This is a genomic window from Streptomyces sp. NPDC096205 (genome assembly GCF_044763135.1).
Taxonomy (GTDB): domain Bacteria; phylum Actinomycetota; class Actinomycetes; order Streptomycetales; family Streptomycetaceae; genus Streptomyces.
On sequence record NZ_JBIWFS010000002.1, the window covers coordinates 168,700 to 225,392 of the forward strand.

49 protein-coding genes (2 of these 49 only partly in view) are annotated in these 56,693 nt (G+C 71.7%); 23 read left to right on the forward strand and 26 right to left on the reverse strand.

Annotation, left to right across the window (positions count from 1 at the left end):
• The 3 genes in view from zwf to pgl are tightly spaced (each overlapping or abutting the next) and all read left to right on the forward strand, a layout consistent with a single transcriptional unit that may run on beyond the window.
• A protein-coding gene (zwf, locus tag ACIQ6Y_RS07190) for a glucose-6-phosphate dehydrogenase (RefSeq protein WP_404034043.1) crosses the window boundary here: on the forward strand, window positions 1-1,280 show its 3' portion. Its footprint begins 244 nt before the window's first position; only the last 1,280 of its 1,524 coding nucleotides appear in the window; its start codon lies beyond the left edge, outside the window; its stop codon occupies window positions 1,278-1,280.
• Window positions 1,277-2,413, forward strand: a complete 1,137-nt coding sequence (gene opcA, locus ACIQ6Y_RS07195) for a glucose-6-phosphate dehydrogenase assembly protein OpcA (protein WP_404034045.1) — start codon at window positions 1,277-1,279, stop codon at window positions 2,411-2,413. Before zwf ends, opcA begins: the two co-directional genes overlap by 4 nt.
• Window positions 2,410-3,192, forward strand: a complete 783-nt coding sequence (gene pgl / locus ACIQ6Y_RS07200) for a 6-phosphogluconolactonase (protein WP_404034047.1) — start codon at window positions 2,410-2,412, stop codon at window positions 3,190-3,192. The genes opcA and pgl overlap by 4 nt, the downstream gene beginning before the upstream one ends.
• A gap of 60 nt (window positions 3,193-3,252) precedes the next feature.
• On the opposite strand, the gene ACIQ6Y_RS07205 is transcribed toward pgl, so the two are convergent.
• From ACIQ6Y_RS07205 to uvrC, 12 genes are all read right to left on the reverse strand, one after another.
• Entirely contained in the window at window positions 3,253-4,629 is a 1,377-nt protein-coding gene (locus tag ACIQ6Y_RS07205) for an FAD-binding oxidoreductase (RefSeq protein WP_404034049.1), read from the reverse strand.
• A 126-nt stretch (window positions 4,630-4,755) separates the two neighbouring features.
• Window positions 4,756-6,423 (reverse strand): LuxR C-terminal-related transcriptional regulator, encoded by a 1,668-nt coding sequence (locus tag ACIQ6Y_RS07210; RefSeq protein ID WP_404036316.1) that lies wholly within the window; start codon window positions 6,421-6,423, stop codon window positions 4,756-4,758.
• An 84-nt stretch (window positions 6,424-6,507) separates the two neighbouring features.
• On the reverse strand, window positions 6,508-7,506 hold the full coding sequence (locus ACIQ6Y_RS07215; protein WP_404034051.1) for a hypothetical protein: 999 nt from the start codon (window positions 7,504-7,506) through the stop codon (window positions 6,508-6,510).
• A 94-nt stretch (window positions 7,507-7,600) separates the two neighbouring features.
• Window positions 7,601-7,888: an RNA polymerase-binding protein RbpA gene (locus ACIQ6Y_RS07220; RefSeq protein WP_019885342.1), complete on the reverse strand. Its 288-nt coding sequence runs from the start codon at window positions 7,886-7,888 to the stop codon at window positions 7,601-7,603.
• Window positions 7,889-8,146: 258 nt separating this feature from the next.
• Window positions 8,147-8,383, reverse strand: a complete 237-nt coding sequence (secG, locus tag ACIQ6Y_RS07225; RefSeq protein ID WP_094052663.1) for a preprotein translocase subunit SecG — start codon at window positions 8,381-8,383, stop codon at window positions 8,147-8,149.
• A 107-nt stretch (window positions 8,384-8,490) separates the two neighbouring features.
• Window positions 8,491-9,267, reverse strand: coding sequence for a triose-phosphate isomerase (gene tpiA, locus ACIQ6Y_RS07230; protein WP_404034053.1), 777 nt, complete (start codon window positions 9,265-9,267; stop codon window positions 8,491-8,493).
• Between the two features lie 6 nt (window positions 9,268-9,273).
• Entirely contained in the window at window positions 9,274-10,485 is a 1,212-nt protein-coding gene (locus ACIQ6Y_RS07235) for a phosphoglycerate kinase (protein WP_404034055.1), read from the reverse strand.
• A 179-nt stretch (window positions 10,486-10,664) separates the two neighbouring features.
• Window positions 10,665-11,675, reverse strand: a complete 1,011-nt coding sequence (gene gap, locus ACIQ6Y_RS07240) for a type I glyceraldehyde-3-phosphate dehydrogenase (protein ID WP_404034057.1) — start codon at window positions 11,673-11,675, stop codon at window positions 10,665-10,667.
• A gap of 378 nt (window positions 11,676-12,053) precedes the next feature.
• Window positions 12,054-13,043 (reverse strand): DNA-binding protein WhiA, encoded by a 990-nt coding sequence (whiA, locus tag ACIQ6Y_RS07245; protein ID WP_071381536.1) that lies wholly within the window; start codon window positions 13,041-13,043, stop codon window positions 12,054-12,056.
• Window positions 13,034-14,101, reverse strand: coding sequence for a uridine diphosphate-N-acetylglucosamine-binding protein YvcK (gene yvcK / locus ACIQ6Y_RS07250; RefSeq protein ID WP_404034059.1), 1,068 nt, complete (start codon window positions 14,099-14,101; stop codon window positions 13,034-13,036). Before yvcK ends, whiA begins: the two co-directional genes overlap by 10 nt.
• On the reverse strand, window positions 14,098-15,117 hold the full coding sequence (gene rapZ, locus ACIQ6Y_RS07255; RefSeq protein ID WP_404034061.1) for an RNase adapter RapZ: 1,020 nt from the start codon (window positions 15,115-15,117) through the stop codon (window positions 14,098-14,100). The genes yvcK and rapZ overlap by 4 nt, the downstream gene beginning before the upstream one ends.
• Window positions 15,114-17,276: an excinuclease ABC subunit UvrC gene (uvrC, locus tag ACIQ6Y_RS07260; RefSeq protein WP_404034063.1), complete on the reverse strand. Its 2,163-nt coding sequence runs from the start codon at window positions 17,274-17,276 to the stop codon at window positions 15,114-15,116. Before uvrC ends, rapZ begins: the two co-directional genes overlap by 4 nt.
• Window positions 17,277-17,737: 461 nt before the next feature.
• Here uvrC and ACIQ6Y_RS07265 point away from each other — a divergent pair, with 461 nt between their 5' ends.
• On the forward strand, window positions 17,738-18,688 hold the full coding sequence (locus ACIQ6Y_RS07265; RefSeq protein WP_404034065.1) for a hypothetical protein: 951 nt from the start codon (window positions 17,738-17,740) through the stop codon (window positions 18,686-18,688).
• A 12-nt stretch (window positions 18,689-18,700) separates the two neighbouring features.
• Here ACIQ6Y_RS07265 and ACIQ6Y_RS07270 read toward each other — a convergent pair whose 3' ends face one another.
• Window positions 18,701-19,123: a Rieske (2Fe-2S) protein gene (locus ACIQ6Y_RS07270; protein WP_404034067.1), complete on the reverse strand. Its 423-nt coding sequence runs from the start codon at window positions 19,121-19,123 to the stop codon at window positions 18,701-18,703.
• 227 nt (window positions 19,124-19,350) lie between these two features.
• On the opposite strand from ACIQ6Y_RS07270, the gene ACIQ6Y_RS07275 reads away from it, so the two are divergent.
• Complete coding sequence (locus tag ACIQ6Y_RS07275) at window positions 19,351-20,475, forward strand: LacI family DNA-binding transcriptional regulator (RefSeq protein ID WP_404034069.1); 1,125 nt, start codon at window positions 19,351-19,353, stop codon at window positions 20,473-20,475.
• Window positions 20,472-21,389, forward strand: a complete 918-nt coding sequence (locus tag ACIQ6Y_RS07280) for a carbohydrate kinase (protein ID WP_404034071.1) — start codon at window positions 20,472-20,474, stop codon at window positions 21,387-21,389. The genes ACIQ6Y_RS07275 and ACIQ6Y_RS07280 overlap by 4 nt, the downstream gene beginning before the upstream one ends.
• 141 nt (window positions 21,390-21,530) lie before the next feature.
• On the opposite strand, the gene ACIQ6Y_RS07285 is transcribed toward ACIQ6Y_RS07280, so the two are convergent.
• On the reverse strand, window positions 21,531-22,394 hold the full coding sequence (locus ACIQ6Y_RS07285; protein ID WP_404034073.1) for a helix-turn-helix domain-containing protein: 864 nt from the start codon (window positions 22,392-22,394) through the stop codon (window positions 21,531-21,533).
• 100 nt (window positions 22,395-22,494) lie between these two features.
• Between ACIQ6Y_RS07285 and ACIQ6Y_RS07290 the strand changes: the two genes are divergently transcribed.
• On the forward strand, window positions 22,495-23,046 hold the full coding sequence (locus tag ACIQ6Y_RS07290) for a YceI family protein (protein ID WP_404034075.1): 552 nt from the start codon (window positions 22,495-22,497) through the stop codon (window positions 23,044-23,046).
• Window positions 23,047-23,134: 88 nt separating this feature from the next.
• On the opposite strand, the gene uvrA is transcribed toward ACIQ6Y_RS07290, so the two are convergent.
• On the reverse strand, window positions 23,135-26,191 hold the full coding sequence (uvrA, locus tag ACIQ6Y_RS07295) for an excinuclease ABC subunit UvrA (RefSeq protein WP_404034077.1): 3,057 nt from the start codon (window positions 26,189-26,191) through the stop codon (window positions 23,135-23,137).
• 222 nt (window positions 26,192-26,413) lie between these two features.
• Here uvrA and ACIQ6Y_RS07300 point away from each other — a divergent pair, with 222 nt between their 5' ends.
• From ACIQ6Y_RS07300 to ACIQ6Y_RS07320, 5 genes are all read left to right on the forward strand, one after another.
• Entirely contained in the window at window positions 26,414-27,100 is a 687-nt protein-coding gene (locus ACIQ6Y_RS07300; protein ID WP_404034079.1) for a maleylpyruvate isomerase family mycothiol-dependent enzyme, read from the forward strand.
• Between the two features lie 123 nt (window positions 27,101-27,223).
• A complete protein-coding gene (locus tag ACIQ6Y_RS07305; protein ID WP_404034081.1) occupies window positions 27,224-27,880 on the forward strand; it encodes an MBL fold metallo-hydrolase in 657 nt (218 codons plus the stop codon).
• 292 nt (window positions 27,881-28,172) lie between these two features.
• Window positions 28,173-29,057 carry an ABC transporter substrate-binding protein gene (locus ACIQ6Y_RS07310; protein ID WP_404034083.1) on the forward strand — a complete coding sequence of 295 codons (885 nt, stop codon included), beginning with the start codon at window positions 28,173-28,175 and terminating at the stop codon, window positions 29,055-29,057.
• The gene (locus tag ACIQ6Y_RS07315; RefSeq protein ID WP_404034085.1) at window positions 29,054-29,992 is read left to right on the forward strand and encodes an amino acid ABC transporter permease; all 939 of its coding nucleotides are present in this window, start codon (window positions 29,054-29,056) and stop codon (window positions 29,990-29,992) included. Before ACIQ6Y_RS07310 ends, ACIQ6Y_RS07315 begins: the two co-directional genes overlap by 4 nt.
• A gap of 23 nt (window positions 29,993-30,015) precedes the next feature.
• Window positions 30,016-30,744: an amino acid ABC transporter ATP-binding protein gene (locus ACIQ6Y_RS07320; protein ID WP_404036319.1), complete on the forward strand. Its 729-nt coding sequence runs from the start codon at window positions 30,016-30,018 to the stop codon at window positions 30,742-30,744.
• 111 nt (window positions 30,745-30,855) lie between these two features.
• Here ACIQ6Y_RS07320 and aroQ read toward each other — a convergent pair whose 3' ends face one another.
• Complete coding sequence (gene aroQ / locus ACIQ6Y_RS07325) at window positions 30,856-31,329, reverse strand: type II 3-dehydroquinate dehydratase (RefSeq protein ID WP_404034087.1); 474 nt, start codon at window positions 31,327-31,329, stop codon at window positions 30,856-30,858.
• Between the two features lie 105 nt (window positions 31,330-31,434).
• On the opposite strand from aroQ, the gene ACIQ6Y_RS07330 reads away from it, so the two are divergent.
• Both ACIQ6Y_RS07330 and ACIQ6Y_RS07335 read left to right on the forward strand, forming a co-directional pair.
• Window positions 31,435-32,481 (forward strand): S66 peptidase family protein, encoded by a 1,047-nt coding sequence (locus ACIQ6Y_RS07330; RefSeq protein WP_404034089.1) that lies wholly within the window; start codon window positions 31,435-31,437, stop codon window positions 32,479-32,481.
• Between the two features lie 62 nt (window positions 32,482-32,543).
• Entirely contained in the window at window positions 32,544-33,848 is a 1,305-nt protein-coding gene (locus ACIQ6Y_RS07335; protein WP_404034091.1) for an MFS transporter, read from the forward strand.
• Between the two features lie 31 nt (window positions 33,849-33,879).
• Here ACIQ6Y_RS07335 and ACIQ6Y_RS07340 read toward each other — a convergent pair whose 3' ends face one another.
• The 7 genes from ACIQ6Y_RS07340 to ACIQ6Y_RS07370 form a co-directional block, all read right to left on the reverse strand.
• On the reverse strand, window positions 33,880-34,980 hold the full coding sequence (locus ACIQ6Y_RS07340) for a calcium:proton antiporter (RefSeq protein WP_404034093.1): 1,101 nt from the start codon (window positions 34,978-34,980) through the stop codon (window positions 33,880-33,882).
• Between the two features lie 100 nt (window positions 34,981-35,080).
• Window positions 35,081-35,386 carry a hypothetical protein gene (locus tag ACIQ6Y_RS07345; RefSeq protein WP_404034095.1) on the reverse strand — a complete coding sequence of 102 codons (306 nt, stop codon included), beginning with the start codon at window positions 35,384-35,386 and terminating at the stop codon, window positions 35,081-35,083.
• Window positions 35,387-35,518: 132 nt separating this feature from the next.
• Window positions 35,519-36,520 (reverse strand): TerC/Alx family metal homeostasis membrane protein, encoded by a 1,002-nt coding sequence (locus tag ACIQ6Y_RS07350; protein WP_404034097.1) that lies wholly within the window; start codon window positions 36,518-36,520, stop codon window positions 35,519-35,521.
• A gap of 263 nt (window positions 36,521-36,783) precedes the next feature.
• Entirely contained in the window at window positions 36,784-38,973 is a 2,190-nt protein-coding gene (locus tag ACIQ6Y_RS07355; RefSeq protein WP_404034099.1) for a TerD family protein, read from the reverse strand.
• A 68-nt stretch (window positions 38,974-39,041) separates the two neighbouring features.
• Window positions 39,042-39,620 (reverse strand): TerD family protein, encoded by a 579-nt coding sequence (locus tag ACIQ6Y_RS07360; protein ID WP_404034101.1) that lies wholly within the window; start codon window positions 39,618-39,620, stop codon window positions 39,042-39,044.
• A 184-nt stretch (window positions 39,621-39,804) separates the two neighbouring features.
• Window positions 39,805-41,961 (reverse strand): excinuclease ABC subunit UvrB, encoded by a 2,157-nt coding sequence (uvrB, locus tag ACIQ6Y_RS07365; protein ID WP_404034103.1) that lies wholly within the window; start codon window positions 41,959-41,961, stop codon window positions 39,805-39,807.
• A gap of 125 nt (window positions 41,962-42,086) precedes the next feature.
• A complete protein-coding gene (locus tag ACIQ6Y_RS07370; protein ID WP_404034105.1) occupies window positions 42,087-42,929 on the reverse strand; it encodes an MHYT domain-containing protein in 843 nt (280 codons plus the stop codon).
• Window positions 42,930-43,187: 258 nt separating this feature from the next.
• On the opposite strand from ACIQ6Y_RS07370, the gene ACIQ6Y_RS07375 reads away from it, so the two are divergent.
• The 3 genes from ACIQ6Y_RS07375 to ACIQ6Y_RS07385 all read left to right on the forward strand — a co-directional run bounded on the left by ACIQ6Y_RS07375 (window position 43,188) and on the right by ACIQ6Y_RS07385 (window position 45,729).
• Window positions 43,188-43,742 carry a methylated-DNA--[protein]-cysteine S-methyltransferase gene (locus tag ACIQ6Y_RS07375; RefSeq protein WP_404034107.1) on the forward strand — a complete coding sequence of 185 codons (555 nt, stop codon included), beginning with the start codon at window positions 43,188-43,190 and terminating at the stop codon, window positions 43,740-43,742.
• A 152-nt stretch (window positions 43,743-43,894) separates the two neighbouring features.
• Window positions 43,895-44,800, forward strand: coding sequence for a pseudouridine-5'-phosphate glycosidase (locus ACIQ6Y_RS07380; protein WP_404036322.1), 906 nt, complete (start codon window positions 43,895-43,897; stop codon window positions 44,798-44,800).
• Complete coding sequence (locus ACIQ6Y_RS07385; RefSeq protein WP_404034109.1) at window positions 44,797-45,729, forward strand: carbohydrate kinase family protein; 933 nt, start codon at window positions 44,797-44,799, stop codon at window positions 45,727-45,729. Before ACIQ6Y_RS07380 ends, ACIQ6Y_RS07385 begins: the two co-directional genes overlap by 4 nt.
• 447 nt (window positions 45,730-46,176) lie before the next feature.
• Here ACIQ6Y_RS07385 and ACIQ6Y_RS07390 read toward each other — a convergent pair whose 3' ends face one another.
• Entirely contained in the window at window positions 46,177-47,115 is a 939-nt protein-coding gene (locus ACIQ6Y_RS07390; protein ID WP_404034111.1) for a methyltransferase domain-containing protein, read from the reverse strand.
• Window positions 47,116-47,353: 238 nt separating this feature from the next.
• On the opposite strand from ACIQ6Y_RS07390, the gene ACIQ6Y_RS07395 reads away from it, so the two are divergent.
• Window positions 47,354-48,481 (forward strand): magnesium and cobalt transport protein CorA, encoded by a 1,128-nt coding sequence (locus ACIQ6Y_RS07395; protein ID WP_404034112.1) that lies wholly within the window; start codon window positions 47,354-47,356, stop codon window positions 48,479-48,481.
• Between the two features lie 117 nt (window positions 48,482-48,598).
• On the opposite strand, the gene ACIQ6Y_RS07400 is transcribed toward ACIQ6Y_RS07395, so the two are convergent.
• Window positions 48,599-49,018, reverse strand: coding sequence for a CBS domain-containing protein (locus ACIQ6Y_RS07400; protein ID WP_404034114.1), 420 nt, complete (start codon window positions 49,016-49,018; stop codon window positions 48,599-48,601).
• A 234-nt stretch (window positions 49,019-49,252) separates the two neighbouring features.
• Window positions 49,253-49,885, reverse strand: a complete 633-nt coding sequence (locus ACIQ6Y_RS07405; protein ID WP_404034116.1) for a uridine kinase — start codon at window positions 49,883-49,885, stop codon at window positions 49,253-49,255.
• 152 nt (window positions 49,886-50,037) lie between these two features.
• On the opposite strand from ACIQ6Y_RS07405, the gene ACIQ6Y_RS07410 reads away from it, so the two are divergent.
• The 5 genes from ACIQ6Y_RS07410 to ACIQ6Y_RS07430 form a co-directional block, all read left to right on the forward strand.
• Window positions 50,038-50,736, forward strand: coding sequence for a DUF2293 domain-containing protein (locus ACIQ6Y_RS07410; protein ID WP_404034118.1), 699 nt, complete (start codon window positions 50,038-50,040; stop codon window positions 50,734-50,736).
• Between the two features lie 110 nt (window positions 50,737-50,846).
• Window positions 50,847-51,326: a DUF1772 domain-containing protein gene (locus ACIQ6Y_RS07415; protein ID WP_404034120.1), complete on the forward strand. Its 480-nt coding sequence runs from the start codon at window positions 50,847-50,849 to the stop codon at window positions 51,324-51,326.
• Between the two features lie 219 nt (window positions 51,327-51,545).
• Window positions 51,546-53,036 (forward strand): glutamate synthase subunit beta, encoded by a 1,491-nt coding sequence (locus tag ACIQ6Y_RS07420; RefSeq protein WP_404034122.1) that lies wholly within the window; start codon window positions 51,546-51,548, stop codon window positions 53,034-53,036.
• 201 nt (window positions 53,037-53,237) lie between these two features.
• The gene (locus ACIQ6Y_RS07425; protein ID WP_404034124.1) at window positions 53,238-54,686 is read left to right on the forward strand and encodes a PLP-dependent aminotransferase family protein; all 1,449 of its coding nucleotides are present in this window, start codon (window positions 53,238-53,240) and stop codon (window positions 54,684-54,686) included.
• A gap of 235 nt (window positions 54,687-54,921) precedes the next feature.
• Window positions 54,922-56,693, forward strand: the 5' portion of a protein-coding gene (locus ACIQ6Y_RS07430) for a PEP/pyruvate-binding domain-containing protein (protein ID WP_404034126.1). The gene runs 646 nt beyond the window's last position; the window shows 1,772 of its 2,418 coding nt (coding positions 1-1,772); the start codon lies at window positions 54,922-54,924; its stop codon lies beyond the right edge, outside the window.

The following is a 56,693-nucleotide window of genomic DNA, read 5'->3' on the forward strand; positions in this document are numbered from 1 at the left end:
CCCGCACGCCCTTCCGCGAGGAGGTCTGGCAGCAGCTCATCCAGGGCATGCGCTTCGTGCAGGGCACCTTCGACGACGACGACGCCTTCGAGCGGCTGCGCGGCACCATCGAGGAGCTGGACAAGGCCCAGGGCACGGGCGGCAACTTCGCCTTCTACCTGTCGGTGCCGCCGCGCTCCTTCCCGGTGGTCATCCAGCAGCTGAAGAAGCACGGCCTGGCCGACCAGACCGGCGGCTCCTGGCGCCGCGCGGTCATCGAGAAGCCCTTCGGACACGACCTGAAGTCGGCCGAGGAGCTCAACAAGGTCGTGCACGAGGTCTTCGGCTCGGACCAGGTCTTCCGTATCGACCACTACCTGGGCAAGGAGACCGTCCAGAACATCCTGGCGCTCCGCTTCGCCAACACGATGTTCGAGCCGATCTGGAACCGGTCGTACGTCGACCATGTGCAGATCACCATGGCCGAGGACATCGGCATCGGCGGCCGCGCCGGCTACTACGACGGCATCGGCGCCGCCCGTGACGTCATCCAGAACCACCTGCTCCAGCTGCTCGCGCTGACCGCGATGGAGGAGCCCGCCTCCTTCGACGCGGACGCGCTCGCCGCCGAGAAGACCAAGGTGCTCGGCGCGGTCCGGCTGCCCAAGGACCTGGGCCGGGACACCGTGCGCGGCCAGTACGCGGCCGGCTGGCAGGGTGGCGCGAAGGCCGTCGGCTATCTGCAGGAGGAGGGCATCGACCCCGACTCCAAGACCGACACCTACGCGGCCATCAAGGTGGGCATCGACAACCGCCGCTGGGCGGGCGTGCCGTTCTATCTGCGCACCGGCAAGCGGCTCGGCCGCCGGGTGACGGAGATCGCGGTCGTCTTCCAGCGCGCGCCCCACTCCCCCTTCGACACGACGGCGACGGAGGAGCTGGGCCAGAACGCGATCGTCATCCGCGTCCAGCCCGACGAGGGCGTCACCGTCCGCTTCGGCTCCAAGGTGCCCGGCACCTCGATGGAGATCCGGGACGTGTCGATGGACTTCGCGTACGGCGAGTCCTTCACCGAGTCGAGCCCGGAGGCCTACGAGCGGCTCATCCTCGATGTGCTGCTCGGCGACTCCAACCTCTTCCCGCGCACCGAGGAGGTCGAGCTGTCCTGGAAGATCCTCGACCCGATCGAGGAGTACTGGGACACGCACGGCAAGCCGGCGCAGTACCCGGCCGGCACCTGGGGGCCCGTCGAGGCGGACGAGATGCTTCAGCGAGACGGACGGAGCTGGCGCCGGCCATGAAGATAGACCTCACGGACACCACGGCCAGCAAGATCAACAAGGCATTGGTGCAGGGCCGGCGCGCGATCGGCACCCCTGCGGTCGGCATGGTCCTCACCCTCGTCATCGTCACCGACGAGGAGAACGCCTACGACGCCCTGCGCGCCGCCAACGACGCCTCGCGCGAGCACCCCTCGCGCACCCTGGTCGTCATCAAGCGCGTCTCGCGCGGCCCGCGCGACCGCACCCAGTCCCGGCTCGACGCCGAGGTCCGGGTCGGCGCCGACGCGGGCACGGGCGAGACCGTCGTATTGCGGCTGTACGGCGAGGCGGTCGACCACGCCCAGTCGGTGGTGCTGCCGCTGCTGCTGCCCGACGCCCCGGTGGTCGTCTGGTGGCCGGTCAACGCGCCGCTGAACCCGGCCGAGGACCCGCTGGGCGCCCTCGCCCAGCGCCGGGTCACCGACAGCTACGCCGCCGAGCACCCGGTGCAGGAACTCGCCGCCCGCGCCTCGGCCTACACCCCCGGCGACACGGACCTGTCGTGGACCCGCATCACGCCTTGGCGCTCGATGCTGGCCGCGGCCCTGGACCAGGTCGTCTGCCAGGTGCAGGCCGTGGAGGTCGAGGGCGAGGAGTTCAACCCGAGCTGCGAGCTGCTCGCCATGTGGCTCGCGGACCGGCTCGGCGTGCCCGTCAAGCGCTCGGTGTCCGTCGGCCCCGGTCTGACCGGGGTCCGCATGGACACCGACCGCGGCCCGATCGTCCTGGACCGCGCCGACGGCACCCTCGCGACCCTGTCCATCCAGGGGCAGCCCGACCGTGCGGTGGCGCTCAAGCGCCGCGAGACGGCCGAGCTGATCGCGGAGGAGCTGCGGCGGCTGGACCCGGACGACACGTACGCGTCCGCGCTGCGGTTCGGGGTGGAGCGGCTTTCGACGGGGGTTGCGGCCCAGGCCGGGGCCGCCGCCGAGGTCACCGCCGAGACGGCCGACCCGGTCGCCCCTGAGGAACCGGCCGCCTCGGAGGAACCGGCTGCCTCGGACGAGCCCGTCGCGGTCCCCGCTCCGGAGGAGTCCGCGGCGAAGGCCCCCGCGAAGAAGGCCGCCAAGAAGGCCCCGGCGAAGACCACGAGGAAGGCGGCCGCGAAGTGACCACTCCTCAGCTCGTCGTCCACCACGACAAGGACCTGATGGCGCAGGCCGCCGCGGCCCGGCTGATCACGAAGATCGTGGACGCGCAGGCCTCGCGCGGCTCCGCGTCCGTCGTGCTCACCGGCGGCCGCAACGGCAACGGCCTCCTCGCGGCCCTCGCCGCGGCCCCGGCCCGCGACGCCGTCGACTGGACCCGCCTGGACCTGTGGTGGGGGGACGAGCGCTTCCTGCCCGAGGGCGACCCCGAGCGCAATGTCACCCAGGCCCGTGAGGCACTGCTGGACTCGGTGCCGCTGGACCCGAAGCGCGTGCACGCCATGCCCGCGTCGGACGGTCCGTACGGCGCCGACGTGGACGCCGCGGCCGCGGGCTACGCCGAGGAGCTGGCCCGCGCGGCCGGCCCCGAGAACCATGGCGCGGTGCCGACCTTCGACGTGCTGATGCTGGGCGTCGGCCCGGACACGCACGTGGCCTCGCTGTTCCCGGAGCTGCCCGCGGTGCGTGAGACCGAGCGCACGGTGGTCGGTGTCCACGGCGCGCCCAAGCCGCCGCCCACCCGCGTCTCCCTCACCCTCCCGGCGATCCGGGCGGCCCGTGAGGTGTGGCTGCTGGCGGCCGGCGAGGACAAGGCGCAGGCCGCGGCCATCGCCCTGTCCGGCGCCGGGGAGATCCAGGCCCCGGCGGCGGGCGCCCGCGGCCGGCAGCGCACCCTGTGGCTGCTGGACTCGGCGGCGGCCTCCCAGCTGCCGCGCTCGCTGTACCCGCCGGCGTCGCCCTGAGCCTGTCGAGCAGCGTCGTCCGGAAGGCCCCAGGTACTGCGCCTGGGGCCTTCTCGGCGTTCAGGGTGCGATGTTGTGGTTCAGCCGGAACAGGTTCCCCGGGTCGTGGCGCCGCTTGATCTCCGTCAGACGCTCGTAGTTCGCCCGGTAGTTGTCCCGTACGAGGTTCTGGTCGTCGCCGTCGAAGAAGTTGACGTACCCGCCCTCGGCGGAATGCGGCAGCAGCGCCCCGTAGAAGCCGCGCACCCAGTCCCTCTGCGCCTCGCACTCCTCGCGGGTGGTGAGGGTGCCGGACAGTGCGGTCGCGAAGTCGACGTCCCGGTAGGCGAAGGCGGTGTCCTGCGGTCCGACCCGCTGCACCGCGCCGTCGAGCGGGAAGACGACCGTGGCGCTCTCCAGGGAGGGCGTCGAGGCGCCGTACTCGATGTACGCGTCGATGGCCCCGTCGGGCAGGCCGCGGCTGAAGGTGCCCTTCCAGTAGTGGAACAGGCCCGCGGGCAGCAGCTCGTCGAAGAGGGTGTTGATCACGGGGTAGGGCATCCGCTCGACCATCTGTCCGAGCACGGGGCCGAGTCCGGTCAGACGTGCGCGGATCTCGTCGTCCCTCTCCTCGGGCCCGGTCCAGCAGACGATCACGCCGCAGATCGGCCGCCCGTGCCAGCGCTCGGGCAGGAACGGCAGCGGTGGACCGAGCGCGACGGCGAACAACGCCCCGAGCCGCCCGTCGGAGTCGGCGATCATCTCCCGGTAGCGGCGGATCACCTCCCCGTCGAGCGGGTAGAACGTCGGCCCGCCGAGGATGTCGGCGATGGGGTGCAGCCGGTACACGAACGACGTGACGACCCCGAAGTTCCCTCCCCCGCCGCGCACCGCCCACATCAGGTCGGCGTTCTGCTCCTCCGTGCAGGTCAGGAAGGACCCGTCGGCCGTCACCAGGTCGACCGAGAGCAGGTTGTCGCAGGCCAGACCGCAGCGCCGGGCGAGATAGCCCATGCCGCCGCCCGTGGTCAGGCCGCCGACGCCGGTCGACGAGACGACCCCGCCCGTGGTGGCGAGCCCGAACGAGTGCGTGGCGTGGTTGACGTCGGCCCAGGTGCACCCGCCCTCCACCCGTGCCGTACGGGTCTCGGGGTCGACCCGTATCCCGCGCATCCGCCCGAGGTCGAGGACGACCCCGTCGTCGCAGGTCCCGTACCCGGCGACGCCGTGGCTGCCGCCGCGCACCGCCAGCGGCAGCCCCCGTTCCCGGGCGAAGTCCACGGTCGCCATGACATCGCCCGCGTCGACGGCCCTGACGACGATCGCCGGCCGCTTGTCGATCATGGCGTTGTAGACCTTGCGGGCCTCGTCGTAGTCCGGGTCGCCGGGCTCGACGACGTCCCCGCGCAGGGAATCGCGCAGCCACTGCCGGTCCGGGGCTCCTGTGAGGGTGGTCATGACCGCCACCTGCTTTCCGCCAGGTCGGAGAATGTCCGTGCTCCTCCTGTGTACGCCCGGTCCGCGGCACCCCTCATCGCCGGAACCACCCATCCCGTCCCGTCGGGCATGGGCAGAACAGCCCATTCAGGCCAGGCCGTGCTGGTACACGTACGCCGTCGCCGCCGACCGCGAGGACACGTCGAGCTTGGCGAAGATGTTGTTCAGGTGCCGGGCGACGGTGTGCTCGCTGATCACCAGCTCGGCGGCGATCGCCCGGTTGGTGCGGCCCGCGGCGACCAGGCGCAGCACCTCCAGCTCCCGCTCGGTGAGCACCTGGGGACCGTGGCCGCCCAGGCCGCCGAGCAGCGCCGCCGCCCGCCGCGCGTCCGGTGCGGCGCCGAGCCGTTCGAAGAGGCCGCGCGCGGCCCGCAGCTCCATGCGGGCGCCCTCGTCGTCCCCGGCGCTCCGGCAGGCCGCGGCGAGCGTCATCCGCGTCTGCGCCTCCTCGTAGGGGACCCGCAGGGCCAGCCACAGCGCGAGTGCCCGCCGCAGAAGGGGCAGGGCGCGCTCCACGTCGTGGGCCGCGTAGGCCACCGCGCCGCCCGCCGACGCGGCGACGGCGTGCAGCATGGTCGCCTGCGAACCGCACCGCTGCTGCCACTCCCGGGCCAGGCCGCCCAGCTCGTCCGCCGCCGCGCGGGCCTCGTCGAGCCGGTCCAGGGCGAGGGCGACCTCGACCTGGGCGCCGAGCAGCCGGCAGCGGCCGAGCCGGTCCTGACCGGAGGACTGCTCCGCGAGGGCGAGCCGCAGCCCGGCGGCCGACGCCTCGGCCCGGCCCTGGGCCAGCCGCAGCAGGGCGAGTCCGGGCTGCGGGTCCCGGCCGAGCTCGTGCGCCCGTTCGTACGCCTCCTCGGCCGCGGCCGACTCGCCGTACCGCCGCCGGATGTCCCCGACCAGGCGGTAGGCGCCGCCGGCCATCCAGCGCTCGTACGGCAGCAGTTCCTCGCAGGTCCTGCGGGCCTCCTCGAGCGCCTGCGGCCACAGGCCGCGCAGCTCCAGCACCTCCACGCGGTGCACCCGGCACAGTCCCCGGAAGTTGTTCTCCGCGGGCATCGCCGCACACCACCGCATGGCCGCCTCGGTCCACTCGGCCGCGCGCTCCAGATCGACGCAGGCCATGCAGCGCTGGAGGCCCAGGCAGTAGATCCAGCCGGTGAAGAAGGGGCTGAGCTCGCCCGCCATGGCCGCGCACATCGCGTCGTCGAGCAGATCGAGCCCCTCGGCGACGCGTCCCTCGGCCAGCAGCACGCACGCCTGCGCCTGGACGCCCATCGCGTACAGGTCGGGGCTGCCGCAGCGCCGGGCGAGGCCCGCCATGCCCCGGGCGATGGTCATGGCCTCGTCGAACGCGCCGCGCGCCGCGGCCGCCTCGGACTCCATCCACGCGAGGTAGCACTGCTCGACGCACTCCGGCTCCCCGCTCAGATGCCGCCGCGCCCGTCGCAGCCAGCCGGCCGCCACCGCCGTACGCCCCGCGAGCTGATGCTCGTAGAAGAGCATCCAGGCGCAGTACCCGGCCCGCCGGTCGTCCCCGGCCGCGGTGTATCCGGCGTACGCCTTCATCCGCGCGACGATCGACTCGTCGATGCGGCTGGTCCACCAGGCCGCGTCCGCGTAGGCCGCGAAGTCGTCCGGGGTGAGCGGGGCGGGGGCGTCGCTCAGCAGACGGTAGGCCTCGCCCCACGCCTGTCGTGCTACGGCGTCCCGTGCGCGGCCCAGTGCCTGCGCGGCAGCCGCGTCGGAGCCCGCCATCCGGTCAGTCACCCGCGGCTCCCTTCTCGCACCCGCGAGCCGCCCCTTCTTCAGGATAGGCAGCGCGGGACCGGGCGGGCCGCCTCAGGAACCGTGGGGCCCGGGCGCGTAGGGATTCCCGTACGGGTTCCCGTGCGGGTGTCCGTACGGGGCGCCCTGTGGGTGTCCGTAGGGGCCGCCCTGCGGGGGGACGTACGGATTCCCGTGCGGGTGTCCGTAGGGGTTGCCCTGCGGCGGTACGTACGGGTTGCCGTGCGGGTGTCCGTACGGGTTGCCCTGCGGCGGTACGTACGGCGGGGCCGTCGGCGGCATCGGCGGGGGCGGGACCGGGAGGGGCGGGTGGGTCGCCGGGTGGGCGCCCAGGCGGATGCCGTAGCGGTCCTTCAGCCGGCGCATCTCCAGCCAGGCGATGCCCGTGACGGTCACCGGCGCGCCGAGGATGAACACCACGCCCATCGCGAGGCCCAGGCCGTGCAGATCGCCGCTGATGAGGTCGAACAGGGCCATCAGCCAAGACGTGACCGAGGCGAGCAGCGGCGGCAGACAGCGGTGCACGACGGCCGTGCCGAAGAAGTTGCCGGTGATGCGGATGGCCCCCGCGATCGCGAACACGGTTCCCCACAGCGCCGCGAGCATGAACGGCAGCCGGACGAACGGCGAGAGCGAGTTCGTCGAGTAGAACAGCGCGACCGTGCCGATCACCGAACCGACGAACAGGAGAAGCAGTTTGAGGGCGTTCGTCAACGGCACCTTGAGCTGCCCCACCGTGCCGCCGCCCGAGCGCCGCCACACCCAGAGCATGACGCCGACCGTCATCGGGGCGAGGAACAGCAGCACCAGGGACGCGGTCACGGCGTTGCCGAGCACTTCGGTGAAGGCGAAGCCGCCCTGGACGTAGGTGTAGACACCGAGGGCGGCGACGGCTCCCGCGATGACCCTCAGGCGCTTGAGCAGTTCCACCGAGGGATCCACCGAGTCGGGGATCCAGGCCGGATGGAACATCACCCAGGCCACTTTGTAAGGCTTGAGGAAGGACTTGGCGGTGAGCGCGCCGCCGGTCCAGGTCCGCTGAGGCGTTGTCAACTTGCACTCCCCCGAGTGATCGTGTTCATGATCGCCGGAGGAGTCTAACCGGGTGCCCGAACCGGTCGGTGACTGAGGGGAGTTGCCGCGGGCGCTAGATCTCGCCCCGGAGCTTGGCGAGCGCCTCGGCCAGGATCGCCTCACCGTCGGCGTCGCTGCGCCGCTCCCGTACGTACGCCAGATGCGTCTTGTACGGCTCGGTGCGCGGCGGAGCCGGGGGGTTGTCCCGGTCCTGCCCCGCCGGGAACCCGCAGCGCGGGCAGTCCCAGGTGTCGGGCACCTGTGCGTCGCTGGCGAAGCTGGGCTGCGTCTCGTGCCCGTTGGAGCACCAGAAGGAGATGCGCAGACGCGGCGCGGACTCGCCGCGCTCGGCCTCGCCCATCGGCCCCGCCCCGACCCGGCTTCCTCGGATCGCGTTGCCACTTGCCACGGTGTAACTCCCTGCGTGATGGTGCCGCGAAGCGAGTCGGCGTGTCGCTTCGTTGCGAGCGCCTCAGTCTACGTAAGGCCCAACGCGCGTCCAGTGATTGGAGTTACAGCTCCCACATCTAGACGCAAGCCCCATGATAGGCCGCGCTCTCGAGCGCGTACCGAACATGGGGCCTTACGTACCGGATTGTGCTGGCGTGCGAGCCGTAGGTCAGTTGTTCACCTTCATCAGGATGCCGAGTACGACAATGCACGCGAACCACAGCAGACCGATCACCACGGTGATGCGGTCGAGGTTGCGCTCGGCGACCGAGGAGCCGCCGACGGAGGACTGCATGCCGCCGCCGAACATGTCGGACAGGCCGCCGCCCTTCCCCTTGTGCATCAGCACCAGCAGCATCAGCAGCAGGCTGAAGACGATCAGGGCGATGGAGAACCCCAGAACCACAGCTGGACCAACTTCCTCGGATACGGATGGACGACGCGGGGCCCAGCGCAGTGCTGGACCCCGCAAGGGTACGACGGATCGTCGCTACGGCATACTCGCCGGTCGCGTCACTGGTCGCGGAAGCGGACGATCTTGACGAACTCGTCGGCGTCCAGGGACGCGCCGCCGACCAGGGCGCCGTCGATGTCGGCCTGCGCCATGATCTCGGCGACGTTGCCGGCCTTGACCGAGCCGCCGTACTGGATGCGGACCTTGTCGGCCAGCTCCTGGCTGTACAGCTCGGCGATCTTGCCGCGGATGGCGGCGCAGACCTCCTGCGCGTCCTCGGCGCCGCAGACCTTGCCGGTGCCGATGGCCCACACGGGCTCGTAGGCGATCACGACGGACTCGGCCTGCTCGGCCGGCAGGTCCTTCAGACCGCCCTCGACCTGGGCGAGGGTGTGGCTGACGTGGTTGCCCGCCTCGCGGACGTCCAGTTCCTCACCGACGCACAGGATCGGGGTCAGGCCGTGCTTGTAGGCGGCCTTCACCTTGGCGTTGACGATCTCGTCGGTCTCGGCGTGGTACTGCCGGCGCTCGGAGTGGCCGACCGCCACGTACGTGCACTTCAGCTTGGCCAGCATCGGGCCGGAGATCTCGCCGGTGTAGGCGCCGGAGTCCTGCGCCGAGATGTCCTGGGCGCCGTACTTGATCCTGAGCTTGTCGCCGTCGACCAGCGTCTGCACGGAGCGCAGGTCGGTGAAGGGCGGCAGGACCGCGACCTCGACGGCCTCGTAGTCCTTGTCCGCGAGGGCGAAGGCGAGCTTCTGGACGTGGGCGATGGCCTCGAGGTGGTTGAGGTTCATCTTCCAGTTGCCCGCCATCAGCGGCGTGCGCGTGCTCATAAAGGGTCAGTCCTCCAGTGCGGCGAGGCCGGGGAGCGTCTTGCCCTCGAGGTATTCGAGGGAGGCGCCGCCGCCGGTCGAGATGTGGCCGAACGCCTTCTCGTCGAAGCCCAGGGTACGGACGGCGGCGGCGGAGTCGCCGCCTCCGACCACGGTGAATCCCGGGGAGTCGATGAGGGCCTGGGCGACCGCCTTGGTGCCCTCGGCGTAGTCGGGGTGCTCGAAGACGCCCATGGGGCCGTTCCAGAAGACGGTGGCCGCGTCGGCGAGCTTCGAGGCGTACAGCTTGCGGGTCTCGGGACCGATGTCCAGACCCTCCTGGTCGGCCGGGATGGCGTCCGCGGCGACGGTGGTGGGGTTGGTCGGGGCCTTGGCCTTGAGGTCCGGGAACTCCGGGGAGACCAGGACGTCCACCGGCAGCACGAGCTCGACGCCGCTCTTCTCGGCGCGCTCCATGTACTCCTGGACGACCGGGACCTGGTCCTCCTGCAGGAGGGAGATGCCGACCTCGTGGCCCTGGGCCTTGAGGAAGGTGTAGGCCATGCCGCCGCCGATGAGGAGGCGGTCGGCCTTGCCGAGGAGCTGGTCGATGACGGCCAGCTTGTCGGAGACCTTGGCGCCGCCGAGGACGACGACGTAGGGCCGCTGGACGTCCTCGGTGAGCTTCTTCAGGACGCCGACCTCGGTGGCGATCAGGTAACCCGCGTAGTGCGGGAGCTTCTTCGGCAGGTCGTACACCGAGGCGTGCCCCCGGTGCACGGCGCCGAAGCCGTCACCGACGTAGGCGTCGGCGAGGGCGGCGAGCTGGTCGGCGAAGGCGGCGCGCTCGGCGTCGTCCTTGCTGGTCTCACCGGCGTTGAAGCGCAGGTTCTCGATGACGGCGACCTGGCCGTCGGCGAGGCCCGCGACCGTGGACCGCGCCGACTCGCCGACCGTGTCGGTGGCGAAGGCGACGTCCGCGCCGAGGAGTTCACCCAGGCGGGCGGCGGCGGGGCCGAGCGAGAAGGCCGGGTCCGGGGCACCCTTGGGGCGGCCCAGGTGCGAGGCGACGACGACCCGCGCACCCGCGTCGGCGAGGGCCTTGACGGTGGGCAGCACCGCGCGGATGCGGCCGTCGTCGGTGATGGTGGTGCCGTCCAGCGGCACGTTGAGGTCGGCGCGGACGAAGACCCGCTTGCCCGTGACTCCTTCGGCGAGGAGTTCGTCGATCGTCTTCATTTTCGGGGGACTCCTAGTGGAGGCTCGTGGCTCGTTCTGCTCGTGACCGGATGACCAGTGGATGACCTGGCCCGATCCTAGAGAGGAGGGCCGGTCGTGACGTGAGTCAGGGCCCGGGCCGCGCGTCCCTGCGCCTGGCCCGGGCCCTGCTCTCGCTTCAAGTCGCCTGCTTCAGCCGATCAGAGCTGACGGCCCACGAACTCCGTGAGGTCGACGAGACGGTTGGAGTAGCCCCACTCGTTGTCGTACCAGCCGAGGATCTTCACCGAGTTGCCCTCCTGGACCATGGTCAGGGAGGCGTCGAAGGTGCAGGAGGCGGGGTCGCTGACGATGTCCGAGGAGACGATCGGGTCCTCGGTGTACGACAGGTAGCCGGCCAGGTCGCCGTCCTCGGACGCCTTCTTGAACGCGGCGTTGACCTCGTCCTTGGTGACCTCGCGCTGCAGCTGCACGACCAGGTCGGTGGCCGAGCCGGTCGGGACCGGGACGCGCATGGCGATGCCGTCCAGCTTGCCCTTGAGCTGCGGCAGGACCAGGGCGGTCGCCTTGGCGGCACCCGTGGTGGTCGGGATGATGTTCTCGGCGGCGGCACGCGCGCGACGCAGGTCCGAGTGCGGGAAGTCCAGGATGCGCTGGTCGTTCGTGTACGCGTGCACCGTCGTCATCAGACCCTTGACGATGCCGAAGTTCTCGTCGAGGACCTTCGCCATCGGCGCCACACAGTTGGTGGTGCAGGAGGCGTTGGAGATGACGTGGTGGTTCGCCGGGTCGTACTTGTCCTGGTTGACGCCCATCACGATGGTGATGTCCTCGTCCTTGGCCGGAGCCGAGATGAGGACCTTCTTGGCGCCGCCGGCGAGGTGCTTCGCGGCGTCGGCCTTCTTCGTGAAGATGCCGGTCGACTCGATGACGATGTCGACGCCCAGCTCACCCCAGGGGATGTCGGCCGGGTTGCGCTCGGACAGCACCTTGATGGTGTGGCCGTCCACCGTGATGGTGTTCTCGGTGTGCGTGACCTCCTGCTTCAGGCGGCCCAGGATGGTGTCGTACTTCAGCAGGTGAGCCGTGGTCGCGGTGTCACCCAGGTCGTTGACAGCCACGACCTCGATGTCAGCACCCTGCTCCAGGAGCGCGCGGAAGTAGTTACGCCCGATGCGGCCGAAGCCGTTGATGCCTACGCGGATCGTCACGAACCGATCTCCTCGTTGGTACGCCGGCGATGCGGTGCCGGCGAGCTCTATTTGGGATGTCCCCGACCGCCTACGACCCTACCTCCCTGAAGCGCCGGAGGTGACATCGAGACGGCCCATACACGGCACTGCCATCCTTACCCACCAGTAGGGGTACGGACCGCCCTGAGCGGAAACTGCTCGTAGCTCGAAATGACTATGGAAAGTCAAGGCCCGTATCACTCCTTGGAGGGCGTGAGAGGAAGGGCGTGCGCGAGTGAAGGACGGCGAATGTCAGGCTCATGTCACTGTGGGAGTGCGTCAAGAGCGCCTCGTGGACACACGAACGCCGGTGCCGAGGCCCAAAGGGGCTTCGGCACCGGCGTGTTCGGGTCGGGCTCAGCCGGCGAGGTTGTCCGCCAGCTCCTCGGAGAGGTTGGCCTCCGTGCTCGGGATGCCCAGATCGGCGGCGCGCTTGTCGGCCATGGCGAGCAGCCGGCGGATCCGGCCGGCCACCGCGTCCTTGGTCAGCGGCGGGTCGGCGAGCGCGCCCAGCTCCTCCAGGGAGGCCTGCTTGTGCTCCATGCGCAGCCGGCCGGCCGCGGCGAGGTGCTCGGGGACCTCGTCGCCGAGGATCTCCAGCGCGCGCTGCACCCGGGCACCGGCGGCGACCGCCGCGCGGGCCGAGCGGCGCAGGTTGGCGTCGTCGAAGTTGGCGAGACGGTTCGCCGTCGCGCGCACCTCGCGGCGCATCCGGCGCTCCTCCCAGGCCAGCACCGACTCGTGCGCGCCGAGCCGGGTGAGCAGCGCGCCGATCGCGTCGCCGTCGCGGACCACGACCCGGTCCACGCCGCGCACCTCGCGGGCCTTCGCGGCGATCGACAGTCGGCGGGCGGCGCCGACCAGCGCGAGCGCGGCCTCGGGGCCGGGGCAGGTCACCTCCAGGGAGGAGGAGCGGCCCGGCTCGGTGAGCGAGCCGTGCGCCAGGAAGGCACCGCGCCAGGCGGCCTCGGCGTCGCAGGTGGCGCCGGAGACGACCTGCGGGGGCAGACCGCGGATCGGGCGGCCCCGTCCGTCGACCAGGCCGGTCTGGCGGGCCAGCTGGTCTCCGCCGGCGACGACTCTGACCACGTAGCGCGAGCCGCGGCGCAGGCCGCCGGGCGCCATCACGATCAGCTCGGAGCTGTGGCCGAAGATCTCCAGGATGTCCCGCTTGAGCCGGCGGGCCGCCATCGCGGTGTCCAGCTCCGCCTCGATCACGATGCGCCCGCTGACCAGGTGGAGGCCGCCGGCGAACCGCAGAATGGCGGAGACCTCCGCCTTCCTGCAGCAGGTCCGGGTGACGGGGAGCCGGGAGATCTCGTCCTTCACCGCTGCCGTCATCGCCATGGGCCGATCCTTCCATGCATCCGAAAAATACGGTCGTACGCGGCGGCCAGGAGCTCCGCGTCGTGCCGCGGAGTCCCGTCGGGCCGGGCCACCGGCGCCAGCTCGACCGCGGCCCCGAACCGCTTGGCGGCATCGGTCAGCGAGTCGCGGTCGGGCACGGCGGCCACGTCGGCCAGCACCACGTCCAGGGCGAGTTTAGGGGCGTGTCGTCCCAAAACCTCCAAATGACGCTGCGGGGAGAAGCCGTCGGTTTCCCCGGGCTGCGGGGCGAGGTTCAGGGAGAGTACCCGGCGGGCCTTCGTCTCGGTCAGAGCGTCGAGGAGCTCGGGCACGAGCAGGTGCGGTATGACCGAGGAGAACCAGGAACCGGGGCCGAGGACCACCCAGTCGGCGTCCAGGACGGCCGCGACGGCCTCCGGGACGGCCGGCGGGTCGTGCGGCACCAGGTGCACCGACTGGACCTCGCCCGGGGTGAGGGCGACGGTGGCCTGGCCGCGGACGGTGTCCACGTCGTCCGGGCGGTCCGGGTCGTGTCCCTTGACCAGCGCCTGGAGCTCCAGCGGTACGGCAGACATGGGCAGCACGCGCCCGTGCGCGCCGAGCAGCTTGCCGACCAGGTCGAGGGCCTGGACATGGTCGCCGAGCTGCTCCCACAGGGCGACGATCAGCAGGTTGCCGACCGCGTGGTCGTGCAGGTCGCCCTTGGAGTGGAAGCGGTGCTGGATGACGCGGGCCCAGGTCTGGCCCCAGTCGTCGTCGCCGCACAGCGCGGCCAGCGCCTTGCGCAGGTCGCCGGGCGGGAGCACGCCCAGCTCGTCCCGCAGGCGCCCGCTGGAGCCGCCGTCGTCGGCCACGGTGACGACGGCGGTGAGGTCGCCGGTGATCCGGCGCAGCGCGGCGAGCGAGGCGGACAGGCCCCGGCCGCCGCCGAGCGCCACGACCTTGGGCTGGGCGCCCCGGCGGCGCGCTCGGCCGCCGCGGGCCTCGACGGGCCGGCCGGCCCGCCCTTCGGGCATGGCCCGGCGCAGCCGGCTCAGCCGCGGAGTACGTCCGGTCATTCCCGTCCCATGTCCCGGTGCACGACCACCGTCTCCACGCCCTCCGCCGCGAGGCGCGCGGCGAGCTTCTCCGACATGGCCACCGAGCGGTGCTTGCCGCCCGTACAGCCGATGGCGATGGTCACGTACCGCTTGCCCTCGCGGCGGTAGCCGGCCGCGATCAGCCGCAGCAGCTCGGCGTAGCGGTCGAGGAAGTCCTTGGCGCCGGGCTGGTTGAAGACGTACGCCGCGACCTCCTCGTTCAGGCCGGTGAACGGGCGCAGCTCCGGGACCCAGTGCGGGTTGGGCAGGAAGCGCATGTCGGCGACGAGGTCGGCGTCGACCGGCAGGCCGTACTTGAAGCCGAACGACATCACGGTGGCCCGCAGCTCGGGCTCCTCCTCGCCGGCGAACTGGGCGTCCATCTTGGCCCGCAGCTCGTGGACGTTGAGGCTGGAGGTGTCGATCACCAGGTCGGCGTCACCGCGCAGCTCGCGCAGCAGCTCGCGCTCGGCGGCGATGCCGTCGACGATGCGGCCGTCGCCCTGGAGCGGGTGCGGGCGGCGCACCGACTCGAAGCGGCGCACCAGGGCCTCGTCGGAGGACTCCAGGAAGACGATGCGCCGGGTGACGTGCTTGGCCTCCAGGTCGGCGAGGGACTGGCGCAGATTGTCGAAGAAGCGCCGGCCGCGCACGTCGACGACGACCGCGATCCGCGCCACGTTGCCCTGGGAGCGGGCGCCCAGCTCCACCATGGTGGGGATCAGGGCGGGCGGCAGGTTGTCGACGACGAACCAGCCGAGGTCCTCCAGGCATTTCGCGGCCGTGGAGCGGCCCGCTCCGGACATGCCGGAGATGATCACCAGCTCGGGGATGGCGGCGTCGGGGATCCCGGGGCCCGCGATGTCCTGGCTCACCTGTGCTCCGTTGTCGGGGAGTGCCTGCCGGTCCTCGGCGGCCTCCTGGTGCTCGCGGCCCTGCGTGGACCGCGGTTCCTGCTCTTGATCGGCTGTCGGCTGCGTCTCGTGGTCGGTCATGTCTCCTGCCCCCGTCGCTCGTCCGGGGCGCCCAGGGCTACGGGCTCCCCCGGGGTGTCCGCCGTCGTCTCGGGCACCCCGTCCTCCATGTCTTCCATGATCTCTCCAGTGGCCGTGTTCACGGCGGGCGCGGCCGGGGCCGCCTGGGCGAGGGCCACCGCGATCGTCTCGGCTGTTTTACGGCCGATGCCGGGTACCTCACAGATCTGGTCGATTGTCGCGGATCGCAGCTTCTTCACCGAACCGAAGTGCTTGATCAACGCCTGCTTACGGGTCTCGCCGAGCCCCGGTACGTCGTCCAGGGGGCCCGCGCGAAACCGCTTGGCGCGCTTGGTGCGCTGGTAGGTGATCGCGAAGCGGTGGGCCTCGTCACGGACCCGCTGCAGCAGGTACAGGCCCTCACTCGTGCGGGGCAGCACCACCGGGTCGTCGTCCCCGGGCAGCCAGACCTCCTCCAGCCGCTTGGCCAGGCCGCACACCGCGATGTCGTCGATGCCGAGCTCGTCCAGCGCGCGCTGGGCTGCGGCGACCTGGGGCTGTCCGCCGTCGACGACGACGAGCTGGGGCGGGTAGGCGAACTTCTTGGGTCGGCCGTCGTCCTCGGTGAGGGTGCTGAGAGCGGCGCCTGCCTCGCCCGGGGCGGCGGCGGCCTGTCCGGGGCCGGTCGCCTCGCCGGAGCCGTCGTCCTGGCCGGCGGCAAGGGCGTCCTCCTGGCCGGCAACGAGGGCGTCGTCGCTCTCGGACCACTCGCCCGTGCGCTCCTTCTCGGCGAGGTAGCGGCGGAAGCGGCGGGTGATCACCTCGTGCATGGAGCGGACGTCGTCCTGCCCGGCGAAGCCCTTGATCTGGAAGCGCCGGTACTCGCTCTTGCGCTGGAGTCCGTCCTCGAAGACGACCATGGAGGCCACGACGTCGTCGCCCTGGAGGTGGGAGATGTCGTAGCACTCGATGCGCAGCGGGGCGCTGTCCAGCTCCAGGGCGTCGGCGATCTCCTCCAGGGCGCGCGAGCGGGTGGTGAGGTCGGAGGCACGCTTGGTCTTGTGCAGGGCGAGCGCTTGGAGGGCGTTGCGCTGCACGGTCTCCATCAGGGCCTTCTTGTCGCCGCGCTGCGGGATGCGCAGCGAGACGCCCGACCCGCGCCGCTCGGTGAGCCACTGCTGGACCGGCTCCACCGGGTCGGGCAGGGCCGGGACGAGGACCTCCTTGGGGACGCTGTCGCCGGTCTCCTCGCCGTAGAGCTGCTGGAGGGCGTGCTCGACGAGGGCGCCGGTGGTGATCTCCTCGACCTTGTCGGTGACCCAGCCGCGCTGGCCGCGCACGCGTCCGCCGCGGACGTGGAAGATCTGCACGGCCGCTTCCAGCTCGTCCTCGGCGACCGCGATCAGATCGGCGTCGGTCGCGTCGGCGAGCACGACCGCGTTCTTCTCCATGGCCTTGCGCAGCGCCTCTATGTCGTCGCGCAGCCGGGCGGCCCGCTCGTACTCCATGTCCTCGGCCGCCTCCATCATCTGCTTCTCCAGACGGCGGAGGTAGGTGCCGGTGCGGCCGGTCATGAAGTCGCAGAACTCGTCGGCCAGTTCCCAGTGGTCGTCGGGTGTGATCCGGCCGACGCAGGGGGCGGAGCACTTGCCGATGTAGCCGAGCAGACAGGGGCGGCCGGTGCGGGCGGCGTTCTTGAAGACACCGGCCGAGCAGGTGCGCACCGGGAAGACGCGCAGCAGCAGGTCGACGGTGTCCCGGATCGCCCACGCGTGCGCGTACGGCCCGAAGTAGCGGACGCCCTTCTTCTTGTGGCCGCGCATGACCTGGACGCGCGGGAATTCCTCGTTCATCGTCACCGCGAGGTACGGGTAGCTCTTGTCGTCGCGGTACTTGACGTTGAACCGGGGGTCGTACTCCTTGATCCAGGAGTACTCCAGCTGCAGGGCCTCGACCTCCGTGGACACCACGGTCCATTCCACGGACGCGGCCGTGGTGACCATGGTCCGGGTGCGCGGGTGCAGGTTCGCCAGGTCCTGGAAGTAGTTCGCCAGGCGCTGGCGCAGGCTCTTCGCCTTTCCGACGTAGATCACCCGGCGGTGCTCGTCACGGAACCTGTACACCCCCGGGGAGTCCGGGATCTCACCCGGCCTGGGGCGGTAGCTGGAGGGGTCGGCCATGTCTCACACCCTACTGGCGAGCAGTGACAGTCCGGCGGGCCTGTGGACGGCGGGCGGTGGACGTACGCCGAAGATCCACACTCGGACGGTGCGGCTCGGACGCCGGCCGCCCGGACGTGTCCCCGCCCGGCCCCGCGACGGCCACCCCCGGACACCGCGGGCCCCCTCCCGTGACACCTGCGAAAGTCGGCCCGCCCCGGCCAACCCGCCACCAAAGCCACGCAACCGGCTGATCTCCACGCCTACTTGACCCCGTACGCCACCGCGTGGCGAGGAGTACCCCGTGGTTGAGCCCACGGTGTTGTCGGGACTTGGTCAACACGCTTCAATGCGGGGGAACTCGGGGCCGTGACGCACGGCGCACGGACGTGACCCACCTCCCGCCGCCGACGGGGTGGCCCCGGCAGCACCCGCGTGAACGGTCTGACCAGCCGTTGTGAACCACACAGAAAGGCCCCTGCATGCCGCACGCCACACAGCACGCGGACGGCACCACCGCGGAACTGGACACGGCTCTGCGCGGCGGCCCCTTCCACGTCGCCCTGCGCGCCGCCATCGCCGCCCGCGGCCTGCCGCTGCAACGCGTGCAGCACCATCTGTCGCGCCACGGGGTGAAGGTGGGCGTCACCAGCCTCAGCTACTGGCAGCAGGGCGCTCGCCGGCCGCAGCGCCCCGAGTCCCTGCGTGCCGTGCGCGCCCTGGAGGAGATACTCCAGCTGCCGGACGAGTCCCTGATCCGCCTGCTCGCCAAGGCCGACGACGGCCCCGCGAGACAGCACACCGCGGCCCGCTCCTACCGCTCGCTGGTGGAGGCCTCGGGCGTCCTGGAGCGCCTGCTGCTCGACCTGGACTCCCCGCGCGACGGCGGGCTGCACATGCTCGGCCATCACGAGCAGGTCCGCATCGGGGCGCACCGCGAACTGCTCGGCCGCGAGTCCCACCACATCGTGCGCGCCCACCGGGACGGGGTCGACCGTTTCGTCGCCGTCCACCACGGCGACCCCGGGTGCGTGCCCGAGCGCATGTCCGTGCGGGCGCGGGAGAACTGCCGCATCGGCCGCGTCCGCCGGCACCACGACACCGGCATCCTGGTCGCCGAGCTGCTCTTCGACGCCCGCCTGCGCGCGGGAGATACGTTCCTCTTCCGCTACGCCGTCGAGGACGGCACGGCCGGTGCCTCCTACGAGTGCGTGCGCGGCTTCGGCCCGCCGGGCGGCCAGTACGTGCTCCAGGTGCGGTTCGACGAGCGCACCCTGCCGCTGCACTGCCACCGGTTCACGCAGCACTCGGCGGCGGCCCCCCGCAGCGGGCGCCAGGCCCTGCCGCTCACGGCCCACCACCACACCGTCCACCTCGTCGAGCCCCGCGTACGCTCCGGGATCGTCGGGATCGGCTGGGACTGGGAGCCGTAGGCCGGGAACCGGTCAGGCCCGGGGGCCCGCCACCACCCTGCCGTTCTCCACCCGCACCGGCAGCTCGGTCAGCGGTGTGGTCGCCGGGCGGTGCAGCACCTCGCCGGTCGTCGCGTCGAACTTGCTGCCGTGGCAGGGGCAGATCAGGGTCGTGCCCTCCAGCGCGTTGATGGGGCAGCCCCCATGCGTGCAGATCGTGCTGTACGCCTTCAGCGAGCCGTCCTCGGTCCGGCTGACCACCACGTTGTTCTCCTGGTCCAGGTGCGCGCCGCCCTTGGCGACCGCGCCCTCGGCACCGAGGTCCACGGGAGCCGTCGGCGTGGCGGGCGACGCCCCCGCTCCCCCGCCGCACGCGGCGAGCCCGAGCCCGACGGCCGGGGTGAGCGCCGCTCCGCGCAGGACGGTACGACGGCTGGCGGAGGGTCGGCCGGACATGCGGGTCTCCATGGGTCTTGAGGCGGGGGCAGGTGGGGGCGGTGGGCTGGGGCGGTGGCTGGGGGCGTCCGCCGACGATACCGGGGTGGTCGGGCGGCGGTCGTGGCTGGGTCGCGGCTGGGTTCGTCGCAGGACGTAAACGCTTGCGCAAGCGTTTACGCGGGGTCGCCGTATGGGGTACGTTCCCGCCCTGAGGGGCCAGTTCCGTGTCCAGGAAGGGGTGCGCCATGGCGACCATGGCCGATGTCGCCCGGCATGCCGGCGTCTCCGTGGCGACCGTCTCGCACGTGCTCAACGACACCCGGCCCGTGCTGCCGCACACCCGGCAGGCCGTCCTCGACGCCGTCGAACAGCTCGGGTACACGCCCAACACGCTCGCCCGCTCCCTGGTGACCTCCCGCACCCGCTCGATCGGCCTCGCGGTGTCGGCGATCAGCAACCCGTACTTCACCGAGATCCTCCAGGGCGTCGAGGCGAGCGCCCTGGAACACGGCTACAGCCTGCTCATCGCCGATCCGCACGACGACCCCGCGCACGAGCGCAAGGTCGTCCAGCTGCTGCACGAGCGCCGGGTGGACGGCATGGTCGTCGCGCCCTCCGCCGACCCGGGCGAACTGGTCGCCTACCTGCGCCGTCACGCCGTACCCGCGGTGTTCCTCGACCGGCTGGTCGACACGCGCGCGGAGGACGGCCCGGCCTTCGACCAGGTGTGTGCCGAGAGTGCCGCGCCGGTGACGGAGCTGGTCACCCACCTCGCCGGTCTCGGTCACCGGCGTATCGCCCTGGTCGCCGGGCTGCCCGGGCTCAGCACCACCAGCGAGCGGATCACGGGGTACCGGCACGGCCTCGCGGCGGCCGGACTCCCCTACGACGAGCGGCTCGTGGTCCACGGCGACTCCGCCGCCACCGGCGGCGAGCGGGCCACCGCCGCGCTGCTCTCCCTCGCCGTTCCGCCGACCGCGCTCGTCACCGCCAACAACGCGATGACCATCGGCGCACTGCGCGCCCTGCGCGAACGGGGGCTGTCCGTGCCCGGGGACATCGCCCTGTGCTGCTTCGACGACTTCGCCTGGGCGGACCTCTTCTCGCCCCGGCTCACCGCGATCGCCCAGCCCAGCAAGGAGATCGGTGCGCAGGCGGTCCGGGTCCTGCTGGACCGGCTGGCCGCACCGGAGCGGCCCGCGCGGACCCTGCGGCTCCCGTGCACCTTCGTGCACCGCAGCTCCTGCGGCTGCCCCGAAGACCCCCCTCAGCACCCCGTACACGCCCCTCAGCACACCGAACACCCCCCTCAGCACACCGAACACCCCCCTCAGCACCCCGAACAGCCCGCGAAAGGAACCGCCTCGTGATCGTCGTCGCCGGTGAGGCCCTGATCGACCTGGTACCGCAGGGCACGGGTGCCCTCGCCGACCTGCGGCCCGCCCTCGGCGGCGGCCCGTACAACACGGCCGTGGCCCTCGGCCGCCTCGGCTCGCCGACCGCCTTCTGCTCGCGCGCATCCCGGGACGCCTTCGGCGAGGCGCTGCTCGACGGGCTGCGGCGGGCCGGGGTGGACGTCTCGGGCGTCCAGCGCGGCCCGGAGCCGACCACACTCGCCGTCGCCACGATCGGTGACGGCGGCTCGGCCGCGTACTCCTTCTACGTCGACGGCACCGCCGACCGGCTCTTCACGGCGCCCGCCGCCCTGCCCGCCGGGACCCGCGCGGTGTCCTTCGGGACCTGCTCGCTGGTGCTGGAGCCGGGGGCGAGCGCGTACGAGGAGCTGATGCGGACGGCGGCGGCGCAGGGCGTGTTCACGGCCCTGGACCCCAACATCCGGCCCGGTCTGATCCCGGACGCGGACGCCTACCGGGCCCGGTTCAAGAGCTGGCTGCCGTCGGTGTCGCTGCTCAAGCTGTCCGAGGAGGACGCCCTCTGGCTGGGCGGCAACCCGAAGGAGTGGCTGGCCGCCGGGCCGTCGGCCGTCGTGATCACCCAGGGCGGTGACGGCCTGACGGCGTTCACCCGGGACGGCGGCGTGCACACCGTGCCCGGTGAGGTGGTCGACGTCGTGGACACCATCGGCGCCGGGGACACGGTGAACGCGGCGCTGCTGCACGGCCTCGCCGCGCGTGACGCGCTGTCCGCGGAGGCGCTCGACGGGCTGGGCCCGGTCGGCTGGAGCGAGCTGCTGCGCTTCGCGGCCCGCGCGGCGGCCATCACCTGCTCGCGTGCCGGGGCGGAGCCGCCGTACGCCCATGAGCTGGCGGACGTACGTCCCTGACGTACGGCATCCCTGCGATGGCCGGCCGCGCCCTGGTGACGGCGGTCAGCCGGCCTCATCGGCGGTGACAGTGACGGTGACCGTGGTCAGCCGGCCTTGTCGACGGTGACGGTGGTCAGTCGGCCTTGTCGACGATGACGGTCAGCCGGCCCTGTCCACGGCCCGCAGGGCGCCGGGGCGGCGGCCGGCGAGGCGGTCCAGGGCGGCGGCCGTGGCGTCGTCGGCGGGCAGGTGCACCACCATGTGCTGGCCGTCGTCCGGCAGCGCGAGCGTCTCGTGCAGCAGCCGCAGCGGCCCGGCCTCCGGGTGCTCGACCTGCTGCGACCCGACGCTGCGCGGCGTCACGGCCAGGGCCGCGTACCGGTCGGCGAACTCCGCCCCCGCGGTGACCGTCAGCTCCTCGGCCAGCTCGGCGAGATACGGGTCGCGCAGGGGTACGCCGTGCCGGAGCCGGGCGACCAGCTCGTCGGCGACACGGCTCCAGTCGGGGTAGGCGGTGCGGGCGCGCGGGTCGGTGAACAGGTGGCGCAGCAGATTGGGGGGCTCCGCGTCGAACAGCCCGAGCGGGCCGAACAGCCGGGCGTAGCCGTCGGTGTGGGCGATGACGTCGCCGATCCAGTTGATCACTGCGGCGGGGGCGGGTTCCAGCCGGTCCAGGACCGCCTGGACGGTCGGGCGTGCCGCGCGCCCGAGCGGCGGAGCCGCCGCGCAGACCAGCGGGTCGCCGCCCTCGGCCTCCTTGGTGAGGCGGCGCAGCAGGACGCGGTCCCTGAGCGACAGGTTCAGCGCGTCGGCGAGCGCGCCGAGCACCTGCGGGGAGGGGTTGCGGTCACGGCCCTGTTCCAGGCGGGTGAGGTATTCGACGCTGACGCCGGCGAGCGTGGCCAGCTCGGCACGGCGCAGGCCCGGGGTGCGTCGGCGGGGGCCGGTCGGCAGCCCCACCTCGGCCGGGGTGACGGCTTCGCGCCAGGTGCGCAGAAAGGTGCCCAACTCGTTGTGGCTCACGGGTCGAACGTACCAACGGCCGCGCGACGGAGGGTGGCCCTGCCACTACCAGGCTCCGGCCGGTCTCCCTCCGGCAGCGGGGGCGGCGCAGGGTGGAGGCATGACGAACGAGACCGCCACCGCCGCCCTGCCGATCGCATCTGGGAACTGGGCCCTGGACCCGCTGCACTCCGCCGTGAACTTCAGCATCCGCCACTTCGGCATCGCCAAGGTGCGCGGGCGCTTCACCTCGGTGCAGGCCGAGCTGTACGTCGGTGAGACAGCCGAGGACATCCGGGTGTCCGCGACCATCGATCTGGCCTCGGTCGACACCGGGAACACCGACCGTGACGCGCATCTGCGCGCGGCCGACATGCTGGACGTGGAGAAGCGCCCGACGATGACGTACCGCTCGACCCGCGTGTGGGGCGAGGACGAGGACTGGACGATGGAGGGCGAGCTGACGATCGGGGACGTGACCCGGCCGGTGTCGCTGGCCGTGGAGTTCGGCGGGCTGGTCGATGTGCCGATGGACGGCAGCCGGCATGCCGGGTTCGAGGCGACGGGCGAGATCCGGCGCAGCGAGTTCGGGCTCGACTTCGCACCCGGGCTGCTCGGGGAGGCCGTGAAGATCCAGCTCGACATGCAGTTCGTCGAGCCGAAGGGTGCCTGAGAAGGCGCCTGCGAGGGGTGCCTGAGAAGGACGTGATGACGCCGCGCGCCCCACGGGATGGTCCCGTGGGGCGCGCGGCGTCCTGCGGTCAGGCCTTGGTCGACCTGGTCGTCTTCTTCGCGGCCGCCTTGGTGGCGGTCTTCTTGGCCGCGGTCTTCTTCGCGGCCGCCGTCTTGCTCGTGACGGTCTTGCTCGTGACCGTCTTGCTCGCGACCGTCTTGCTCGCGGCTGTCCTGCTCGCGGCCGCGGCGGTCTTGGCGGCCGTCTTGCGCGGGGCCTTCACCGGGGTGGCGTCGCTGAGCTTCTGCGGGTCCAGGATCTCCCGCAGGAACTTGCCGGTGTGGCTCGCCGGCACCGCCGCGACCTCCTCGGGCGTGCCCTCTGCGACGACCAGGCCGCCGCCCGCGCCGCCCTCGGGGCCCATGTCGACGACCCAGTCGGCGGTCTTGATCACGTCGAGGTTGTGCTCGATGACGATGACCGTGTTGCCCTTGTCGACCAGGCCGGACAGGACCGTCAGCAGCTTACTGATGTCCTCGAAGTGCAGACCGGTGGTCGGCTCGTCCAGGACGTAGACCGTACGGCCGGTGGAGCGCTTCTGCAGCTCGCTGGCGAGCTTGACGCGCTGCGCCTCACCGCCGGACAGGGTCGTCGCCGACTGGCCGAGGCGGACATAGCCGAGACCGACGTCGTTGAGGGTCTTGAGGTGGCGGTTGATCGCCGGGACCGCCTCGAAGAAGTGCATGGCCTCTTCGATCGGCATGTTCAGGACCTCGGCGATGGACTTGCCCTTGTAGTGGACCTCCAGGGTCTCCCGGTTGTACCGGGCGCCGTGGCAGACCTCGCACGGGACGTAGACGTCCGGGAGGAAGTTCATCTCGATCTTGATGGTGCCGTCACCCGCGCAGTTCTCGCAGCGGCCGCCCTTGACGTTGAAGGAGAAGCGGCCCGGCATGTAGCCGCGCACCTTCGCCTCGGTGGTCTCCGCGAACAGCTTGCGGATGTGGTCGAAGACGCCGGTGTACGTCGCCGGGTTCGAGCGCGGGGTGCGGCCGATGGGCGACTGGTCGACATGCACGACCTTGTCGACGAGGTCGTCGCCCTCCACGCGCGTGTGGCGGCCCGGCACCGTGCGGGCGCCGTTCAGCTCGCGGGCCAGGTGCGTGTACAGGATGTCGTTGACCAGCGTCGACTTGCCGGAGCCGGAGACTCCGGTGACGGCCGTGAACACACCGAGCGGGAACGAGACGTCGATGTCCTGCAGGTTGTTCTCGCGGGCGCCGTGCACGGTGAGCCGGCGGCCCGGGTCGTGCGGGCGGCGGATGTCGGGCAGCGGGATCGACTTCTTGCCGGACAGGTACTGACCGGTCTGCGACTCGGCGTTGGCGAGCAGTTCCTTCAGGGAGCCGCTGTGCACGACCTTGCCGCCGTGCTCACCGGCTCCGGGGCCGATGTCGACGATCCAGTCGGCGACCTTGATGGTGTCCTCGTCGTGCTCGACGACGATGAGCGTGTTGCCCATGTCGCGCAGTCGGACGAGGGTCTCGATCAGCCGGTGGTTGTCGCGCTGGTGCAGGCCGATGGACGGCTCGTCGAGGACGTAGAGCACGCCGACGAGGCCGGAGCCGATCTGGGTGGCCAGGCGGATGCGCTGGGCCTCGCCGCCGGAGAGGGTGCCGGCCGCGCGGTTGAGCGAGAGGTAGTCCAGGCCGACGTCGACCAGGAACCGCAGCCGCTCGTTGACCTCCTTCAGCACGCGCTCGGCGATCTTCTTGTCGCGGGCGTTGAGCTTCAGCTCGCCCAGGAAGTCCGCGCAGTCGCTGATCGACATGCTGGAGACCTCGGCGATCGACTTCCCCATGATCGTGACCGCGAGGACGATCGGCTTCAGGCGTGTGCCCTCACAGGTGGGGCAGGGCACCTCGCGCATATAGCCCTCGAAGCGCTCGCGGCTCGCGTCGGACTCGGCCTCGCTGTGCCGGCGCTTGACGAACGGGACGGCGCCCTCGAAGGGGGTCGTGTACACGCGCTCGCGGCCGTACCGGTTGCGGTAGCGGACCTCGATCTGCGTCTTGTGGCCGTGGAGCAGGGCCTTCCTGGCGCGCTGCGGCAGCCCCGCGAACGGGATGTCGGTGCGGAAGCCGAGGGCGTCCGCGAGGGCGCCGATCAGCCGGCCGAAGTAGTCCTTGGTGTGCCCGTGGGACCAGGGGTGGATGGCGCCCTCGTCGAGGGACTTGTCCTCGTCCGGGACGATCAGCTCCGGGTCGACCTCCATGCGCGTGCCGATGCCGGTGCACTCGGGGCAGGCGCCGAAGGGCGAGTTGAAGGAGAAGGAGCGCGGCTCCAGCTCCTCGAAGGACAGGTCGTCGTACGCGCAGTACAGGTGCTCCGAGTACATGCGCTCGCGCTCGGGGTCGTCCTCGGGGAGGTCGACGAAGTCGAGCACGACCATGCCGCCGGACAGGCCGAGGGCGGTCTCGACGGAGTCGGTGAGGCGGCGCTTGGCGGAGTCCTTGACCGTGAGGCGGTCGACGACCACCTCGATGGTGTGCTTCTCCTGCTTCTTCAGGGTCGGCGGCTCGGACAGCTGGATGGTCTGTCCGTCGACCCGCGCGCGGGAGTAGCCCTTGGTCTGGAGGTCGGCGAAGAGGTCGACGAACTCTCCCTTGCGCTCGCGCACCAGCGGCGACAGCACCTGGAAGCGGCTCCCCTCCGGCAGCTCCAGGACCTTGTCGACGATGGCCTGCGGCGACTGGCGCGAGATCGGGCGGCCGCACTCGGGACAGTGCGGCTTGCCGATGCGCGCGAAGAGCAGGCGGAGGTAGTCGTAGACCTCGGTGATGGTGCCGACCGTGGAGCGCGGGTTGCGCGAGGTCGACTTCTGGTCGATCGAGACGGCCGGGGAGAGGCCCTCGATGAAGTCGACGTCCGGCTTGTCCATCTGCCCGAGGAACTGCCGGGCGTACGACGACAGCGACTCGACGTAGCGCCGCTGCCCCTCGGCGAAAATGGTGTCGAAGGCCAGCGAGGACTTGCCCGACCCCGACAGGCCCGTGAAGACGATGAGCGAGTCGCGCGGCAGGTCGAGCGAGACATTCTTGAGGTTGTGCTCGCGCGCGCCACGGACGATGAGACGGTCGGCCACGCCGGTCCGCACCTTTCTTGAGAGAAGTGACAGGGGCGGGGCCCCCGTCTTTCTCAGACTAGGGGGAGCCACTGACAACGCCGGTCGGATTCACCGGTTACCAACAATCCCCGGCCTTCCAGCATGCCCGACGCCGCCACCGACCATATAGCACGTGCATTCGATTTGCGGGCGCGGTCGAGATCCTTCACCCGAAGGAGTGGCGGGACTAAGGTCAGCAGCATGATTGATCACGCTCATGACCTGGCCTCTGTACAGGATGCGACCGAGCGGCTCCTCACCGCGGTCGCCGGGCTGGACAACGCCGCTGTGGCCGAACCGTCACGCCTGCCCGGCTGGAGCCGGGGCCATGTGCTCGCCCACCTGGCGCGCAACGCGGACGCTCTCGTCAACGTCCTGGAGGGCCGTCCCATGTACGCCTCCGCCGAGGCCCGCGACGGCGACATCGAGCGGGACGCACCGCGCCCGCTGGACGCGCACCTCTCCGACCTGCGCGACAGCGCGGCCCGCTTCCGTGCGACGGGCGAGGCTCCCGCCGACTGGTCACGCACGGTGGAGCTGCGCAACGGCGTCACGGACTCGGCATCCCGGGTGCCGTTCCGGCGGTGGGCCGAGGTCGAGCTGCACCACGTCGACCTCGGCATCGGCTACGAGCTGGAGGACGTACCGGCCGACTTCACGGAGCGCTACATCGACTTCCTCGCCACCCGGTTCTCCGGCGGCGCCGGCGTACCCCCGACCCGGCTGACCGACGGCACACGCGTGTGGCACACCGGCCAGGACTCCGACCGGCCCGAGGTGACCGTCACCGGCACCCCCGCAGACCTCCTCGGCTGGCTCGCCGGCCGCCGCGACGGTACGTCCCTGGCGGTGAAGGGCGACGCACTGCCCAAGCTGCCGCCGCTGTAGCGAAGGGGACCTGAGGCGGAGTGCCGCCCTGGCAGCAAGGGGCGGCTCCCGCCCCTTCGCGGGTCCGCCCCGCCCCCTCCACCTCCACGGGCCCGCCCGGACTCGCGGCGATAGGCTGCCGCCATGACGTACAGCGGACAGGTGACGGTCGGCGGCCCGGCGGACGTGCACGAGCTGAAGGACCTGATGATCACCAAGATCGCGGTCGGCCCGATGGACAACAACGCCTATCTGCTGCGCTGTCGGGCCACGGACGAGCAGCTGCTGATCGACGCGGCCAACGACGCGGACGCGCTGCTCGGGATGATCGGTGACGACGGGATCGCGTCGGTCGTCACCACCCACCAGCACGGCGACCACTGGCAGGCGCTCGCCGCGGTCGTCGCGGCCACCGGCGCCCGCACCTACGCCGGCCGGGACGACGCCGACGGCATCCCCGTACCGACCGACGTACTGGTCGACGACGGCGACACCATCCGCGTAGGACGCGTGGAACTGACCGCGCGCCACCTGGTCGGTCACACGCCCGGCTCGATCGCCCTCGTCTACGACGACCCGCACGGCCATCCCCATGTCTTCACCGGGGACTGCCTGTTCCCCGGCGGCGTGGGCAACACCCGCAAGGACGCCCAGGCGTTCGCGCGCCTGATCCGTGACGTGGAGACGAAGATCTTCGACGTGCTCCCCGACGAGACCTGGGTCTACCCGGGGCACGGCAACGACACCACGCTCGGCGCCGAGCGCCCGCATCTGCCGGAGTGGCACGCGCGCGGGTGGTGAGCCGCGCCTTCAAGGGGGCGCGCGATGCTCAACACGCGCCCCGTGTGAACCAGGTGCACGCGCCGGGGCCACGCGCGCGCTCCCGGCACGGAGGACCGCGCGGTCAACTGGAAGTCGCCCCGCGCGGGACGACGGCTCCGGCGCGGCAGGGGCCGCCGGTCTTCCGAACCCCGCCCTCGGCCGGCGGCCCAGGCGAACGCGGCGTTCACGAAACCGCAACACCCGTTCCCACTATGCGGACAAACGCCCGTGTGACCTCGACAAACGCGCGGTTCGCTGCCACTCTCCCGCCATGCATCTCGCCCCCAGCGCGCTGCGCCGCGCCGTAGCCACCGCGACCATAGCCCTGCTCGCCACCGCCGTCGGCTGTGCCCCGCAGCCGGAGGAGACGGCGTCGGACCAGCCGTCGGGATCGGCCGCCGGCGCCTGCGCGAAGGGCGAGTTGGCCACGGAGACCTCGGGCAAGCTGACCATCGCCACCGACGAGCCGGCCTACGAGCCGTGGTTCAAGGACGGCGAGCCGTCCAACGGCAAGGGCTTCGAGTCGGCGGTCGCCTACGCCGTCGCCGAGCGTCTCGGCTACGACAAGAACGCCGTGGTCTGGCAGAAGGTTCCCTTCAACAAGGCCTTCGCGCCCGGTGCGAAGACCTTCGACTTCGACATCAACCAGGTCTCCATCAGCGACGAGCGCCGCAAGGCCGTCGACTTCTCGACCGGCTACTACGACGTCCGTCAGGCCGTCATCGCGCTGAAGGACTCCGAGGCCGCCAAGGCGAAGAGCATCGCGGACCTCAGGAAGGTCAAGCTGGGTGCCCAGGTCGGCACCACGAGCCTGAACTACATCGACGACGTCGTGAAGCCCGAGCAGGACGCCGCGGCGTTCGCCAAGAACGACCAGGCCAAGTCCGCCCTGAAGAACGGCCAGGTCGACGCCATCGTGGTCGACCTGCCGACCGCGTTCTACATCACCGCGGCCGAGGTGACGGACGCCCGGATCGTCGGCCAGTTCGAGAACCAGGGCGGTACGCCCGAGCAGTTCGGCCTCGTCCTCGACAAGGGCAGCGCCCTCACCGCGTGCGTGTCGGACGCCGTCGACGCCCTACGCAAGGACGGCACGCTGGCCCGGATCGAGCAGGAGTGGCTCTCCGACGCCGTCGACGCCCCGGTGCTGAAGTGACCGTCACCAAGGGCGAGTCGGGCCGGGAGAGCGCGGACGACAAGGGCGACATGCCCGACGGCACGGCAGGAGCAGCAGGGGCGGACGACGGGTACGTCCCCTCGCAGCGCCGTCTCGACCGCGAGCGCTACAAACGCACCCGCGCGCGGCGGGCCACCGCGATCGCCGCACTGTCGACCCTGGTCACGGGCGTCGTCCTGTACCTGGTGGTGGTGAGCGCGCCCGGCTGGCCGCGCACCAAGGAGACGTTCTTCGACTGGGGTTACGCGCGCGAGGCGCTGCCCAAGGTCCTCGAAGGGCTGTGGCTCAACGTACGGCTGCTGCTGATCTGCGGCGCCGCGGTGTTGGTCCTCGGCATGCTGATCGCCGTCGCCCGCACCCTGCGCGGCCCGGTGTTCTTCCCGCTGCGCGCCCTGGCCGCCGCCTACACCGACTTCTTCCGGGGGCTGCCGCTGATCATCAACCTGATGATCGTGGTGCTCGGCGTGCCCGCCCTGCGGCTGCAGGGCGTGACCGTGGACCCGGTGGTGCTGGGCGGTACGGCACTGACGCTGACGTACTCCGCGTACGTCGCCGAGGTGTTCCGCGCGGGCATCGAGTCCGTGCATCCCTCCCAGCGGGCGGCGGCCCGCTCGCTGGGCCTCACCAACCGTCAGGCGCTGCGCCATGTGGTGCTCCCCCAGGCCGTGCGCCGCCAGGTGCCGCCGCTGCTGAACGACCTGGTGTCGCTGCAGAAGGACACCGGCCTGGTGTCCATCGGCGGCGCGGTGGACGCCGTACGGGCCGCCGACATCATCGTGGGCCGCAGCCTCAACTACACGCCGTACATCGTCGCGGGTCTCGTCTTCGTGGCGCTGACCATCCCGATGACCCGCTTCACCGACTGGGTGACGGCCCGGATGGACCGCCGCCGCGCCCAGGGAGGCACCCTGTGAACGACACCGCTCCCGTGCTGCGCATGGAGTCCGTGCGCAAGACGTTCGGCGACTCGGTCGTGCTGCGCAACGTCGATCTGGAGGTCGCCCCGCACACCGTCACCGCGCTGATCGGCGCCTCGGGTTCCGGCAAGTCCACGCTGCTGAAGTGCGCCAACCTGCTGGAGGACATCGACGACGGCGCGATCTGGCTGGACGGCGAGGAGATCACCGACCCACGCGTCGACCAGGACGCGGTACGGCGCCGTATCGGCGTGGTCTTCCAGGCGTACAACCTCTTCCCGCACATGACGGTCCTGGACAACATCACTTTGGCCCCGCGCCGGGTGCACGGCGTCTCCCGCGCCGAGGCCGAGGCACACGCGCGTGAGCTGCTGGAGCGGCTCGGGCTCGGGGCGCGGGCGGGCGAGTACCCGGACCGGCTCAGCGGCGGCCAGCAGCAGCGCGTGGCCATCGTGCGCGCCCTGGCCGTACGCCCCCGGCTGCTGCTGCTCGACGAGATCACCGCGGCGCTGGACCCGGAGTTGGTGGGTGAGGTGCTGTCCGTCGTGCGCGATCTGAAGGACGACGGCATGACGATGGTGCTCGCCACGCACGAGATGGCGTTCGCGCGGGAGGTCGCCGACCAGGTTTGTTTTCTGGACGCTGGGGTGGTGCTCGAGCAGGGCACCGCGGAGCAGATCTTCGGCGATCCGCAGCAGGAGCGCACGCGGCAGTTCCTGCGGCGGATCGTGGAGGCGGGGCGGTTGTAGGCAGGCGGGCGGCTGTAAGCGGGCGGGGCGGCTGTAAGGAGCGCACGCCCAGGAGATCGGGCCTTACAGCGATCCCTGCAGCGGTCCGCACGTCGGCCGTCGGCTCAGTCCTTACGCGTCCGCCCGTGCCGTTCCCACCAGCGCCGCGACCCGCTCCACGCCGAACACGTACCCCTGCACCCCGCAGCCCGCGATGACGCCGTCGGCGCGCAGGGAGACGTAGGAGTGGTGCCGGAACGACTCGCGCTGGTGGATGTTGGAGATGTGGACCTCGATCACCGGCATGCCGTCGCAGGTGTTGAGCGCGTCCAGGATGGCGACCGAGGTGTGCGAGTAGGCGCCGGGGTTGATGACGATGCCGCAGTGGTTCAGCCGGGCCTCGTGGATCCAGTCGACCAGCTCGCCCTCGTGGTTGGACTGGCGCAGGTCGACCGTGCCGCCGTGCGCGGCCGCCGCCTTGGCGCACATCGCCTCGACGTCGGCGAGGGTGTCGGAGCCGTAGATCTCCGGCTGGCGCTGCCCGAGCAGGTTCAGGTTGGGGCCGTTGAGGATCATGATCGGGGCGTTGGCCAGGGTGCGGGGCACGGCTTCCTCCGGTCAGGTCGGGGGTGGGGCGGCCCGTGGCGGACCGCTGTTCGGACCCGGTTTATCACGGTGCGCGTACGCCGCGTCCGCCCGTAGCCTCCCGTCATGAACACGCCTGTGTATCCGCCGAAGCCCGTACCGGGCGACCGTGTCGCCGTCGTCTCCCCCTCCGCCGGGCTGCCGGAGCTGTTCCCGAGGCCGTACGAACTCGGCCTGGAGCGGCTGCGCAGGGACTTCGGACTCGAACCGGTCGAGTACCCGACGACCCGGAAGATGGGCGCCACACCCCAGGAACGCGCCGACGACCTCCACGCCGCCTTCGCCGATCCGGACATCAAGGCGGTCATCGCGTCGATCGGCGGCGACGACCAGATCACCGTACTGCCGCACCTGGACCGGGAACTGATCCGGGCGAACCCCAAGCCGTTCTTCGGATACAGCGACAACACCAACCTGCTCGCCTACCTGTACAACACCGGCATCGTCGGCTACCACGGCGCGAGCGTGATGTGCGAGCTGGGCCGGCCGGGCGCGATGAACCCGCTGACCGCGGAGTCCCTGCGGGCCGCGCTGTTCGGCTCCGGTCCGTACGAACTGAAGCCCGCCGAGCGCTGGGGCGATGTGAACGGCGACTGGGCGGACCCGGCGACCTTCGAGTCGGAGCCCGAGATGCGGCCCGGCAGCGGCTGGACGTGGGTGAACGCCGACCGCGTGGTGGAGGGCCGCAGTTGGGGCGGCTGTCTGGAGATCGTCGCCTGGCTGCTGATGGCGAACCGCGAGATCGCACCCGATCTCGGGCACTACGACGGTGGCGTGCTGCTCCTGGAGACCTCGGAGGACATGCCGAGCGCCACGGAGGTCTTCTACGTCCTGCGCGGCATGGGCGAGCGCGGGCTGCTGAACCGCTTCTCGGCGCTGCTGATGGGGCGGGCCAGGACGTGGTCCCTCGAGCAGCCCAACAGCCCGGAGGAGGCCGCCCGTTACGCCGCCGAGCAGCGTGAGGCCGTGCTGCGAGCCATGCGCATGTATGCCCCCAACACCCCGATCGTCTTCGACGTGGACTTCGGCCATACCGACCCGCAGCTCGTCCTGCCGTACGGCGGCGTCATCCGCGTGGACGGGCCGGCCCGGCGCATCACCGTCACCTACTGAGGCGTGCGCCGTCCGCCTGTGCGCCCCCGTAACCAGCGGTCACCGTGGGTAGTTGACGCGGCATGCACGACGTACGCACCGTAAGGGCGCCCAGCATGCTGCGGCTCGCCGCCGCCTCGCTCGCCGGGACGGCCATCGAGTTCTACGACTTCTTCGTCTACGGGACGGCCGCGGCGCTCGTCCTGGGGCCCCTGTTCTTCCCGACCTTCTCGCCGGTGGCCGGGACGCTCGCCGCCTTCGGGACGTTCGGCGTGGGTTTCGTCGCGCGGCCGCTCGGCTCGGTGCTGTTCGGGCACATCGGGGACCGGCACGGCAGACGGCCGGTCCTCGTCGTCTCGCTGCTGCTGACCGGCGCGTCGACCGTCGCGGTCGGCTGTGTCCCGACGTACGACACCATCGGTGTGGCCGCGCCCGTGCTGCTGCTGGTGTTGCGCTTTCTGCAGGGGCTGGGGCTCGGTGGGGAGTGGGGCGGGGCGGTGCTGCTGACCGCCGAGCACGCCCCGGCCGAGCGGCGCGGGCTGTGGTCGAGCTTCCCTCAGGTGGGGCCCGCGGTGGGCTTCGTCCTCGCCAACGGCGTGACGCTGGCGCTGGCCGCCTCGCTGTCCGAGGCGCAGTTCGCGCAGTGGGGCTGGCGGGTGCCGTTCTGGGCGGCCGGGGTGCTGGCCCTGGTGGGGCTGTGGCTGCGCTCGTCGCTGGCCGAGAGCCCCAGCTTCCTGGAGCTCGACGACCACGCGCGCGTGCCGCTCGCCGAGGTGGTGCGCGACCACTGGCGGCTGGTGCTGCTGACAGCCGGCGGCCTCGCCGTCGGGTACGCGATCTTCTACGCCGTGACGACCTGGTCCCTGGCGTACGCCACCGAGCGGCTCGGGGTGAGCCGTGCCGTCATGCTGGCCTGCATCATGGCCGCGGTGGTGGTGAAGGGGGCGGTCACGCCGTTCGCCGCGGTGCTGGGCGACCGGTTCGGGCGGCGGCCGATGTGCCTGACCGGCTGTGCGGCGGCGGCCGTGTGGATGTTCCCGATGGTGGCGCTGCTGTCGACCGGGGAACCGCTGCTGATGTTCCTCGGGTTCCTGGGCGCATTGCTGGCCTTCATCACCATGTTCGCGGTCATCGCGGCGTATCTGCCGGAGCTGTACGAGCCGCGGGTACGGTGCACGGGCGCGGCCGTCGGCTACAACCTCGGCGGCGTTCTCGGCGGTGCCCTCACGCCGATCGTGGCGACGGCCCTCGCCGAGCAGGGCGGCCGGGTGCCGTGGGGCGTGGCCGCCTACCTGACGGTCATCGCGCTGCTGAGCCTCGGCTGCTTCGCGCTGCTGCCGGAGACACGGCCGGTGGAGGTGCGGGCGGATGCCGTCCCTGCGGGGTGACTGGCGAGGGTTGCGACCGGCGGTTCATCGCCTACGGGTTGAGCGCCAGCTCCAGGTACGCCGCGAACAGCACCAGGTGCACTCCGCCCTGCAGCGGTGTGGCCCGGCCCGGCACCACCGTGAGCGAGGCGACCACCACGGTCAGGGCGAGCAGCACCATGTGGGTGGCGCCGAGGCCGAGGACGAGCGGGCCGGAGAGCCACACCGTCGCCAGGGCGACCGCGGGGATGGTCAGGCCGATGCTGGCCATGGCGGAGCCGAGCGCGAGGTTGAGGCTGGTCTGGACACGGTCCCGGCGCGCCGACCGCAGGGCCGCGATGGTCTCGGGGAGCAGCACGAGCAGGGCGATGATCACACCGACCACGGCATGCGGCAGGTCGGCCGCCTCCACGCCGGACTCGATGGTCGGCGACACCCCCTTGGCGAGTCCGACCACACCGACCAGGGCCAGTCCGAGCAGCCCCAGGCTGAGCAGCGCGGTCCGCGCGGAGGGTGCGGAGGCGTGGTCCTCGGTGGTGATCACCTCGCCCTGCCGGGTGATCGGCAGGAAGTAGTCGCGGTGGCGGACGGTCTGGGTCGCCACGAAGAGTCCGTACAGGACCAGCGACGACAGTGCGGCGAAGGTGAGCTGCACGGCCGAGAACTCAGGGCCGGGCTTGCTGGTGGTGAAGGTCGGCAGCACCAGGCTGAGCGTGGCCAGGGTCGCGACCGTGGCCAGCGCGGCACCGGTGCCCTCGGGGTTGAACACGGCTGTGCCGTGGCGCAGCGAGGACACCAGCAGGCAGATGCCGACGATGCCGTTGCAGGTGATCATCACGGCGGCGAAGACGGTGTCTCTCGCGAGGGTGGAACTCTTGTCGCCGCCGTCCGCCATCAGGGTGACGATGAGGGCGACCTCGATGACGGTCACGGCGACGGCCAGGACCAGCGAGCCGAAGGGTTCGCCGACCCGGTGGGCGACCACCTCGGCATGGTGCACGGCGGCCAGCACGGCTCCGGCGAGGACCACGGTCACAAGCGCGACGACCGCGCCGGGCAGATCCCGCCCCCAGGTGAAGATCAGAAGGACCACCGCGAGCGCCGGCACGAGGGACGTCCAACGAGCCACGAGCGACCGGAGCCTGACGATCATGCGGTGATCCTCCCAAAGGTGAACGGGCCCCGCACTCCGGCCTGATGCGGGCGGCCGTTCGCGGGACGCACCGGCATGTGCGCCCCTGCGGTCCTCGCGGCTACCCGAGGTCGCTGGAGTCCAGCAGGTCGCAGTTGGTGAAGCGGGGCGCCCTGGTGCACATGGCGGCCAGCTGTTCGGCGAACTTGGTGGTCTCCGGGGCGTCGCTGTTGCGCATGGCCCCTTCGTAGGACTCGAACTCGATCACCGCCAGGTAGCGGTTCGGGTTGTCCCGGTCCTTCAGGAGGATGCGGTGGGTGGGGCCGTCGCCCGTCCCGCCGGACCCGCGCTCTCTGGCCTCCAGGAGCAGCTGCTCCATCTCGTCCATGCGCTCGGTCTCGAAGTCGATGATCTGTGCGAACTTCATGACTGCCTCTCAGCGGCCGTGGCGTTCCCCTGGGCCGGGATCGCCCTCGGCTCCCAAGCAAGCACCGGGAGAGGCGCTCGGCAATGCGAGACGGTTCCCTCCCGGTGCTTGTTGGTCGTACGTCCGGCGTGGTCAGACGTCGGCGCTGTCCTTCGGAGCGCCTTCGCCTCCGCCGCGCGCCGCCTCGACCGAGGCCTGCTTCTTCGACGCCATCAGGCTGGTGATCGTGGTGACGATCAGGACCACGCAGATCACGCCGAGCGAGACGGGGATGCTGATCTCCGGGACATGGACGCCGGACTCGTGCAGCGCGTGCAGTACGAGCTTGACGCCGATGAAGCCCAGGATGATCGACAGGCCGTACGACAGGTGGACCAGCTTCTTCAGCAGACCGCCGATGAGGAAGTACAGCTGCCGCAGACCCATCAGGGCGAACGCGTTGGCGGTGAAGACGATGTACGGGTCCTGCGTCAGGCCGAAGATCGCGGGGATCGAGTCGAGGGCGAACAGCACATCGGTGGAGCCGATGGCGAGCATCACGACCAGCATCGGGGTCATGACCCGCTTGCCGTTCTGCTGGATCCACAGCTTGGTGCCGTGGTAGCGGTCGGCCACACCGAAGCGGCGCTCGGCGGCCTTGAGCAGCTTGTTCTCCTCGAACTCCTCGTCCTGCTCCTCCGCTCGGGCCTCCTGGATGAGCTTCCAGGCGGTCCAGATCAGGAAGGCGCCGAAGAGGTAGAACACCCACGAGAAGCTGGCGATGATCGCGGCTCCGGCGGCGATGAAGATCGCTCGCAGGACCAGGGCTATCAGGACGCCGACCAGCAGCACTCGCTGCTGGTACTGCGAGGGCACCGCGAACTTCGCCATGATCAGGACGAAGACGAAGAGGTTGTCGACACTGAGCGACTTCTCGGTGATGAAGCCGGCGAAGAACTCACCGGCGGGCTGTCCGCCACCGAAGAGCAGCAGGCCGAGTCCGAAGAGACCGGCCAGGGCGATCCAGACGACCGTCCAGATTCCGGCTTCCTTGATGGACACGTCATGGGGCTTGCGGCCGATGAAGAAATCGACCGCGATCAGGGCGGCGAGGCCCACGATCGTCAGGACCCACAGGGTCAGGGAAACATCCACTGCGCCTCCGGCAGTACGTAACGGCAAACAGTTCAGTCAGCGTCGTCGCTGCCGGAGGTCTCTTCCACCCGGGGGCTCCGCAAGAGCTCGGGCCGACGCCCCGGGATCTGGCCTGATCCGTATTGACGGGGTCGCCGCAGTTGGTAGGGAGTACTCCCCTCCGTACGGAAAAGAGTACCCCAACCACCAAGGAAAGGTAAAGAGCAAGGTAAAGGAAAGGACAAGTGCGCTGGTCAGTGAGGCTTTACCTGTGCTTGGTCGAGTCAGCGATTCAGGGATCGCCGGGCCGTGGCGACCTGGGTGAGCACCTGCTGCAGCACCTGGCTGCCGGACGGCACCAGCGGCGGCTCGTACGTCCAGCAGTGCCCGACCCACGGGTCGGCCAGATGGTCGTCGGGCAGGGGCGTCAGTCGCATCAGCGAACGCCACAGCGGGTCCAGCAACGGACCGTAGGCCGTCGAGTCCTCGCGGTCGGCGACCATCATGAGGTGGACGCCGACGGCCGGACCCTCGTCCGCCAGATAGCGCAGCTGGGTGACGGCCCGGTCGTCGAAGCCGTGCGGGAAGTCGTTGACCACCAGCAGTTGCTGCGAGGTGTCGAAGCCCGGCGGCAGCGCGTCGGCCGCTCCCCCGCGCACCGCCATCTGCACCAGGTCGACCCGCTGCGTGAGCCGGGCCAGCACGTCCGTGCCCCCGGCGGCGCCGAGGGCGGGCGGGCCCGCCAGCACGCCGGTCTGCACGAGCGGGGCGAGCGGCTGGGCCGCGGCACCGGCCGGGTCGATGACATGCACCGTGAACTCGCCTGCCGGATGCACGGCCAGCAGCCGGGCCACATGGGCCACGGCCGTCTCCATCCCGAGTCGCCGCAGGTCATGGGCATCGGCGAAGGAGCCGTCCCCCGCTCCCGCGCGTCCGCTGTCGATCCACAGACCGCGCTCCAGCGGCAGCCGCACCAGCATCGGTATGCGCAGCTCGGGGCACTCCGGCAGATGGAGGTCGCCCAGGCGCACTGCCATCGGCATCTCCATCGGCACGCGGTAGCCGTGCCAGACGGGGTTGTCCCAGCGGGCGTACGCGGCCGGCAGCGCGGGCTCGACGACGTCCGACTCGGCGGTCAGCTGGACGAGATCGCGGTCCAGCGCCTGGCGGGCCTGGTCGACGAGCTGGGCGTGCTTGGCCCGGGCGGCCTCGCGCGCGGCGTCGCCCTGTCCGCCGACCCGGGACCGGGGGTCCGACAGCACCTGGTCGAGTTCCTTCTCCATGCGGGAGTCGGCGAAGTCGACGGCGCTGCGGTACGAGGCTGTGGTGCGGGCCAGGTCCTCGAACATGCCCCACACCTGGTTGTACAGCCGCTCGTCCATGGACCAGCCGCTGGCGTCACCCGCCACCGGAGTGGCCGGCTGTCCGGGCTGGGCCGGCGGCGCGGTGGGCGGGGGCGGCGGCGGGGCCGCGTGCTGCCTGCGCGGGTGGTGGTAGTCGATCGGCCCGCCTGAGCTCGGCATAGAGGGCTGCGTGGCCGCGGAGGCGTCGCCCGGGACCGCTCCACCGCTCTGGCCCGCGCCGGTCTGAGGCGCCTGGCCCGGGGGCGGCGTCTGCGTGCCGTGCCCGGACTGCGGAGGCTGGGTGTGCGGCAGGGCCGCCTGGCCGCTGTGCGGGCTCGGATCGCCGTAAGGAGACCCTGGCTGCGGGCTCGCACCGCCGTACGAGGAGCCGGGGGGCGCAGTGGCGCCGCCGTACGAGGAATCGGCAGGCAGGGTCGCGCCGCCGTACGAGGATCCGGGCTGCGGGCTCGCGCCGCTGCCCTGCGTGCCGCTCGGGTCGGCGGCCGGTGCCGGGGCTGCCGGCTGGTGGGCCCGGTCGCCGTCCGCCGTGCGCTGCGGGGGTGCAGCCACGGAGCGGGCCACGCCCTGGGCCACGGCGTCGTTGATCGTGCTCGCGAGCTGGTGTGCCTCGGGCAGGCCCTGGTCGGCGAGGAGTTCGGCGAGGCCGCCCGCGTAGCCCTGGCCGACGGCGCGCACCTTCCACGCGCCCTGCCGGCGGTAGAGCTCCAGGGCGACGACCGCCGACTCGGCATCGAGGCCGGTGAGCGTGAAGGTGGCGACCTCGGTGCCGTCGAGGCCGGTGACAGCGACGAACGGGGCGGCCAGGGCGCCGAAGCGGACCGGGCCCACCCCCTCCGTCGGAAGAGCAAGCAGGACGTTGACACGGTGGACGGCGTCCTGCAGAGCGTCGAGGTCCACCGCCAGGCGGTGCTCGGCGGCGGCCTGCCGGGAGACTTCGAGCCCCGGCAGCGTGGGCGCGCCGGGGTGGGCGACCCACTCGACGCCGTGCACCTTGCCGTGCTCGTCGCTCAGCGTGGCGCCGGCCACGATCGGCTTGCCGGCCGAGACCCGGATCTCTAGACGGGTCTCGGAGAGCGGGTGATTCTGCCCCCGCACCAGCTCGGCCGTCATCGCCTTCGTCCCCCTGTGTCGCTCTGTGTCGCTCGTGGTGATGTGATGTGCCGCCGGGTGGCCTGGTCCTACAGGGTCGGCAGGATGGCCGGCATCAGGTCCTGGAAGGTGCGGCCGTTGGCCGGGGAGCCCAGGGCCGTCATCGTCCAGCCGGGGCCGTTGCGGTGCACCTTGGCCATGATCTGGGCGGTGTAGGCGCCGCCACCGGCGAGGGTGTAGCGGGCCAGCTCCTGGCCGTTGGTCTCGTCGACCAGACGGCAGAACGCGTTCTGCACCTCCTGGAACGTCTGGCCCGTGAAGGAGTTCACGGTGAAGACGATCTGGTCGATGTGGACCGGGACACGCTGCAGGTCGACGAGGATGGCCTCGTCGTCGCCGCCCTGGCCGACACCGCCGACCAGGTTGTCACCGGTGTGCCGCACCGAGCCGTCGTCGCTCACCAGGTGGCGGAAGAAGACGACGTCCACCGGCTGCTTGTCGGCGAACAGGACCGCGGAGGCGTCCAGGTCGATCTCCCGCGTCCGCGAGCCGAACAGGCCACGCCGGGGGGCCGCCTGCCAGCCGAGACCCATGCGCACCGCGGTCAGGCTGCCGCCGTCGTTCTTCTGCAGACTGATGGCCTGACCCTTGGTCATGTTGACGGTCACGCGCTGATTCCCCTCTCGAACAGTCCCCTGTTGCCGCGATGTACGCGGCTGATCGAAACCCTACGCAGAGGCACTGACACTGCCGACCCCCGCCCCCGGCTTTGTGTCGGTCTTGCAACACAGCGCGTACGACATGACGGCTCGGGCGCCGGTCACAGGTCCGGCCGGCGCCCCACCGGTCCCGTCAGGCGATGCCCGCCTCGCGCATCTGGCGCAGTTCCTTCTTCATCTCGGACACCTCGTCGCGCAGCCGGGCCGCGATCTCGAACTGGAGGTCCGCGGCGGCGGCCCGCATCCGCGCGGTCATCTCCTCGATCTGCTCGGCGAGTTCGGCGGCGGGCCGGTCCGTCGGCACCGTCTCCTTGGCCTTGCTCTTGGCGCCCTTGGCCGGCTTGGCGGCCTTCGCGCCCTTGGCCGAGTGCTCGGCGAGCGAGGGCACCGGCGCCTTGGTGCCCCGGCCGTCCTTCTTGGCCCGGTAGCCGCTGCCGAGGAGCTGCTCGGTGTCGACGTCCTCGCGGGCGATCTGCGCGACGATGTCGTTGATCTTCTTGCGCAGTGGCTGCGGGTCGATGCCGTTGGCCTTGTTGTAGGCGACCTGCTTCTCCCGGCGGCGGTTGGTCTCGTCGATGGCCTTCTCCATCGCCGGGGTGATCTTGTCGGCGTACATATGGACCTGGCCGGAGACATTGCGCGCCGCGCGGCCGATGGTTTGGATCAGGGAGGTGCCGGAGCGCAGGAAGCCCTCCTTGTCGGCGTCCAGGATGGCCACCAGGGAGACCTCGGGCAGGTCGAGTCCCTCACGCAGCAGGTTGATGCCGACCAGGACGTCGAACTCGCCGCTGCGCAGCTCGCGCAGCAGCTCCACGCGGCGCAGCGTGTCGACGTCGCTGTGCAGGTAGCGGACCTGGATACCGAGTTCCAGGAAGTAGTCGGTGAGGTCCTCGGCCATCTTCTTGGTGAGGGTGGTGACCAGGACGCGCTCGTCCTTCTCCACGCGGGTGCGGATCTCGTGCACCAGGTCGTCGATCTGTCCCTCGGTGGGCTTGACGACGACCTCGGGGTCGATCAGACCGGTGGGGCGGATGATCTGCTCGACGACGCCGTCCCCGCGGGAGAGCTCGTACTGGCCGGGCGTCGCGGACAGGTAGACGGTCTGCCCGATGCGCTCCTGGAACTCCTCCCACTTCAGCGGGCGGTTGTCCAGGGCGGAGGGCAGCCGGAAGCCGTGCTCGACGAGGGTGCGCTTGCGGGAGGCGTCGCCCTCGTACATGGCTCCGATCTGCGGCACGGTCACATGCGACTCGTCGATGACCAGGAGGAAGTCGTCCGGGAAGTAGTCCAGCAGGGTGTTCGGCGGGGAACCGGGCAGGCGGCCGTCGAAGTGCATCGAGTAGTTCTCCACGCCGGAGCAGGTGCCGATCTGGCGGAGCATCTCGATGTCGTAGGTGGTGCGCATCCGCAGGCGCTGGGCCTCCAGGAGCTTGCCCTGCTTCTCGAGCTCGGCCAGCCGCTCGCCGAGCTCCTTCTCGATGTCGTTGACGGCCCGCTCCATGCGCTCGGGGCCGGCGACGTAGTGGGAGGCCGGGAAGACGTACAGCTGCTGGTCCTCGCTGATGATCTCGCCGGTGAGCGGATGCAGCGTGGACAGCGCCTCGATCTCGTCGCCGAACATCTCGATGCGGACGGCGAGCTCCTCGTAGACCGGGAAGATCTCGATGGTGTCGCCGCGCACCCGGAAGGTGCCGCGGCTGAAGGCCATGTCGTTGCGCGTGTACTGGATGTCCACGAAGCGGCGCAGCAGCTGGTCGCGGTCGATCTCGTCGCCGACGCGGAGCGGGACCATGCGGTCCACGTACTCCTGGGGGGTGCCCAGGCCGTAGATGCAGGAGACCGAGGCGACCACGACGACGTCACGGCGGGTGAGCAGCGAGTTGGTCGCGGAGTGCCTGAGGCGCTCGACCTCCTCGTTGATGGAGGAGTCCTTCTCGATGTAGGTGTCCGACTGCGGGACGTACGCCTCGGGCTGGTAGTAGTCGTAGTACGAGACGAAGTATTCGACCGCGTTGTTCGGGAGCAGCTCGCGGAACTCGTTCGCCAGCTGGGCGGCCAGCGTCTTGTTCGGCGCCATCACAAGCGTGGGGCGCTGGAGCTTCTCGATCATCCACGCGGTGGTGGCGGACTTGCCGGTGCCGGTCGCGCCCAGCAGGACGACGTCCTTCTCACCGGCCTGGATGCGCTTGGCCAGGTCGGCGATGGCCGTCGGCTGGTCGCCGCTGGGCTGGTAGGGGCTGACGACCTCGAAGGGCGCCACCGTGCGTTCGATGTGGGAAACGGGCCGCATGGATCCACCGTACGACCCACCACTGACAACGGGGCACGATCAGGGGTTCCGCGAGGGTGGGGACGAGCCGTGGCGGGCAGTTCGGTGGGGGCGGGGTCGGCCGGCGGTGCTGCGCGAAGGCCGGTCTAGCGGCTCTGCGGCCCGCGGGTCGACATGGGCGTGCCGCGGCGGGCGGAGGGCTCGGCGGGGGTGCGGGCAGGGACGCCGGGCTTCTGCTCGACGCGGGGCCAGTGGGTGCGGCCCATGACCATGAGCGGGTCGAACAGCACGACGACGCCGGCCAGGCACAGGAAGGCCAGCGGGCCGATCAGCATCGGGGCGAGCAGGGCCGCGGGCGACTCGCCGGTGCCCGAGGCGGCGGTGCCGTGCAGGTGGACGCTGAGCGCGGCCATACCTGTGTAGTGCATGCCGCTGACGGCGAGGCCCATCACGAGGCTGGCGCCGATGCTCCAGGCGAAGCCCCGGACCTGTCCTGCGGCCCACAGCGCGGCGGTGGCGGCGGCCATGGCTATGACGACGGAGGCGGCGACGGTGAAGGTGTTGTACTGCAGTCGTCCGTCCAGGCGCATGCCGGCCATGCCCAGGTAGTGCATCGAGGCGACACCCAGCCCGGTGATCGTGCCGCCGGTGAACAGGGCCGCCCCGCGCGCGCCCTTGTAGCCGACGATGAAGATCCCGATGCCGACCATGACGACGGCGACGCCGAGGCTGGCGTAGGTCGTGGTCCGGTCGTAGTGGATCGGGGCCTCCGCGACCGTGAAGCCCATCATGGCGATGAAGTGCATGGTCCATATGCCGGAGCCGATGGCCGCGGAGCCGAGGGCGAGCCAGCCGGGGCGCCAGGACTGGGCGACCAGCATGGATCTTGTGGTGCAGCGCAGGCCGAGGGCACCGCCGAGGCAGGCCATCAGATAGGCCACCACCGGGGTGACCAGGCCATAGCTGAATCCGTCGATCGTGCCTTGCATGCGCGGCTGCCCTTCCGCCCTTTGCGTCCCGCAAATTCCCGAAATGCGTACTCCCAGAACCGCGCGGGCGGTCAGGTCGAGTGCAGAGAGTATGACCCCCACCGGAATGGTCGAACGATTTTCCGGCAAAGAAACACGGCCTCGCCCCACTTGTGCGGCCCGGGTGAGCACCCGCCACGACTCCGTTCCACGTGTGCCCATCCCGTATCCGCCCGAGCGAGGCGGGGCGTTGTCAGTGGTGGGTCGTACGGTGGGCGCATGAACAGCCATGGGCAGTACGAGCACCAGGTCGTATGGGCCGTCGTCGGCACCGACATCGGCCCGCTGCTGTTGGCGGCGACCCGCGAGGGCCTGGTCAACGTCGTGTTCCACGCCGGCGACGCGGTGCGCGAGAAGGCGCTGGAGCGGCTGGCGTCCCGGCTCGGTGCCGAACCGGTGGAGGATCCCGGCTCCCCGCTGCTGGCCGAGGCGATACGCCAGCTTCAGGCGTACTTCTCGGGCGAGCGGCACGGCTTCGAGCTGCCGTTGGACTGGTCGCTGATCTCCGGCTTCAACCGGCAGGTGCTGCGCGAGCTGGCCTCGGGGGTCCCGTACGGCGCGGTGGTCGGCTACGGCGACCTGGCCGAGCGGGTCGGTCAGCCTGGCGCCGCGCAGGCGGTGGGGGCCGCGATGGGCTCCAACCCGTTGCCTGTGGTGGTGCCCTGCCATCGGGTCGTGGAGAGCGACGGCGGCCTCGGCGGGTTCGGCGGCGGCCTGGAGACCAAGCGGAAGCTGCTCGCCCTGGAGGGTGTACTCCCCCAGCCGCTGTTCTGAGGTCTCGCGGTCCTCCGAAGTGCGCGGTCGGTCGTGGTGCCGTACCTCCAGGACGTGGCCGTCGAGAAGCGGGGTTGAGGCGATGGGGGTTTGACCGGGGGTGCGGGCCGCCAGAGATGAGGGAGAACCGACAGACAGGAGGCGGGCGCGTGGTGCTGGTGGTGTCGGAAGAGGTGCGGGAGGCGGTCGCAGAACGCCGTCCGGTGGTGGCTCTGGAGTCCACGATCATCGCGCACGGGCTGCCACGTCCGCGCAACCTGGAGGTGGCGCTGGAGCTGGAGGCGGCCGTACGCCGGGAGGGTGCCGTACCGGCGACGATCGCGGTGCTGGACGGCCGGCCGCTGGTCGGGCTGGACAAGCAGCAGCTGGAGCGGATCGCCAACGAGGACGGGATCCGCAAGCTGGGCCACAGGGACCTGCCGCTGGCCATGGCGTCGGGGGCGAGCGGCGCCACGACGGTGTCGGCGACCGCGGCACTGGCGGCACTCGCGGGCATACGGGTCTTCGCGACGGGTGGGCTCGGCGGGGTGCACCGGGAGTGGACGGTGACCCAGGACGAGTCGGCCGACCTGGGTCTGCTGGCGCGCACCCGGATCACGGTGGTGTGCGCGGGGGTGAAGTCGATCCTGGACGTGCCGGCGACGCTGCAGCGGCTGGAGACGCTGGGGGTGGCCGTGGCCGGATACGGCACGGACCGCTTCCCCGGCTTCTATCTGTCCGACTCGGGGCATCCGATGGAGTGGACGCTGGACGGTCCCGAGCAGGTGGCCGGGGTCATGACGGCGCAGGACGCGCTCGGTGCGGCGGAGTCGGCGCTGATCGTCGCCAACCCTGTTCCCGAGGCGGAGCAGCTGGATCCGGAGCTGCACGCGCGCGTGCTCGCCGACGCGTTGCAGGCGTGTGAGGCGGAGGGGATCAGCGGCCAGGCGGTCACGCCGTTCCTGCTCGACTACCTCGTGCGGCACACCGACGGTGCGTCGCTGAGCGCCAATCTCGCGGCGGTACGCGGCAATGTGCGGCTGGCCGCACGGATCGCGGCGGCCTGGGCCGGGAAGTGATCCGGCCGCGGAACGGCGCGCTGCTGGTGGCGGGGGATGTGGTCACGGACGTCGTCGCCCGTCATCGCGGACCCCTCGCGTCGGGCACGGACACGGCCGCCGCGATTCGCCTGGTGCCGGGCGGGGCGGGGGCGAACGTGGCCTGCTGGGCCGCGCACTGGGGATGTGCCGAGGTGCGCATGCTCGGGCGGGTCGGCGCGGACGCGGTCGCCTGGCACGAGCGGGAGCTGATTGCGGACGGCGTACGGCCCCTGCTGGTCGTCGATCCGGAGGCGCCGACCGGGACGGTGGTGTGCCTGGTGGACAGCGAGGCGTCCGCGGAGCGCACCTTCCTCACCGACAGCGGCGCGTCCCTGCGGCTGGGGCTCGAGGACTGGTCGGACGCACTGCTGGACGGCGTCGCGTGGCTGCATCTGTCGGGCTACCTGCTGTTCTCGGAGCCGAGCCGCGCCCTGGTGGCCCTGGCTGTCCGGTCGGCACGCGCGCAGGGGGTGCCGGTCAGCCTGGACCCGGCGTCGGCGGGTTTTCTGAAGGGGCTGGGCGTGGAGCGTTTCCTCGCCCTTGTTGAAGGAGTCGACGTCCTGCTGCCGAGCCGGGACGAGGCGTGTCTGCTGACAGGTCTGACGGACGCCGGGGACGCTGCGGCCGAGCTCAGCCGTCGCGTCCCGCTGGTCGTCGCCAAACAGGGTGCGGCCGGTGCGCTGGTCGCCCGGTCGGGCACCGTGTGCGCCCGGGTCCCGGCCGCACCGGCGACGCCTCGCGACACCACCGGCGCCGGCGACGCCTTCACCGGCGCCTTCCTCGCCGCGCTGCTCAAGGGCGCCGAGCCCGAGGACGCGGCGACGGAGGGCACGCGGGCCGGGGCCCTGGCAGTGGAGCGGGTGGGCGGCCGGCCACCGAGGCGACCAGCGCGCGGAGAGAGGCCATGAGGCCTGGGGCGAAGAGAAGCGATGAGGCCTGGCCGGCGTGAGTCAGAGCGGCGCATAGGGAACCGGCTGGCGTGAGCTGGAGAGGGACAGAGGGAACCGGCTGGCGTGAGTCGGAGCCGCGCAGAGCGAACCGGCCGGCATGAGCCGGAGCCGCGCAGAGGGAACCGGCCGGCGTGAGCCGGAGAGGGGCCGAGGGAACCGGCCGGCATGAGCCGGAGAGGGGCCGAGGGAACCGGCCGGCATGAGCCGGAGCCGCGCAGAGCGAACCGGTCGGCGTGAGCCGGAGAGGGGCCGAGGTGACTGACCCGCGTGCTGTCGTGCGGCCGCTGTCTGGGTCGCACGGTTTCCCCGTTCCCCTTCAGGCGCCTGCGGTGCGCATCCCTCAGGGGCGCGGGGAACCGTGCGAGAAGACACGACTCACCCGCGCCCGCCGACCCCGTTCACCCCTTACGCCTTACGGCCCCACGCCGAGATCAGCGCGGGTGCGGCCAGGTCCATCTCGCCGGAGGAGATGTGGGACAGGTGACGGTCGATGTCGTGGTCCGTCACGAGGCCCGTGGCGACGAGCCGGCTGCGGAGTTGACGGACCGTCGCCGATTCCAGCCCGGCGCAGGCCCGGGAAGTGACCGGGAAACCGGCGTCCGCCTCGACCTGACGGAGTCCGGCCGCGCGCAGCAGGCGCGGCAGGGTGCGCCCGTGGGCGAGGTCGACGCCGTGGTCGGCGAGGACGGTGCGCACGGCATGCCGCAGCCGGTTCGCCAACTGTTGCTCGGGGCCGTACTCGTCGGGGCAGATCAGCGGTTGCAGGGCGGCGTCGGTGTCCTCGACGAGAAGGCGTCCACCGGGCCTCAGGGCCTTGACGAGGGCGCGCAGCGCTCGCTCCCGGTCGGGCACGCGGCCGAGGACGAGTCGGGCGTGGACAAGGTCGAACCCCTCCCCCGGCGGGTCCTGCACGGCGATGTCGTGGACGCGCAGCTCGACCGGCGGACGGGCGGGCGAGTCGGCCCAGGACGTGTCCGTGGCGGTGGCGATGACCTTGCCGGTGGGCCCGACCCTCTTGGCCAGCCAGGAGACGACGGTGGTCCCTCCCGCGCCGGCCTCCCAGCAGCGCCAGCCGGGTCCGACGCCGAACGCCTCGAAGTGGCGGAACGTCACGGGGTCGTAGAGCGCGGCGAACGCGTCACGCCACTGCGCCGCGTCGGCCCGCCGACGGGCGAGTTCCTCCTGGCGGGGATCGGGTTGGAGCTGCTCGCGGGATTCGCGCGGGGAGAGATGGCCGAGGAGCTCGGTGGGTTGGTCGCGTTGGTCGAGGTGCTCGTCGGACGGGGGGCGGCCGTGGTCTTCGTGATCGAGGTCGTCGAGCAGGTGTCCGTCGGTTCGCGTCATGACCCGATCATCCCAGTTGTCCCGGTTGTCATGATGTGGCGACGCTCGGGGAGGCTCCAGGAGTCCGCCAACGCTTGGGGCGGAAGGGTAATTCGACACGTCCCACCCCGTCGTCCACAGGTGGGAACAAAGCGGAATCCGCGCTATCCACAGGCCGGCCCACCGCTCTTCCCTTCCTGGCAAACTGGCGCGACAAGGCGCGGGAAGGCGGCGCAAGAGAACCACGCAAGGAGTCCCGATGTCCATGGCAGGGAATCTGCGGAAGGTCACAAGCCTCGGCACGGTCGACGGCCTCCGCAGAGTGGCGCGGCTGGCCCGACGGCGGCGCCGGGTCGACCTGAGTCACCCCGCCCGGTCCCCGCTGGGCTCCTCGGTCGTCAACTGCATCGCGTACGAGGACGGCGCCCGGCTTCCGGTCGACGGGGATCTGGCCGACGCGGTGAAGAGGGTGCGCAAGAGCGGCTCCGGCTTCGTCTGGCTGGGGCTGCATGAGCCGACGAACCGCGAGTTCGCGGGCGTGGCCGAGCTGTTCGACCTGCATCCGCTGGCCGTCGAGGACGCGATCGAGGCCCATCAGCGCCCGAAGGTCGAGCGGTACGGCGAGACGCTGTTCGCCGTGTTCAAGACCGTCTGCTACATCGAGCACGAGGAGTTGACGGCGACGAGCGAGGTCGTCGACACCGGCGAGATCATGGTCTTCGTCGGTCATGACTTCGTCGTCACGGTGCGGCACGGCCGGCACGGCTCGCTCGGCCCGCTGCGCGAGGAGCTGGAGTCCGACCCGGGCCAGCTCGTCAAGGGGCCTTCCGCGGTCCTGCACGCGGTCGCGGACCATGTGGTCGACGACTACCTCAATGTCATCGAGTCCGTGCAACTGGACATCGACCAGGTGGAGACGGACGTCTTCGCGGAGAACGGCGCACGGGCCGACCCGGGCCGCATCTACCAGCTCAAGCGTGAACTCCTGGAGCTGAAGCGGGCCGTGGTCCCGCTGGGCCGCCCGCTGCTCGACCTCGCCGACCGGCCGGTGCGCGTGGTCGACCCGGAGATACAGGCCTACTTCCGCGACGTCTCCGACCACCTCATACGGGCGACGGAACAGATCGCGTCGTTCGACGAGCTGCTCAACTCGATCCTTCAGGCGCATCTCGCCCAGGTGACGGTGGCGCAGAACGAGGACATGCGGAAGATCACGGCATGGGCGGCCATCGTCGCCGTTCCGACGATGGTGTGCGGGATCTACGGCATGAACTTCGAGCACATGCCGGAACTGCACTGGCGCTACGGCTACGGCATGGTCATCGGCGTCATAGGCCTGGCCTGTGTGGCGCTCTACCGCGGCTTCCGGCGCAACGGCTGGCTCTGAACCCGAGTCCTGGCCCGCAACACCCGACGCCCCGCCCGGCACGACGGACCGGACGGGGACGGAAGGAAGGCGAAGGGAGAACGAAGGGACGGAGTGTGGCGGGGGCGCGGTGACGCGTCAGGTCCGCGCGTAGACCCGTCCCGTCCATTCCGCGATCTGGTCCTCCGACAGGCTCCGGACCAGGTCGGCCTCGCTGATCATGCCGACGAGGCGCTTGTTCTCGATGACGGGAAGCCGGCGGATCTGATGGTCCTCCATCTCCCGCAGCACCTCACCGATGTCGGCGTTCGCGTCGATCCAGCGGGGTGTGCCCTGGGCCATCTCACCGCAGGTGACCTTGGAGGGGTCGTGTCCCATGGCCACACAGCCGACGACGATGTCGCGGTCGGTGATGATGCCGCAGAGCCGCTCGTTCTCGTCGCTGATGGGCAGGGCTCCGACGTTGAGCTCGCGCATCAGTTGCGCGGCGCGGTCGAGGGTCTCGTGGGCGGGGATCCACTGTGCACCGGGGTGCATGATGTCTCCGGCAGTGGTCATGAAAGTACCTCCCGATGCCGGACGGCCGGCGCGGCGCAGGACGCACCGCTAGTCCCGGCGCCCTTCATTCTCGCCGCGGCACGGAACCCCCGCACCCGGAGCCTTGCGGCACGCGGCCGGCGTGCGCCGTAAGCCCGGCCGGGGCGGGCGCAGTGGAGAGCGGGCGACGTCGGGATCGGTGGAGGCGGGAGCGCGCAAAGCGGCAGCGAGTGAAGTCGGGAGCGGGTCGGGTGGTCAGCCGCTCCACGCGGGATGGCGGGGGTCGTCGGCGCGCACGACGACGTCCGCGGCACCGGCCGGGTCGGTCTCCTGGGTGTAGCGATCGAAGGCGGGGAGCGTCCAGCGGTCGCTTTCGGGGGTGCGGCGCTGCAGGGCGCCCGGGGAGAGGAGGACGTGCACGGTCAGATCGAAGGGGAACCAGTTCTTCAGAAGGAGCGGTCCATGCAGCAACATCACGGCCCCTTGTGGGAGTTGGACGTAGGGGCTGCGGGTGGCGCGGTCGGTGACCGGGTCCCACAGGTCGGGCAGGACCCGTCCGTCACCGCCGGGTTCGAGGGGCCCGAACACCTCGCGCCACAGCGCCCCGGTGTCGAGCCAGCCTCCGTAGTACGCCTCCAGGTCCTGGTGGCCGTACTCCAGGCGGACCGACGCGGGGCGCAGAAAGCCCTCCGCGGGCACGACGAGCGAGGGGCGGCCGCGCAGCCGAAGCGCCTCCGACACGCGTTGGGCCAGCTCTCCGGGGTGGGCCGCGGGTGCGCCGTCGAAGGCGACGCGCGGCCAGGGGCTGCCGTCGGCCGGCTCAAGATCGAGCAGACGGTCGGCCAGAGCGTCGCCGAGCCGCTCCCAGGTGATCGCTTCGAGTCGCACACGGCCATGATGCCGTGCACCCGCCCCCGCCTTCGGGGACGGGTGCGGATACGGCTCGTAACCGGCGGGAGGGCGTGTGGGGACATACCGGGCCGGTCAGCACAGGGAAGGGGGTGAGTGGGCCGGAGGGGACCAGGGGGCATGAACCGGGTATGGCCGTACCCACAACCCACCAGCCCCGGGCCGGACTTGTCGTCATCCAGCCTCTCAAGAGGAAGCGCTGCTCCGTGTGCCTGCGCGGGCCGCTGCCCCTGCTCGTCCTGGAGGAGGGCGCACCCCGCTGCCTGGACTGCGCCGACCTCGGGCACCTGGTGTTCCTGCCGCGTGGCGACACGGCGTTGACGCGCAGGTCGCGGGAGGAGAGCGGGCTGTCGGCGGTGGTGGTGCGGTTCAACCGCCGCAAGAGCCGCTACGAGCGCCAAGGCGTCCTCGTCGAGGAGGAGGCGCTCGCGCGGGCCGAGGCCAGATGCCTGGCGGACGCCGAGGCACGGCGGCGGCGTCGGGCGCGTGACGCGCGGCGACGGGCGGCGGAGGACGCGCGGTTCGCGGAGGCGTTCGCCGCGGAGATACGGCGGCTGTTCCCGGGCTGCCCCGCCGAGCGGGCCCGAGGGATCGCCGGGCACGCCTCGGTGCGCGGCAGCGGACGGGTCGGGCGCAGCGCCGCGGGGCGGGCGCTGTCCGAGGGGGCGGTGATCTCGGCGGTGGTGGCGTCGGTACGGCACATGGACACGCCGTACGACCTGCTGCTGATGAGCGGCGTGCCACGGCATGAGGCGCGGCGCCGGATCAGGCCGGCTGTGGAGACGGTGCTGCGCGGTTGGCAGGAGGAGGGTGCAGACGCGGCCGGGTGAGGGGGCTGGACGCTCGCGTATGGCTGCGCGCCGATCGGCCATGGTCCGGCCGGAGGCGGTGGCGTTGACTGAGGGCAGGGAGCAGGGGAAATGGAAGCGGGTGGGTGGGCGTGATCGAAGGACCGTACTTGTGGCTGACCGTGGCGGGGGTGCTCGGAACGGGGCTCGCGGCGGGGGTGTTCTGCGCGTTCTCGACCTTCGTGATGCGGGCGTTGGCGGCGCTGCCGTCGGCGCAGGGGGTGGCGGCGATGAACGCGATCAACAGGGCGGCGCCGAGACCGGCGTTCATGGCGGTGTTCCTGGGCACGGCGGTGGTGGCCGTGGCGGTGGCTGTGGTCACGTTCGTGGTGTGGCCCGGGGAGGGGAAGGCGGAGCTGCTGCTGGGGAGTGCGTTGTACGGGTTCGGTTCGTTCGGGGTGACGGTCGTCGCCAACGTGCCGCGCAATGACGCGCTGCTCCGGCTGGAGCCGGGGACTCCCGAGGCGGACGCGTACTGGCCGGTCTATGTGCGCGAGTGGACGCGGTGGAACCACATACGGACGGCCGCCTCGGCGGCGGCCACAGTGCTCTACGCACTGGCGCTCACCTGACCCGGCAGCGGCCACGGGAAACGCCCCCCTGACCTCGCTGGGACCGGGTTGGGACCAGGCTGGGATCGGTTCTGGGGCCAGGCTGGAGCCGGGGTCCGCAGGGGCTGTCCACCGCGCCGTTCACCCCCCTGCAGTCCGGGCGAATGGGACGTATCGTTGCCGGAAGGGTGCCGTCGAACGGGGTACGGCCGGTCGTACGCGCAGGCAAGGAAGACGGCCATGGCAGATCCCAAGGGGTTCATGACCACGCCTCGCCGGGAGTGGCCGAGGCGGCCGGTCGAGGAGCGGGTCCGCGACTGGGACGAGGTGTATGCGCCGGGGGCGTTGCTGCCGATCATCACCGAGCAGGCGGATCGGTGCATGGACTGCGGGATCCCGTTCTGTCATGACGCCTGTCCGCTGGGGAATCTCATCCCGGAGTGGAACGACCTGGTCGCGCGGGACGACTGGCGGGCGGCGGCGGACCGGCTGCACGCGACGAACAACTTCCCCGAGTTCACGGGGCGGTTGTGTCCGGCGCCGTGCGAGGCGGGGTGCGTGCTGGCGATCAACCAGCCGGCGGTGACGATCAAGAACGTGGAGTGCGCGATCGCCGACCGGGCGTGGGAGGAGGGGTTCGCGCCGCCCAGGCCGCCGGACCGGCTGTCGGGGAAGACGGTCGCGGTGATCGGCTCGGGGCCGACGGGACTCGCGGCGGCGCAGCAGCTGACCCGGGCCGGGCACACCGTCGCGGTGTTCGAGAAGGACGACCGGATCGGCGGGCTGCTGCGGTACGGCATCCCCGAGTTCAAGATGGAGAAGCGCCATCTGGAGCGGCGGCTGGAGCAGATGCGGGCCGAGGGCACATGGTTCCGCACCTCGACGGCGGTCGGGCGGGACATCGGGGCGGACGAACTGCGGGCACGCTACGACGCGGTGGTGGTCGCCACCGGCGCGACGGCGTGGCGTGAACTATCGGTGCCAGGGAGGGAGTTGGCGGGGATCCATCAGGCGATGGAGTATCTGCCGCTGGCCAACCGGGTGTGCGAGGGAGACCTGGAGCGGTCGCCGTTGTCGGCGGCGGGGCGGCATGTGGTGATCGTGGGCGGCGGTGACACCGGGGCGGACTGTCTCGGCACCGCGATCCGGGAGGGCGCCGCGTCCGTGACCCAGCTGGACATCTACGGCCGGCCGGGCGAGGCGCGCGACGAGGACGCCGAGCCGTGGCCGACGTATCCGACGCGGGTCTACCGGCTGTCGGCCGCGCACGAGGAGGCGCGTGATCTGCGGACGGCGCCCGCCGCCGACGCCGACGCGCGGCTGTTCGCGGCGTCCACGCTGCGGTTCACCGGGGACGCGGCCGGACGGGTGCGGGCGCTGCACCTCACGGAGGTCGACGAGCGGCGCCGGCCGCTGCCGGGCACAGGGCGTGCGCTGCCCGCGGACCTGGTGCTGCTCGCGCTGGGCTTCTCCGGCCCCGACCGGCGGGACGGACTGGTGGACCAGCTCGGCCTCGCCCTGGAGCCGCGCGGCACGATCGCCCGGGACGCGGGCTTCGCCACCAATGTGCCCGGCGTGTTCGCCGCGGGGGACGCCGCGCGCGGGCAGTCCCTGGTGGTCTGGGCGATCGCAGAGGGCCGAGCGGTGGCGGCGGCGGTCGACCGCCACCTGACAGGCACCTCACGGCTGCCCGCCCCGGTCTCACCCCACGACCGGCCGATGTCGGTGTAGCCCACCCCACCGAGCACTGCCCCACCCAGCACCCCGCCCAGCCCTGCCCCATCCCGCGCCACCCAGCACCCCACCGCACCGCGCCGCCCCAATCACCGCCGCACCGTCGGCACCACCCGCACCGCCAGGACCACCCGCACCGCCGCCGTACACCCAGCACCCACCTCCGTGTAAACCCCACCGACTGTAGGGTCCCGCTCCATGACGGAGTCGTGGGTCGATGCGGCGGAGCGGATCGGGGCCGATCTGCATCTGGAGGTGGCGGGGCCGGGTGGGCGGCGGGCCGCGTTGATCCGGGCGTTGCGGGAGGCGGTGCGGAGCGGACGGTTGGCGCCGGGGACGCGGTTGCCGCCGTACCGGTCGCTGGCGGCGGATCTGGGGGTCGCCCGCAATACGGTGGCGGACGCCTACGCCGAGCTGGTGGCGGAGGGCTGGCTGACGGCCCGGCAGGGTTCGGGCACCCGGGTGGCGGACCGGGCCGAGCCGGTGCGGCATGCCGTGCGAACGCCCGGCAGGGCGCCGGTACGCGCGCGGGGCCCACGGCACGATCTGCGGCAGGGCACGCCGGACGCCTCGGAGTTCCCGCGCGCGGCCTGGCAGGCCTCGTACCGGCGGGCTCTGCAGCAGGCGCCGAACGAGGTGTTCGGGCCGGGCGATCCGGCCGGGCGCATCGAGCTGCGGGAGGCCCTGGCCGAGTATCTGGCACGCGCGCGGGGGGTGCGGACGGAGCCGGGCCGGATCGTGATCTGCTCGGGGTTCGCGCATGCGCTGCGGCTGCTGTTCGGGGGCGGGGTGCTGCGGGGGCCGCTGGCGGTGGAGGCGTACGGCCTGGGGTTCCACCGGGAGCTGCTGGCGGCGGCGGGGGTCCGGACGGTTCCGCTGCCGCTGGACGAGGACGGGGCGCGGGTCGATCGGCTGGGGCGCGAGCGGGCGGTGCTGCTCACTCCGGCGCACCAGTTCCCGACGGGCGGCCCGCTGCACGCGGCGCGCCGTGCGGCGGTCGTCGACTGGGCACGCGCGCGGGGCGGGGTGGTCCTGGAGGACGACTACGACGGCGAGTTCCGCTACGACCGCAAACCGGTCGGCGCCGTGCAGGGTCTCGATCCGGAGCGTGTCGTCTATATCGGGTCGGTCAGCAAGAGCCTGTCCCCGGCATTGCGGCTGGGGTGGATGGTACTGCCGGGGCCGCTGGTGGAGGAGGTACTGGCGGTCAAGGGCGAGCGGGAGGCCTGGGCGAGTGTGCTGGATCAGCTCGCGCTCGCCGATTTCCTCTCCAGTGGGTCGTACGACCGTCATGTGCGGCGTATGCGGCAGCGCTACCGCGGTCGCCGGGACCGGCTGGTGGCGGCGCTGGCCGCGCAGGCGCCGCACATCGAGGTGACGGGCGTGGCGGCCGGGCTGCACGCGGTCCTGCGGCTGCCGCCGGGGACCGAGCCGAGCACCGTGAAGGGGGCGGTGTGGCAGGGGATCGCCCTGGACGGCCTGTCGGCGTTCCGGCATCCGGAGACGGACACGCAGGCCATGGCGGCCATAGGGGCCATGGGAGCCATGGACGGCCTGGTGGTGGGGTATGCGACGCCGCCCGAGCACGCGTACGAGGCGGCGCTGGAGGCGTTGTGCGGGGTGCTGCCCGCGGACCACTCCGCGTGAGATTCCCGGCCAGCTCGAACCGCCTTTCGCCGATGAACCCGATTTGGCCGGAATGTGACACCTGGCAGAGGTGTTCCAAGGAAGAAAGTGGGACGATTTTGTCCCAGGAGGTGTTTCGTCGCCGTCTCCCGTGAAACGGCCTCGGCGGCGGCAGCCCCGTCCTTGGTACCGCCGTCAGGCGTAGGGCCAACCCCGCGCGTCCCCCCTGTAGGCGGCCGGTCCTGGAGGGTGCTCGATGACGACTCTCGTCGAACGGCACGGAGAAGGTGCGTACGAGGGGGAAGGTTCCGGGGGCCAGGGTGCGCTCGGCATGCCGCCGGGGGCGCACGGCCCCGAGGCCGTCCCACTGGAACGGCCTGCCGCGGCTGATCCCGGTCTGACCGGTTCCAAGGCCGCGAACCTCGCCCGCGCGGCCCGCGCAGGCCTGCCCGTACTGCCCGGTTTCGTGATCCCGTCCGGCGTACCCGACGACTCCCCCGCCCTGCGTGAGGCCTGGCGCGAGCTGTCCGAGGACGGCACACGGCCACTGGTCGTGCGGTCCTCGTCCTCGCAGGAGGACACCGGGGAGTCCTCCCAGGCGGGCCGCTTCGACTCGGTGCTGGACGTGCGCGGCCCGGACGACTTCCGTACGGCGGTGCGGGCCGTGCGCGCCTCGGCGCAGCTGCCCGACGGGACGACGGCGCCCATGGCCGTGCTGGTGCAGCCGATGCTGACGGCCCGGGTGGGCGGGGTGATGTTCGGGGCCGATCCCGTCGCGGGGCGTACCGACCGGCTGCTGGTGAGCGTGGTGTCCGGTGGGCCGGACACGCTGGTCAGCGGCGTGCGTGCGGGTACCGACCACTGGCTGAGCCCGCGCGGACGCCTGCTGCGCGTCGACCCGCCCGGCGAGGGCGGAGCGGTGCTCGGCCGTGCCGAACTGATCCGGCTCGCACGGCTCGCGCGCCGAGCGCGGCAGGTGTTCGGCGGGCCGCAGGACATCGAGTTCGGGTTCGACGAGGACGGACGGCTGTGGCTGTTCCAGAGCCGCCCGATCACGGCGATGGCCGCGCGGCCGGCCCGCGGGGCCCGGCTGCTGGGTCCGGGACCCGTCGCGGAGACGCTGCCCGAGCAGTTGATGCCGCTGGAGGAGGACCTGTGGGTGGCGCCGATGGCCCGCGGGCTCGCCGCCGCGCTCGACATCGGCGGCACCGCGCCGCGCCGGCTGCTGCGTACGGTGCCGGTGGTGACGTCCGTCGGCGGGCGGGCGGCCGCGGATCTGCGGCTGCTCGGGGCGCTGCCGCCGCGGCATCCCTGGCTGGCGCTGCTCAACCCGGCGCCGGGTGCGCGCCGGCTGACCGCGGCCTGGCGGGTGGGACGGCTCACGGGAGCGCTGCCCGGCCTCGCCGTGGACCTGGTCGCCGACATCGACCGGCAGCTCGCCGAGATTCCCCGCCCCGACGAGCTGCCCGGGTCCGCGCTCGTGTCCACGCTGCGCTGGTCGCGCGCCGCCCTGGTCTCCCTGCACGCGCAGGAGAGCCTCGCGGGTGCCCTGCTGCGCGACACGCCCCGGACCACCGCCGCCGGTTCGGCCCTGGCCGTCCTCGCGGACGCCCGCGCCCGGCGCATACCCGACGACCGCGTGCTCAGCACCGAGCCGCTCGTCCTCGCCCTCACCTCCCCGAGCCTGCGCGACCGGCCGCACCTGCCGCCGGACCCCGGGACGGGGGCGGGAACGGCCGGGCCCCAGGGCATGGGCAGACCAGGCATACGCGGCGGTGCCGTCGACCTCGTACGGCCCCGGCGGGGAACCGCCGACGACGCCGCTCCCCCGGCCGCCGCTCCCCCGGCCGCCGCTCCCCCGGCCGCCGCTCCCCTCCCCGCCCTGCCGCCCCGCGAGGCCCTGCGTCTGCGGATCCGGTGGGTGCAGGAGCTTCAGGTGCGGCTCGTGCGGGAGGCGGCGCACCGGCTGAGGGTGCGCGGCGTGCTGGACGACCCCGCGCGGGTCGGTCTGCTGCGGTGGGCCGAGCT

Bases quoted from the DNA above. Each gene is read 5' to 3' on its own strand.
- whiA (WP_071381536.1), bottom strand. From the start codon at position 13,043: ATGGCGATGACGGCAGCGGTGAAGGACGAGATCTCCCGGCTCCCCGTC.
- yvcK (WP_404034059.1), bottom strand. From the start codon at position 14,101: ATGACCGGACGTACTCCGCGGCTGAGCCGGCTGCGCCGGGCCATGCCC.
- ACIQ6Y_RS07390 (WP_404034111.1), bottom strand. From the start codon at position 47,115: ATGACGCGAACCGACGGACACCTGCTCGACGACCTCGATCACGAAGAC.
- ACIQ6Y_RS07410 (WP_404034118.1), top strand. From the start codon at position 50,038: ATGGCCGTACCCACAACCCACCAGCCCCGGGCCGGACTTGTCGTCATC.
- ACIQ6Y_RS07345 (WP_404034095.1), bottom strand. From the start codon at position 35,386: ATGAAGTTCGCACAGATCATCGACTTCGAGACCGAGCGCATGGACGAG.
- ACIQ6Y_RS07270 (WP_404034067.1), bottom strand. From the start codon at position 19,123: ATGTCCGGCCGACCCTCCGCCAGCCGTCGTACCGTCCTGCGCGGAGCG.
- tpiA (WP_404034053.1), bottom strand. From the start codon at position 9,267: ATGAGCACGCGCACGCCGCTGATGGCGGGCAACTGGAAGATGAACCTC.
- ACIQ6Y_RS07375 (WP_404034107.1), top strand. From the start codon at position 43,188: ATGAACAGCCATGGGCAGTACGAGCACCAGGTCGTATGGGCCGTCGTC.
- ACIQ6Y_RS07355 (WP_404034099.1), bottom strand. From the start codon at position 38,973: ATGACGGCCGAGCTGGTGCGGGGGCAGAATCACCCGCTCTCCGAGACC.
- ACIQ6Y_RS07210 (WP_404036316.1), bottom strand. From the start codon at position 6,423: ATGGCGGGCTCCGACGCGGCTGCCGCGCAGGCACTGGGCCGCGCACGG.
- uvrC (WP_404034063.1), bottom strand. From the start codon at position 17,276: ATGGCCGACCCCTCCAGCTACCGCCCCAGGCCGGGTGAGATCCCGGAC.
- ACIQ6Y_RS07425 (WP_404034124.1), top strand. From the start codon at position 53,238: ATGACGGAGTCGTGGGTCGATGCGGCGGAGCGGATCGGGGCCGATCTG.
- ACIQ6Y_RS07265 (WP_404034065.1), top strand. From the start codon at position 17,738: ATGCCGCACGCCACACAGCACGCGGACGGCACCACCGCGGAACTGGAC.
- ACIQ6Y_RS07395 (WP_404034112.1), top strand. From the start codon at position 47,354: ATGTCCATGGCAGGGAATCTGCGGAAGGTCACAAGCCTCGGCACGGTC.
- ACIQ6Y_RS07370 (WP_404034105.1), bottom strand. From the start codon at position 42,929: ATGCAAGGCACGATCGACGGATTCAGCTATGGCCTGGTCACCCCGGTG.
- ACIQ6Y_RS07300 (WP_404034079.1), top strand. From the start codon at position 26,414: ATGATTGATCACGCTCATGACCTGGCCTCTGTACAGGATGCGACCGAG.
- uvrB (WP_404034103.1), bottom strand. From the start codon at position 41,961: ATGCGGCCCGTTTCCCACATCGAACGCACGGTGGCGCCCTTCGAGGTC.
- ACIQ6Y_RS07340 (WP_404034093.1), bottom strand. From the start codon at position 34,980: ATGATCGTCAGGCTCCGGTCGCTCGTGGCTCGTTGGACGTCCCTCGTG.
- ACIQ6Y_RS07400 (WP_404034114.1), bottom strand. From the start codon at position 49,018: ATGACCACTGCCGGAGACATCATGCACCCCGGTGCACAGTGGATCCCC.
- rapZ (WP_404034061.1), bottom strand. From the start codon at position 15,117: ATGACCGACCACGAGACGCAGCCGACAGCCGATCAAGAGCAGGAACCG.
- ACIQ6Y_RS07305 (WP_404034081.1), top strand. From the start codon at position 27,224: ATGACGTACAGCGGACAGGTGACGGTCGGCGGCCCGGCGGACGTGCAC.
- ACIQ6Y_RS07330 (WP_404034089.1), top strand. From the start codon at position 31,435: ATGAACACGCCTGTGTATCCGCCGAAGCCCGTACCGGGCGACCGTGTC.
- ACIQ6Y_RS07205 (WP_404034049.1), bottom strand. From the start codon at position 4,629: ATGACCACCCTCACAGGAGCCCCGGACCGGCAGTGGCTGCGCGATTCC.
- ACIQ6Y_RS07290 (WP_404034075.1), top strand. From the start codon at position 22,495: ATGACGAACGAGACCGCCACCGCCGCCCTGCCGATCGCATCTGGGAAC.
- opcA (WP_404034045.1), top strand. From the start codon at position 1,277: ATGAAGATAGACCTCACGGACACCACGGCCAGCAAGATCAACAAGGCA.
- ACIQ6Y_RS07420 (WP_404034122.1), top strand. From the start codon at position 51,546: ATGGCAGATCCCAAGGGGTTCATGACCACGCCTCGCCGGGAGTGGCCG.
- ACIQ6Y_RS07235 (WP_404034055.1), bottom strand. From the start codon at position 10,485: ATGAAGACGATCGACGAACTCCTCGCCGAAGGAGTCACGGGCAAGCGG.
- ACIQ6Y_RS07275 (WP_404034069.1), top strand. From the start codon at position 19,351: ATGGCGACCATGGCCGATGTCGCCCGGCATGCCGGCGTCTCCGTGGCG.
- ACIQ6Y_RS07310 (WP_404034083.1), top strand. From the start codon at position 28,173: ATGCATCTCGCCCCCAGCGCGCTGCGCCGCGCCGTAGCCACCGCGACC.
- ACIQ6Y_RS07220 (WP_019885342.1), bottom strand. From the start codon at position 7,888: ATGGGCGAGGCCGAGCGCGGCGAGTCCGCGCCGCGTCTGCGCATCTCC.
- ACIQ6Y_RS07335 (WP_404034091.1), top strand. From the start codon at position 32,544: ATGCACGACGTACGCACCGTAAGGGCGCCCAGCATGCTGCGGCTCGCC.
- ACIQ6Y_RS07320 (WP_404036319.1), top strand. From the start codon at position 30,016: ATGGAGTCCGTGCGCAAGACGTTCGGCGACTCGGTCGTGCTGCGCAAC.